The 57,671-nt window shown below is 29.8% G+C and carries 47 protein-coding genes and 1 tRNA gene (2 of these 48 cut by a window edge); 21 read left to right on the top strand and 27 right to left on the bottom strand.

Features of this window, described 5'->3' with window-relative positions; translation table 11 throughout:
• Together recN and GFV00_RS00470 are read left to right on the top strand one after the other, a co-directional pair.
• Positions 1 to 626, top strand: partial view of a DNA repair protein RecN gene (gene recN / locus GFV00_RS00475; protein WP_160556748.1) — the final stretch only. It extends 1,027 nt beyond the left edge of the window; the window shows 626 of its 1,653 coding nt (coding positions 1,028–1,653); its start codon lies beyond the left edge, outside the window; the stop codon is at positions 624 to 626.
• Between the two features lie 303 nt (positions 627 to 929).
• On the top strand, positions 930 to 1,451 hold the full coding sequence (locus GFV00_RS00470) for an NAD(P)H-dependent oxidoreductase (protein ID WP_160556749.1): 522 nt from the start codon (positions 930 to 932) through the stop codon (positions 1,449 to 1,451).
• A gap of 62 nt (positions 1,452 to 1,513) precedes the next feature.
• Here the strand turns inward: GFV00_RS00470 and murC are convergent, their stop codons facing one another.
• From murC to rpe, 7 genes are all read right to left on the bottom strand, one after another.
• Positions 1,514 to 2,860, bottom strand: coding sequence for a UDP-N-acetylmuramate--L-alanine ligase (gene murC / locus GFV00_RS00465; RefSeq protein WP_160556750.1), 1,347 nt, complete (start codon positions 2,858 to 2,860; stop codon positions 1,514 to 1,516).
• Between the two features lie 86 nt (positions 2,861 to 2,946).
• Positions 2,947 to 3,771, bottom strand: coding sequence for a 1-acyl-sn-glycerol-3-phosphate acyltransferase (locus GFV00_RS00460; RefSeq protein ID WP_160556751.1), 825 nt, complete (start codon positions 3,769 to 3,771; stop codon positions 2,947 to 2,949).
• A 318-nt stretch (positions 3,772 to 4,089) separates the two neighbouring features.
• Complete coding sequence (locus GFV00_RS00455) at positions 4,090 to 5,400, bottom strand: S28 family serine protease (RefSeq protein ID WP_160556752.1); 1,311 nt, start codon at positions 5,398 to 5,400, stop codon at positions 4,090 to 4,092.
• 99 nt (positions 5,401 to 5,499) lie between these two features.
• Entirely contained in the window at positions 5,500 to 6,720 is a 1,221-nt protein-coding gene (gene odhB / locus GFV00_RS00450; protein WP_160556753.1) for a 2-oxoglutarate dehydrogenase complex dihydrolipoyllysine-residue succinyltransferase, read from the bottom strand.
• Positions 6,721 to 6,748: 28 nt separating this feature from the next.
• Positions 6,749 to 9,511, bottom strand: coding sequence for a 2-oxoglutarate dehydrogenase E1 component (locus GFV00_RS00445; protein ID WP_160556754.1), 2,763 nt, complete (start codon positions 9,509 to 9,511; stop codon positions 6,749 to 6,751).
• Between the two features lie 316 nt (positions 9,512 to 9,827).
• Positions 9,828 to 10,706, bottom strand: coding sequence for a diacylglycerol kinase family protein (locus GFV00_RS00440; protein WP_160556755.1), 879 nt, complete (start codon positions 10,704 to 10,706; stop codon positions 9,828 to 9,830).
• A gap of 17 nt (positions 10,707 to 10,723) precedes the next feature.
• A complete protein-coding gene (gene rpe, locus GFV00_RS00435) occupies positions 10,724 to 11,377 on the bottom strand; it encodes a ribulose-phosphate 3-epimerase (RefSeq protein ID WP_160556756.1) in 654 nt (217 codons plus the stop codon).
• Positions 11,378 to 11,508: 131 nt separating this feature from the next.
• Between rpe and GFV00_RS00430 the strand changes: the two genes are divergently transcribed.
• The 5 genes from GFV00_RS00430 to GFV00_RS00410 all read left to right on the top strand — a co-directional run bounded on the left by GFV00_RS00430 (position 11,509) and on the right by GFV00_RS00410 (position 16,059).
• Positions 11,509 to 12,069, top strand: a complete 561-nt coding sequence (locus GFV00_RS00430) for an AraC family transcriptional regulator (protein ID WP_160556757.1) — start codon at positions 11,509 to 11,511, stop codon at positions 12,067 to 12,069.
• Between the two features lie 248 nt (positions 12,070 to 12,317).
• Positions 12,318 to 13,322, top strand: a complete 1,005-nt coding sequence (locus tag GFV00_RS00425; protein ID WP_160556758.1) for an acyltransferase family protein — start codon at positions 12,318 to 12,320, stop codon at positions 13,320 to 13,322.
• A 249-nt stretch (positions 13,323 to 13,571) separates the two neighbouring features.
• Positions 13,572 to 14,585 (top strand): SDR family oxidoreductase, encoded by a 1,014-nt coding sequence (locus GFV00_RS00420; RefSeq protein WP_160556759.1) that lies wholly within the window; start codon positions 13,572 to 13,574, stop codon positions 14,583 to 14,585.
• On the top strand, positions 14,578 to 15,633 hold the full coding sequence (locus GFV00_RS00415) for a diphosphomevalonate/mevalonate 3,5-bisphosphate decarboxylase family protein (protein ID WP_160556760.1): 1,056 nt from the start codon (positions 14,578 to 14,580) through the stop codon (positions 15,631 to 15,633). Before GFV00_RS00420 ends, GFV00_RS00415 begins: the two co-directional genes overlap by 8 nt.
• 153 nt (positions 15,634 to 15,786) lie before the next feature.
• Positions 15,787 to 16,059, top strand: coding sequence for an HU family DNA-binding protein (locus GFV00_RS00410; protein ID WP_160543131.1), 273 nt, complete (start codon positions 15,787 to 15,789; stop codon positions 16,057 to 16,059).
• A gap of 102 nt (positions 16,060 to 16,161) precedes the next feature.
• Here GFV00_RS00410 and GFV00_RS00405 read toward each other — a convergent pair whose 3' ends face one another.
• The 3 genes from GFV00_RS00405 to GFV00_RS00395 form a co-directional block, all read right to left on the bottom strand.
• Positions 16,162 to 16,557, bottom strand: coding sequence for a hypothetical protein (locus tag GFV00_RS00405; protein WP_160556761.1), 396 nt, complete (start codon positions 16,555 to 16,557; stop codon positions 16,162 to 16,164).
• Complete coding sequence (locus GFV00_RS00400) at positions 16,544 to 16,882, bottom strand: phage holin family protein (protein ID WP_160543133.1); 339 nt, start codon at positions 16,880 to 16,882, stop codon at positions 16,544 to 16,546. Before GFV00_RS00400 ends, GFV00_RS00405 begins: the two co-directional genes overlap by 14 nt.
• 69 nt (positions 16,883 to 16,951) lie before the next feature.
• Positions 16,952 to 17,233, bottom strand: a complete 282-nt coding sequence (locus GFV00_RS00395) for a YtxH domain-containing protein (RefSeq protein ID WP_160543134.1) — start codon at positions 17,231 to 17,233, stop codon at positions 16,952 to 16,954.
• 234 nt (positions 17,234 to 17,467) lie between these two features.
• On the opposite strand from GFV00_RS00395, the gene GFV00_RS00390 reads away from it, so the two are divergent.
• The 5 genes from GFV00_RS00390 to GFV00_RS00370 all read left to right on the top strand — a co-directional run bounded on the left by GFV00_RS00390 (position 17,468) and on the right by GFV00_RS00370 (position 21,978).
• Positions 17,468 to 18,667, top strand: a complete 1,200-nt coding sequence (locus GFV00_RS00390; protein ID WP_160556762.1) for a pyridoxal phosphate-dependent aminotransferase — start codon at positions 17,468 to 17,470, stop codon at positions 18,665 to 18,667.
• Entirely contained in the window at positions 18,664 to 19,689 is a 1,026-nt protein-coding gene (murB, locus tag GFV00_RS00385; protein ID WP_160556763.1) for a UDP-N-acetylmuramate dehydrogenase, read from the top strand. The genes GFV00_RS00390 and murB overlap by 4 nt, the downstream gene beginning before the upstream one ends.
• A 28-nt stretch (positions 19,690 to 19,717) precedes the next feature.
• On the top strand, positions 19,718 to 20,734 hold the full coding sequence (lpxK, locus tag GFV00_RS00380; RefSeq protein ID WP_160556764.1) for a tetraacyldisaccharide 4'-kinase: 1,017 nt from the start codon (positions 19,718 to 19,720) through the stop codon (positions 20,732 to 20,734).
• Between the two features lie 93 nt (positions 20,735 to 20,827).
• A complete protein-coding gene (locus GFV00_RS00375; protein WP_160556765.1) occupies positions 20,828 to 21,508 on the top strand; it encodes a hypothetical protein in 681 nt (226 codons plus the stop codon).
• Between the two features lie 394 nt (positions 21,509 to 21,902).
• Positions 21,903 to 21,978: transfer RNA gene (locus GFV00_RS00370), tRNA-Met, on the top strand.
• A 205-nt stretch (positions 21,979 to 22,183) separates the two neighbouring features.
• On the opposite strand, the gene GFV00_RS00365 is transcribed toward GFV00_RS00370, so the two are convergent.
• The 5 genes from GFV00_RS00365 to GFV00_RS00340 all read right to left on the bottom strand — a co-directional run bounded on the left by GFV00_RS00365 (position 22,184) and on the right by GFV00_RS00340 (position 32,096).
• A complete protein-coding gene (locus tag GFV00_RS00365) occupies positions 22,184 to 23,974 on the bottom strand; it encodes a DGQHR domain-containing protein (protein ID WP_160556766.1) in 1,791 nt (596 codons plus the stop codon).
• Positions 23,975 to 23,979: 5 nt separating this feature from the next.
• On the bottom strand, positions 23,980 to 25,242 hold the full coding sequence (locus GFV00_RS00360; protein ID WP_185149965.1) for a site-specific DNA-methyltransferase: 1,263 nt from the start codon (positions 25,240 to 25,242) through the stop codon (positions 23,980 to 23,982).
• A gap of 1,522 nt (positions 25,243 to 26,764) precedes the next feature.
• Complete coding sequence (locus GFV00_RS00350; RefSeq protein ID WP_160556767.1) at positions 26,765 to 29,428, bottom strand: DEAD/DEAH box helicase; 2,664 nt, start codon at positions 29,426 to 29,428, stop codon at positions 26,765 to 26,767.
• An 11-nt stretch (positions 29,429 to 29,439) separates the two neighbouring features.
• Positions 29,440 to 31,110 carry a site-specific DNA-methyltransferase gene (locus GFV00_RS00345; protein WP_160556768.1) on the bottom strand — a complete coding sequence of 557 codons (1,671 nt, stop codon included), beginning with the start codon at positions 31,108 to 31,110 and terminating at the stop codon, positions 29,440 to 29,442.
• Between the two features lie 578 nt (positions 31,111 to 31,688).
• Positions 31,689 to 32,096, bottom strand: a complete 408-nt coding sequence (locus GFV00_RS00340; protein ID WP_160556769.1) for a helix-turn-helix domain-containing protein — start codon at positions 32,094 to 32,096, stop codon at positions 31,689 to 31,691.
• A 145-nt stretch (positions 32,097 to 32,241) separates the two neighbouring features.
• On the opposite strand from GFV00_RS00340, the gene GFV00_RS00335 reads away from it, so the two are divergent.
• The gene (locus tag GFV00_RS00335; RefSeq protein WP_160556770.1) at positions 32,242 to 32,523 is read left to right on the top strand and encodes a hypothetical protein; all 282 of its coding nucleotides are present in this window, start codon (positions 32,242 to 32,244) and stop codon (positions 32,521 to 32,523) included.
• An 18-nt stretch (positions 32,524 to 32,541) separates the two neighbouring features.
• Here GFV00_RS00335 and GFV00_RS00330 read toward each other — a convergent pair whose 3' ends face one another.
• Positions 32,542 to 32,829, bottom strand: a complete 288-nt coding sequence (locus GFV00_RS00330) for a hypothetical protein (protein WP_160543145.1) — start codon at positions 32,827 to 32,829, stop codon at positions 32,542 to 32,544.
• The gene (locus tag GFV00_RS00325) at positions 32,826 to 34,172 is read right to left on the bottom strand and encodes an MATE family efflux transporter (RefSeq protein ID WP_160556771.1); all 1,347 of its coding nucleotides are present in this window, start codon (positions 34,170 to 34,172) and stop codon (positions 32,826 to 32,828) included. Before GFV00_RS00325 ends, GFV00_RS00330 begins: the two co-directional genes overlap by 4 nt.
• 246 nt (positions 34,173 to 34,418) lie before the next feature.
• Here GFV00_RS00325 and GFV00_RS00320 point away from each other — a divergent pair, with 246 nt between their 5' ends.
• Both GFV00_RS00320 and GFV00_RS00315 read left to right on the top strand, forming a co-directional pair.
• Positions 34,419 to 35,414, top strand: coding sequence for a cation diffusion facilitator family transporter (locus GFV00_RS00320; RefSeq protein ID WP_160556772.1), 996 nt, complete (start codon positions 34,419 to 34,421; stop codon positions 35,412 to 35,414).
• Positions 35,415 to 35,417: 3 nt separating this feature from the next.
• A complete protein-coding gene (locus tag GFV00_RS00315; protein ID WP_160556773.1) occupies positions 35,418 to 35,732 on the top strand; it encodes a hypothetical protein in 315 nt (104 codons plus the stop codon).
• Between the two features lie 85 nt (positions 35,733 to 35,817).
• On the opposite strand, the gene GFV00_RS00310 is transcribed toward GFV00_RS00315, so the two are convergent.
• A complete protein-coding gene (locus GFV00_RS00310) occupies positions 35,818 to 37,017 on the bottom strand; it encodes a DegT/DnrJ/EryC1/StrS aminotransferase family protein (RefSeq protein WP_160556774.1) in 1,200 nt (399 codons plus the stop codon).
• A 410-nt stretch (positions 37,018 to 37,427) separates the two neighbouring features.
• Here GFV00_RS00310 and GFV00_RS00305 point away from each other — a divergent pair, with 410 nt between their 5' ends.
• Entirely contained in the window at positions 37,428 to 42,476 is a 5,049-nt protein-coding gene (locus tag GFV00_RS00305) for a T9SS type B sorting domain-containing protein (RefSeq protein WP_160556775.1), read from the top strand.
• A gap of 335 nt (positions 42,477 to 42,811) precedes the next feature.
• Here GFV00_RS00305 and GFV00_RS00300 read toward each other — a convergent pair whose 3' ends face one another.
• Positions 42,812 to 43,657: a carboxymuconolactone decarboxylase family protein gene (locus tag GFV00_RS00300; protein WP_255448196.1), complete on the bottom strand. Its 846-nt coding sequence runs from the start codon at positions 43,655 to 43,657 to the stop codon at positions 42,812 to 42,814.
• 50 nt (positions 43,658 to 43,707) lie between these two features.
• On the bottom strand, positions 43,708 to 44,526 hold the full coding sequence (locus GFV00_RS00295) for an AraC family transcriptional regulator (protein ID WP_160556776.1): 819 nt from the start codon (positions 44,524 to 44,526) through the stop codon (positions 43,708 to 43,710).
• Between the two features lie 256 nt (positions 44,527 to 44,782).
• Between GFV00_RS00295 and GFV00_RS00290 the strand changes: the two genes are divergently transcribed.
• Both GFV00_RS00290 and GFV00_RS00285 read left to right on the top strand, forming a co-directional pair.
• On the top strand, positions 44,783 to 44,995 hold the full coding sequence (locus GFV00_RS00290) for a heavy-metal-associated domain-containing protein (protein ID WP_160543152.1): 213 nt from the start codon (positions 44,783 to 44,785) through the stop codon (positions 44,993 to 44,995).
• Between the two features lie 147 nt (positions 44,996 to 45,142).
• The gene (locus tag GFV00_RS00285) at positions 45,143 to 45,592 is read left to right on the top strand and encodes a MarR family winged helix-turn-helix transcriptional regulator (protein ID WP_160556777.1); all 450 of its coding nucleotides are present in this window, start codon (positions 45,143 to 45,145) and stop codon (positions 45,590 to 45,592) included.
• 121 nt (positions 45,593 to 45,713) lie between these two features.
• Here the strand turns inward: GFV00_RS00285 and pdxY are convergent, their stop codons facing one another.
• The gene (gene pdxY / locus GFV00_RS00280; protein WP_160543154.1) at positions 45,714 to 46,574 is read right to left on the bottom strand and encodes a pyridoxal kinase PdxY; all 861 of its coding nucleotides are present in this window, start codon (positions 46,572 to 46,574) and stop codon (positions 45,714 to 45,716) included.
• 230 nt (positions 46,575 to 46,804) lie between these two features.
• On the opposite strand from pdxY, the gene GFV00_RS00275 reads away from it, so the two are divergent.
• A complete protein-coding gene (locus GFV00_RS00275) occupies positions 46,805 to 48,355 on the top strand; it encodes a Do family serine endopeptidase (protein WP_160556778.1) in 1,551 nt (516 codons plus the stop codon).
• 106 nt (positions 48,356 to 48,461) lie between these two features.
• Here the strand turns inward: GFV00_RS00275 and obgE are convergent, their stop codons facing one another.
• The 4 genes from obgE to GFV00_RS00255 form a co-directional block, all read right to left on the bottom strand.
• Positions 48,462 to 49,448 carry a GTPase ObgE gene (gene obgE / locus GFV00_RS00270; RefSeq protein WP_160556779.1) on the bottom strand — a complete coding sequence of 329 codons (987 nt, stop codon included), beginning with the start codon at positions 49,446 to 49,448 and terminating at the stop codon, positions 48,462 to 48,464.
• Positions 49,449 to 49,527: 79 nt separating this feature from the next.
• The gene (locus GFV00_RS00265; protein ID WP_160556780.1) at positions 49,528 to 50,106 is read right to left on the bottom strand and encodes an adenylate kinase; all 579 of its coding nucleotides are present in this window, start codon (positions 50,104 to 50,106) and stop codon (positions 49,528 to 49,530) included.
• Positions 50,107 to 50,120: 14 nt separating this feature from the next.
• Positions 50,121 to 50,663: a hypoxanthine phosphoribosyltransferase gene (hpt, locus tag GFV00_RS00260; protein ID WP_160556781.1), complete on the bottom strand. Its 543-nt coding sequence runs from the start codon at positions 50,661 to 50,663 to the stop codon at positions 50,121 to 50,123.
• Positions 50,664 to 50,766: 103 nt separating this feature from the next.
• Positions 50,767 to 51,219 carry a universal stress protein gene (locus tag GFV00_RS00255; protein WP_160556782.1) on the bottom strand — a complete coding sequence of 151 codons (453 nt, stop codon included), beginning with the start codon at positions 51,217 to 51,219 and terminating at the stop codon, positions 50,767 to 50,769.
• 110 nt (positions 51,220 to 51,329) lie between these two features.
• Between GFV00_RS00255 and rseP the strand changes: the two genes are divergently transcribed.
• Both rseP and GFV00_RS00245 read left to right on the top strand, forming a co-directional pair.
• Positions 51,330 to 52,658 (top strand): RIP metalloprotease RseP, encoded by a 1,329-nt coding sequence (gene rseP / locus GFV00_RS00250; RefSeq protein ID WP_160556783.1) that lies wholly within the window; start codon positions 51,330 to 51,332, stop codon positions 52,656 to 52,658.
• Between the two features lie 301 nt (positions 52,659 to 52,959).
• Positions 52,960 to 54,183 (top strand): OmpA family protein, encoded by a 1,224-nt coding sequence (locus GFV00_RS00245; protein ID WP_160556784.1) that lies wholly within the window; start codon positions 52,960 to 52,962, stop codon positions 54,181 to 54,183.
• A gap of 253 nt (positions 54,184 to 54,436) precedes the next feature.
• Here GFV00_RS00245 and GFV00_RS00240 read toward each other — a convergent pair whose 3' ends face one another.
• Positions 54,437 to 55,813: a polysaccharide biosynthesis protein gene (locus GFV00_RS00240; protein WP_160556785.1), complete on the bottom strand. Its 1,377-nt coding sequence runs from the start codon at positions 55,811 to 55,813 to the stop codon at positions 54,437 to 54,439.
• 290 nt (positions 55,814 to 56,103) lie between these two features.
• Positions 56,104 to 57,671: the 3' portion of a polysaccharide biosynthesis tyrosine autokinase gene (locus tag GFV00_RS00235; RefSeq protein WP_160592808.1), read on the bottom strand. It continues 841 nt past the right edge of the window; only the last 1,568 of its 2,409 coding nucleotides appear in the window; the start codon falls outside the window, past its right edge; it ends in the stop codon at positions 56,104 to 56,106.

Below are 57,671 nucleotides of genomic sequence, written 5' to 3'. Positions count from 1 at the left end.
AAGCCTGTCAAGATACTATAAAAACACTTTCTTCAGAACTTACTAAATGGGCTCAGGATCTTCATACTAAAAGAAAGACACATGTTCCTGAATTAGAAAACAAAATACTCACTATTCTTTCACATTTAGGAATGGAAAAATCTAAAATTGAAATTTCCATACAAAAAACAGATCAATTTACTGCAAACGGTACAGATATCGTCAATATTTTATTTTCCGCTAATGCCGGCATGTCCTTACAGCCTATAGCTAAAGCCATATCGGGAGGTGAACGATCACGCGTAATGTTAGCAATAAAAAAAATTATGTCTGAGAAAGAAGCATTACCTACTTTAATTCTTGATGAAATTGATACGGGGGTTTCAGGACGTATTGCTAATGAAATGGGAAAATTAATGCAGCAAATGGCTTCAACCATGCAATTAATTGCCATTACTCATTTGCCTCAAGTCGCAGCAAAAGGAAACAGTCAATTTAAGGTCGAAAAAACGGAAAAATCGGGGGAAACACAAACTCAAATACGTTTACTGAATCATGAGGAAAGGATTGAGGAAATTGCTCAGTTAATAAGCGGTTCTGATATTACAGAAAACGCAAGAAAACAAGCTATTGAATTATTGAAATAATTTCAAGTTTTTTAGTCACATTTTGAATTAATCCTTACTTACTAAAAATATAGTCTGATTTCCTTTTTTATTCAAAAGTTTAAAATATACACTATTTTAAGTATAATCATTTATACTTCTTTATTTTTCATATTATATTTATTTATATTGGTTAAGTACTAATAATTATTGAAATCTAAATTATTCATCTATTTATTTTTTAGCAAATATTGATTCATAATTATATTAAATTTGATTACAAATTAGTACATTTACAATAATTACAATATATAATTTACAAAAACTATAATCAAATTAAAAAAGATGAAAACATTAATTATCAATGGTCACCCAAATTTAAATCAATCGATTATTCATAAAAGATGGTCCGAAGAATTAAAAAAATATCCGAAAGATTTTACAATTCATAATCTTTGCTATGAATATCCGGATTATAAAATTGATGTTCAAAAAGAACAAAAGTTAATTGAAAAACATGAAAACTTAATTTTACAATATCCAATATATTGGTTTAATGTACCCGGTTTAATAAAACGTTGGATCGATGAGGTATTTACTTATGGCTGGGCATATGGATCTAAAGGAGATAAATTAAAAGATAAAAAAATTGCATTAGCATTGTCTGCCGGTATAAGTGAAGACGATCTTAAAGATAATAAAAATCTGAATTTGGAAGATTTAATTTTACCTATTAAACTCACGGCAGCCTATGTTAATTCAAATTTTAGGGGATATTATATGTTATATAATTCTTATTATGCAGCCGATAATGGTACTTTGGATAAAAGCATAGATGAATATTTATCCTTTATAAAAAACTTATAATATTCATTGTATAAAAAAATCTTTCCGAAAGAAAGATTTTTATGAGTTAGTGAATCTTGTTTTTATTTAAAAATTGAGTCCAAATTGATTCCACCGTAATTTCCGGAACTCATCATTAAAAAAATACTGTTATTTTTATCGATTTCTTTTAAATAATTCTCTAGTAAAACAGGATCTGTAAAGACTTGTAAATTATTTTTTTCGAAAGAATTTATAATCAGTTCTTTTGAAATTGGTTCCATCCTTTTGATTTTTAAAGCATCTTCACTATAAAAAACAAGTGCCTCATCAGCTTTGTCTAATGTGTTTTTGTATTGTTTTAAAAATTCAGGGTTTAGTGAACTATATGTATGGAGTTCTAAACAAGCTACCAGTCGTTTATTGGAAAAATTTTCTTTAACCGCTTTGACCGTTGCCATTACTTTAGAAGGTGCATGTGCAAAATCTTTATATACTATATATTCATTTGTTTCGTATATTTTTTCCAATCTTCGTGAAGCACCTTTAAATGATAGTATTGCTTCATAAAACGCATCATTTTGTATACCTATTTGATTACAAACCAATCGTGCACCTTCTAAATTCAAAAGGTTATGTCTACCAAATAACGACAATTGTAATTCTCCTTCAGAAGTTTGAAGATATACTTTTTCATCTTTAATTACATAATTGGGTGTATGATAAGGAAACTTTTTCAGATAGTTACTCGATTGTTCTGCTACCTCTACAACTTCTTTATCTTCTTCATTATAAATTAAAGCACCTCCTTGACTTATCGTATTTACAAAATTTAGGAAGGGCTGCTTATAAGACTCAAAAGTTGGAAACACATTGATATGATCCCAGGCGATCCCGCTGAGTAAAGCTATATTAGGTTGGTACAAAAGAAATTTTGAACGTAAATCGATCGGTGAAGATAAATATTCATCCCCTTCTAAAATCATAAATTCATTAGTATCTGTGAGCTTCACCATGGTATCAAATCCTTCCAACTGAGCACCAACCATATAATCAACATCTACCTGATGATACTTAAGTACATGAAGAACCATAGAGGTTATCGTGGTTTTACCATGAGAACCTGCGATAACTACTCGGGTTTTATTTTTAGATTGTTCGTATAAAAATTCAGGATATGAATAAATTTTTAAATTTAATTCTTTTGCTTTTTGAAGTTCGGGATTATCTGAATGTGCATGCATTCCCAAAATTACTGCATCTATATCCGGAGTAATCTTGTCGGGAAACCACCCCAATGAATTGGGTGCTATACCTTGTTTTTTTAATCTTGAGAGGGAGGGTTCAAAAATTGCATCATCAGAACCTGTAACAGTGTAGCCTTTTTGAGCCAAGGCCAAAGCCAAATTATGCATGGCACTTCCACCTATCGCTATAAAATGTATTTTCATTTACCGATATTTTTCAGAACAAAGATACTTTTTTAAACTAAAAAAGACAGCTAAATACGACTGCCTTTTTTTATCTCTGTAAGAAATTATAGTTCAAAAAATGATCGGGTCTTTTCTTCTTCCCTTTCTGCTTCCAGTTCCTCTACCGATTTAACTTTTAAAAAACTTGGATCTTGTTCTATAGCTATCATGATTTTAGCTAAAATTTCATTTGAATCTTCGTTCTCATAATCGATGTCTAAAGGAGCTTTAAATGTCATTTTGGGTTCAACCCCCCTTTTTTTAACGAGTAAGCCTTTACGATCAAAAGCTCTTCTGAATCCATCGATTACAACAGGTATTACAATGGGTTTATTTTTTTTGATAATTTTTGCCGCTCCTCTTCGACCGGGTGACCAAGGAGTTACTGTACCTTGTGGAAAGGTAACTACCCATCCGCTATCCAATGCATGCAAAATATTATCTATTTCATTCATATCAACTTTTCGATTGACATCTTTTCCTGCATCTCTCCAAGTTCTTTTAACAGTAATTGCTCCTGCTAAAGAAAATAATTTGGCTAATAACCCCTTATTCATGGTTTCTTTTGCCGCCACATAATATAAATCTACTTTCGGATCTAAAAGATAAACAGGATTTTTAATGGTGTCAATATATCCGTGCTTTACGGCACAAAATACATGATACATGGCAAATACATCCGCAAAATAGGTTTGATGATTGGATACGAACAATACATTGGTATCGGGAAGCTTTAACAGGTTTTCAGTTCCTTTAAGCTTTAATTTATTAAATCCGTTGAATCTATTATATGATATAACCCCAAAGGTGAATATAAGAAATCTTTTTAAGATAAACCAATGGCCAAACGCATCTCTAAATATTCTATTCTTCTTCTTTCCTTTTTCCATTTTTACACCCAGGTTTTAAAATTGTAAATTTATTACTTTTAAATTTATAATTAATTCAATCCGTATTATTAGTACATTAATGATTACACAAAATTATAATTTATATATAGAATTCTTGTTAATTAAATATTAATTAAAACGAAAGTATTTTTAATTAATCCTATATTTATCTTTATTTTTATTAAAAAAAAGAAATATACTACAATTAAATCATTTAAATACAAATTCTATTCCAAGATAAAATAAAAATTTAAATTTAGTTTCCTATTTATATTTTAATAAATTTATTAGTTACTTCTTTTTAAAAATATAAAATTATTAATTCAATAAATTATAATTAGGCCTAATCCCTATCCACTGATATAAGGTATCGCTCAACTGATTTCTCATCACTTGATCCATGTTTGCGATTCTTGCTGAAGCATGGTTTGCTCCGGGAAGTTCCAATTTAAGGGAATTAGTTTTTAAAGAAGGGATAACTTTGGTAGCGCTCCATGTGTCCAATTCCCCATAAATATATATAAAATTAGTACCCTGAGTATCTAACCATTTTTCTAATTTTTTAGTGAGTTTCGGACTATACGTGATTTTTCCTGCTTCTTTAGGAGGAAATGTTGCTAAAGGATTTTCAGTAAAATAATTTAAATAATTTTTAAATGGTGAAATATCATATCCGTAATATCCCATTTCTAAGGCTGCTTGATAATAATGTGGCGCATATTGCTTAATTTCCTGATCACTAAAAAAACTTATATCAACGGCTTTTATAAGATAATCCACTCCCTTCGCAACCTCGTTTGACTGAGGAATGGAATCACAAGAATATCCCCATTGCCAAAATGAAAAAGGATATTCCAATACCGTATATTCAAAAGCTTTGCCTAGGGATCCCAAATATTTATAGGTAAGACCTTTTATATCAGAATAGGCTTGTACATATTTTAAGGCTTCCTTTTCATTTTTCAGCATAAACAGTTGAAAATCTTTAATTTCCTTTCTGCAAGTTTCCGATCCCACCGAGCTTAAAAAACTATATATTCGCGAATCTTCCAAAGAATAATTTATCGGGGCCACATACGGCAGGGAGGCATCAACATCTTCAGGAAAAAAATATCGATAATATATAGTTGTTTGTCCTCCTTTGCTTATACCTGTACTGATCCATTTTTTACCGTATATTTTTTTAAAAATAGTATTTATATGGTGTAAATCATGAGCTGCATTATAAAGAGTCAAATATTTCCAGTTAAATATTGAAGAGTCGGGTATTGAAGTTCCAAAATATCGATGTTCAATATTTAAATCGTTAGAATTTAAGATTTGCTGCAATTCATTTTTAACATCATACATCCCATACCCTTGCGTTTCCATGAGCATAGGCCGATCAAAGCCTGTATGAGTCAAAATGACTTGTTGATTAAAATAACCGGCATAGGTATTCGACCAATCTAAAGGTTGTTTAATTTGTAACTTAAATTGTAAAGGTCCTCCTTTATAAGTTTCAATCCTTTCATAAGTTATATCTTGTTGTTTCGAAAGAAATTCTTCCAGTTTTTTTCTGTCTGACTCTTGAGCTGATAAAATAAGAAACGAAAATAATAGAGTAAAGATAAAGAGTATTCTTTTCATATTAAAATATTATATATGCTTTATTTTATAGATTTAATCTTAGTATAAAAACGTTTTTGGTTCATAAAAAAAAACCGCTATAAGCGGTTGTATAGATTTTTATAATTCTAATGCTTTATTTATGTTATTATTCATCAATAGTTCCAATGGATTTTCAAGTGCTTCTTTCACAGCCACTAAAAAGCTAACCGATTCTTTACCATCGATAATTCTATGATCATAAGAAAGGGCAACATACATCATGGGAGCAATAACAATTTGTTTATTTTTTGCGATGGGCCGCTCAATTATGTTGTGCATTCCAAGAATTGCACTTTGTGGTGGATTGATGATCGGGGTAGATAACATAGAACCAAAAACTCCTCCATTGGTAATGGTAAATGTTCCTCCGGTCATTTCATCCACGGTAATTCTTCCGTCTCTCACTTTTTCCGCAAGGGTCTTTATATTTAGCTCTACTCCTCTAAATGTCATGGTTTCCGCATTTCTAAGTACAGGAACCATTAATCCTTTAGGTCCGGACACAGCTATGCTTATGTCTTGAAAATCATAGGTTATTTTATTCTCACCGTCAATCATAGAGTTAACATCGGGAAACAGTTGCAATGCTCTTACAACAGCAAGGGTAAAAAAAGACATAAATCCTAAATTCACATTGTGTTTATTTTTAAATGCCTCTTTATATTCATTCCTTATACGATAAATTTCACTCATGTCCACTTCATTAAAAGTAGTTAACATGGCGGTTAGATTTTTTACGGTTACCAATCTTTCGGCTACTTTTCTTCTAAGCGCCGATAATTTAACTGATTGGTACGTTCTGACTCCATTTCCTGTAGAATTACCAAGAGATGGAACTGCTTGTAAGGCATCTTTTTTTGTTATTCTTCCATTTTTTCCCGTTCCTTGAATCTCTTCGGGAGATATATTTTTTTCTTTAACTATTTTTCTGGCTGCGGGTGAACAAGTTCCTTTTACATATGAATCGGCGGGTCTTTCTTGAGAATTTTCCGATGTATGAGTAGAAACAGTTGTTTCTGCTTCGTTGGTTACTATTTCTTCTTTATCATGAATTGGATTTACAGCATCCGTGTCAATTAAACATATAATATGTCCTACCTGAACTGTATCTCCCTCTTGAGCTTTCAAAGATATTTTGCCGGAAGCTTCTGCCGGAAGGTCTAAAGTGGCTTTATCGCTGTCTATTTCCGCAATAGCCTGATCTTTTACAACATAATCTCCCTCTTTAACCAACCAGGTTGAAATTTCTACTTCTGTTATTGATTCCCCGGGAGAGGGAACTTTCATTTCAAGTATCATAAGTTCAAATATTTTATTTTTTAATGGTTTATTTTATATTTTCAAACACAGAATTGATTAATTTTTTTTGTATTTTATCGTATCGTTTGTGTGAGCCCGGTGAAGGAGAACCGCTTTCGGAGGTATAAATTCCTTCAATATTGAATTTTCTAAATTCTTTGAGTATGTACCACCACGCTCCCATATTTTCGGGTTCTTCTTGTGCCCAAATTAACTCTTTTTGAAAAGAATATTTTTGTAATATTTGTTGGATTTTATCCCAATGTAAAGGATAGAGTTGTTCTATACGTACCAATGCCACTCGTTCCTCTTTTAGTTCTTCTCTTTTCTTATCCAATTCATAGAATAATTTACCTGAACATAAAACGACACGAGTTATTTTTTCTATCTTAGTTGCTTTTGAATCATCGATTACCTCTTCAAAGGCACCTTCTGCTAATTCTTCCAGGGTAGACACTACTTGAGGATGTCTTAGTAAACTTTTAGGAGAAAAAACAATCAACGGTTTCCTATAATCAGTTTTCAATTGTCGCCTTAAAGAATGAAATAAATTCGACGGAGTAGTTGCATTTACTACATACATATTTCCATTGGCACAAAGAGATAAGAATCGTTCGATCCTCGCCGAAGAATGTTCTGCTCCTTGTCCTTCAAAACCATGCGGAAGCAACATAACCAATCCGTTTTGCATTTTCCATTTATCTTCAGCTGCAGAAATATATTGATCAATTACAATTTGTGCTCCGTTGGCAAAATCTCCAAATTGGGCCTCCCAAATTGTAAGCGAGAAAGGAGAAGTCATGGCATATCCATATTCAAATCCTAAAACTCCATATTCTGACAGCAAGGAATTATAAACATAGAATTTAGCTTTGGTATTCAAGCTGTTTAATAAGATGATTTCTTCTTCTGTGTCTTCCGTTTTAATCACTGCATGACGGTGTGAAAAAGTTCCTCGTTCAACATCCTCTCCGGATAATCGGACATGATGTCCTTCCGTTAACAGCGAACCGTAAGCCAATAATTCTGCCATCCCCCAATCTATGGTTTGGGTAACATCAATCATATCCCGCCTTTGTTTCAATAAACGTTTGGTTTTATTAAAGAGGTTTTTTCCTTCCGGTATTTCCGTAATTTGATGGGCTATGGTACGCAAGTTTTCCAATGGAAAAGTTGTATCTATGGGTGTTAAAAGCTCGGCAGCTCCTACTCTTTCAAAATCTTTCCATTCTTGCTGCATGAATAATTCAACGGTCGCTTGTTCCATTTCTTTGGAATCTTCCAAATTTTTATCCAGTAACTTTCTGTATTCTTCGTCATCGTCAGCCACCATTTTTTGCGTAATGATATCATCTTTTTCAAGTTTTGCTCGATATATTTCTCTGGGATTCGGATGATTTTCAATTATTTTATATAATTGAGGCTGTGTAAAACGAGGTTCATCGCCCTCATTATGTCCATATTTTCTATAACCTAAAAGGTCAATAAAAACATCTTTATTAAAGGTATTTCTGTAATCCGAAGCAAATCGTACTGCATGGATAACTGCTTCTGCATCATCTGCATTTACATGCAATACCGGACATAAAACCGTTTTAGCTATGTCTGTACAGTAGGTGCTGGAACGTGCGTCTAAATAGTTGGTAGTAAATCCTACCTGATTATTAATTACAATATGTATGGTTCCTCCGGTTTTATAGCCGTCTAAGTTCATCATTTGAATTACTTCATATACGATTCCTTGAGCGGCAATGGCTGCATCTCCATGGATAAGTATAGGCATGACCTTACCGTAATCTTCTTGATATTCGTAATCTGTTTTTGCTCTCGCAATTCCTTCCACTATGGCATCAACGGTTTCCAAATGCGACGGGTTGGGAGCTAAACTTATTTTAACGGTTTTACCTTTTTTAGTTTTATAATTATTACAAGATCCTAAATGATATTTTACATCTCCTGAAAAAATGGTTTCTGAATAATCTTTCCCCTCAAACTCATTAAATATTTGCGAATACGATTTATTAAATATATTAGCTAAAACATTCAATCTCCCTCTGTGGGCCATTCCGATAACGATTTCTTCCACTCCCAGATCTGAGGAATGGTTAATTATTTCATCTAAAGCGGGAATTAAAGTCTCTCCTCCTTCTAATGAAAATCTTTTTTGACCGACAAATTTCGTATGTAAAAAATTTTCAAAGGCAACGGCATGTGAAAGCTTTTTTAATATTCTTTTCTTTTCTTCTACATTTAATACGGGCTGATTAAAATTTTTCTTTATCCAATTTTGAATCCAACGGATTTCTTCGGGTTTTCTAATATATATGTATTCAATTCCAATGGAACTGCAATATTCTTTATTAAGTATATCTATTATTTCTTTTAAAGTATATTCTCCTTCAATTCCTATAATTTTACCGTTGACAGGTACGGATAAATCTGACTCGCTAAGTCCGAAATTTTCTATGCTTAAATCGGGGGTATAGGTTCTTCTTTGCCTGACCGGATTGGTTTTAGTAAATAAATGCCCTCTTGTTCGATACCCGTTTATTAAATTTATTATCTTAAATTCTCTTATGATATCTTCAGAAATTCCTTTTGCATTTGAAAAGTCCTTTTCACTATATTGATTATATTCTGATGTTTCATTGTAGGATTTTCTGGCAAAATCAAATCCTTGAAAAAAGCTTCTCCAGCTGGGTTCTATGCTATCAGGAAATTTCAAATATTTTTGATACAATTCATCTATGTATTCTGAATTGATTGCATTTAAAAATGAAAATTGGTCCATTTTATTTTTTGCTTTAACGGGTATATTTTATTTACTGTATAGGTTCAAATCTACTGATTTTGATAATATCTTCAAAGTAAATATTTTTTATATTATAAATTTATTGGTAGCAAGTGATCAATTATTTTTTGAAAATAAGATTTTTATTTTTAGTTTGTATGTGCTTTGATACATTAATTTTCTATATAAATTCCTCATTAACTATCCTATTCATACAAATTTTAGTTATGCTATAATTTTAACATTTCTAGAATTTATCTATATTTTAGAAATAACTTTAAGCGATTTAAAGAATATTAATTTATAGGTTATATATTTAAGCTATTAAAACTTTAAGTGATTGAGGTAATAAGGAAACTGTTAGTTTTTTAGCATTGGTGGGTATATATTCTCCATCAATTTGTAAATATTTTCCATCAAATTCAATTTCTAATTGATTGGATTTAAAAAATATTTTCTTCTTACTTCCGAAATTAGTATTAAATAAATATCCCATACCGATTAAACCAAATGCTCCCCAGGAACATTCAGCTATCAGATTAACATCAAATTTACCGTCCTGCAAAGAAGCTTTTGGCGAAATGGAAAACCCGTATCCTAAGCAATTACTGTTAGAGATATTCAGCATCATGGCTTTTCCCTTAAAGTTTTTCGTTTCTGAATGCATATCAATCTGAATAGGCTTATATTTAAAAACACTTGCGATAGCACTTTTAACATATCCTGCTAATTGTCTTTTCTTTTGATGAGCATATTCTTTCACAGTATGAGCATCAAAGCCTATACCTGCATTACTAAAGAAATATATATTATTAATCTTTCCACAATCAATTTTTTTACTAGTATGTTGGGAAGTTTTCAACGATTGTAATGCTTCTTCATAAGTAAGAGGAATATGTAAATGTCTGGCCAATCCATTTCCGGAACCTATAGGAACGATTGCTAAGGGGATTTCTTTATTAAGTAAGGCAGTAGCTACTTCATTAAGTGTTCCGTCACCTCCACAACTTACAATAATGTCGGCTCCTTCTTTAATGGATTGCAATGCAAATTTATATCCATCATCTTTTTTTCTTGTTACTTTGATTTCTTTATCATAGTCTGCAAAAAGTTCTTCTATCCTATTTTTTACTTTCTTACCTAATCCTTTACCTGAAATAGGATTAACTATAAAATGAATTTTTTTGTCTTTCATTTTAATGGGTTATGAACTTAGTTGGTACTATTTTTTAAATCTTTGATCATTTGTATGGGATCTTTCGCATTGAAAATGCTACTTCCGGCAACCAAAACATCAACTCCGACATCAGATAGCTTTTTAGCATTTTCCAGACTGACTCCCCCGTCAACTTGTATTAATGCTTGTGAATTTTTTTGAATAATTAAATCCTTACAAGAGGCTATTTTTTTATATGAGTTTTCAATAAATTTTTGTCCTCCAAACCCGGGATTTACAGTCATTACTAACACTAAATCCAAATCTTGGATAGTATCATCCAATAAATTTATATTGGTATGCGGATTTAAGGCCACTCCGGCTTTCATACCTAAATTTTTAATTTCCTGAATAGTCCGGTGTAAATGGATACAGGCTTCATAATGAACCGTAATATAATCTATACCTAAATTTTTAAAAGTTTGAAAATATTGACTCGGATTTACAATCATTAAATGAGCATCTTTGATTTTTTTAGCTTTTTTATTAACAGCTTCTAAAACCGGAAATCCGAAAGAAATATTAGGGACAAATACTCCATCCATAATATCTATATGAAACCAATCGGCTTCGCTCGAATTGATCATTTCTATATCCTTATCTAAATTCCCAAAGTTTGCCGAAAGGATGGAAGGTGCTAGTAGTGCCATTTTTTTTATACAAATTTATAAAAAACTATTTACTAATCTATATTGAAATTTAGCCGAAAAAATGATTGTGACTTACTATCCATCACTTTACAGGAAGAATTTAGGCATTACATTTGTATAAAATTTCACTTATGAATTTATATATTAAAAATATGGTTTGTGATCGCTGTATTTTTGCGGTTGAGGAAATTTTAAAAGAAATTCATATTAAGCCGGTTACTGTTAGGCTTGGGATGGTTATTTTAAATGAGGAATTGAGCAAAGAAAAGGAGCATATTTTTAGTGATAAATTAGAAAAGCTGGGCTTCGAGCTTATTAGTGATTCTAATCAAAAAATAATTGAAAAGATCAAATCTCTGTTAATTTCACAGATTCGAGAACATACAGCACCATCGATAACTTATTCTGAATTTTTATCCCAAAAAATAAACAAAGACTATTCCTATTTAAGCAAACTTTTTTCTTCTTCTGAAGGCATTACCATTGAACATTATATCATTCTTCAAAAAATTGAAACCGTAAAAGAATTATTGTCTTATGATGAATTGAATTTATCGGAAATCTCTTATAAACTGGGATACAGCAGTGTAGCTCACCTTTCTGCGCAATTTAAAAAAGTAACCGGACTAACACCCTCTCAATTTAAAGCTCAAAAAATAAAAACAAGAAAAAGTATAGATAAAATAATATAATATTTCCCATTTATTATTATATATTAATTTATTTATTCAAATATTATATTATTTTAACATATAAATATAAAATGATTTACTAAAGTTTATGTTTATAAGATATTAAATTTATGATATTTATCTATTTTTATTCAATTTCATATAAAATTTTAGGCTTGAAATAAAATTTTTTATAATATACTTATTAATTTGGACTTTTACTATTATATTTATAGTTTTGTCGTCGTTAATTTAATTGCTTTTTAACAATGAACAGGAATAAGACCTTTGACTCTTTGAAATTTATATTAGTTTGTTTTGTAGTATATGCTCATACTACCGAAAACCTTTACAAAGATAGAGGAACAGCAGTTTTAGTTAGCTTTCTCTCCACTTTTACCATGCCTCTTTTTATATTTATATCCGGCTATTTTTCAAAAAACATTACGTGGGATAAATATATCAAATCATTTAAATCTTTAGGGCTCACCTACTTAGCAGCACAGCTAACTTATTCCATCCCTTTCATAACTGTACAAGCAGTAACCCTTCCTGCGGATCAATTTAATATTGTTCAAAAAATTATTTCGATTTTCATTCTTCCTTATGGAGGGCTTTGGTATGTGGTTGGTCTATTAGTTTGGAGATTACTGGTTTACTATATTGCTAAGTTAAATTTAAAATTCCCATTAGTGTTTAGTTTATCTCTGATTATACCTTTACTGTTTGGCTTTATAGATATCCAATTAAATGCCTTCAGAGTAATTACCTTCTTTCCGTACTTTGTATTAGGTTATTATTGCAATGAACAAATGTTCAATAAGATCAGAAAAGTTAATCCTATTATACCCGTTGCTATTTTATTAACCATATTCACCGGCTTATACTTTGCTAAAAACCTTTTTTATTTCGTGATGGCTACTTTTGGGGAAGGATCTTATAAAAGTACTTATCCGACTCTTTTACAGGGATTTTTATATAGAGCATCTTTCTATTTAATTAGTATGATAAGCATTACTTGCGTAATAAATTTAGCAACTGATCGATTTTATAAATTAGGTAAATATTCGTTGGGAATATTTTTGGTGCATCCTTGTGTTATTTTTATAATATCCGGTATCAGGATGTATTTACTTCCTCCTTTAGATATTACCTACCCGATTCTTTTTGATTTTCCACTAGCAATGGTTATAAGCTTTATAAGTTTATATTTATCGGAAATAAAACCGGTCCAATATTGGATGAGTCCAATTATGTTTTTTCAAAAAAAATAAAAAAATTGCCTGTTTAATACAGGCATTTTTTTTGTTATACACCCTTTTATAAATACTCATACTTTTATATAAAGATTTTAGAGATAATTTTTTAATAAGCATTTTATATGTATATTATTTAATTTGTTAAATTGTATTTGATAAATAATAAGCTTATTTTTTTATTCAAACTAACTACTTTATATTTTCAAAACTTAAGCTAATTTCACTAATATATAAAATTAAAAAGCTGTAATTTAGCAATCCATTATGATATTAGTTACAGGAGGTACGGGCTTAGTAGGAAGCTATCTTTTAGTAAAGTTAGCCGAAAAAGGTGAGCAAGTTAAAGCTTTATATAGATCGGAAGATTCTAAACAAGAAGTTTTCAACTTGTTTAAATTATACGAACCGGAAAGATTTAACGAATTATATGATTCTTTACAATGGATTAAAGGGGATATTCTTGATATTATTTCCCTGGAAGAAGCTTTTATAGGTGTAACAAAAGTATATCATGTTGCCGGAAAGGTTAGTTTTGATGAAAAAGATAAAAAAGAATTACGCAAGATAAATATTGAAGGAACTCAAAATATGGTTAATTTATCTATTAATCATAAAATAGATAAATTTTGTTATATAAGTTCAATCGCCACCTTAGACTCTAACTTTGAAGATTCTTCAATTAATGAAAATGCTGAGTGGAATTTTAAATTCAATCATTCATCCTATGCTTGCTCAAAATACGGAGCTGAAATGGAAGTGTGGAGAGGTTCTCAAGAAGGATTAAATGTGTTAGTTGTATATCCGGGTATCGTATTAGGTTCCGGAAATTGGAAACGAGGCAATGGATTACTCTATGATCAGGCATATGCAAATCGAGCCTATTATACTTCGGGGATCACCGGATGTATAGATGCTTCGGATGTCGCCGATATTTGTATACAACTTATGGATGAACCTTCAATAAGTAATGAAAAATTTATTTTAACTGCAGACAACATATCGTATAAAAACCTCATGTGCCTGTTAAGAAAAGAATTGAACAGGAAACCTCCCATTAAAATATCTAATTCATTATTAAAAAGGATATCCGTATTGTCTCGATTTTTACCCGGTAAGAAAACTATAAGTAAGCCTGTTTACTTAGCATTGACTTCTCAAAACACCTATTCCAACGACAAGATAAAAAAATTATTGTCGTATGCATTCATACCTATTCAAGATTCATTAAAATTTCACGCTAAAAATTATCTACAATATAAAAAATTAAATAATGACTGAGGAAAATTTTATTCCATCTGAAACGTATAAAAATATAGAAAATGGAGAAGTAAAAGCTAAATGCAGTTCAAACATAGCATTAGTTAAATATTGGGGTAAATATGACGCACAATTACCTGCCAACCCATCCATAAGTTACACACTTACCGAAAGTTTTACGGAAACATCAATCCAATTTCAAAAATCCGACACCTTTTCGGTAAAAGTATATCTTGAAGACCAAATTCAAGAAAATTTCGCAGCAAAAATTCATACCTATTTTCTATCTATAAAAAAGTATTTACCATTCATTGACCAATATTCATACTCCATACATACAAAAAACTCTTTTCCTCACAGTAGTGGAATTGCTTCATCTGCATCCGGATTTGGTGCTTTGGCCTTATGTCTTATGAATATGAACGAATTATTGGGAGAGAAAAATTCTGAAGAGTTTACGTTAAGAAAAGCTTCTTTTTTGGCTAGATTGGGCTCCGGAAGTGCATGCAGATCAATTTACAAGGGATTGGCTATATGGGGTAAAAGCCCAAATATACCTTCCACTTCCGATTTATATGCTATTCCTTTTCCCTATGAAATAGCTCCTATATTTAAAGAAATTCAAGATACCATTTTATTGGTCCATGAAGGATCTAAACAAGTGAGCAGCTCCGTTGGCCATAGTTTAATGAAAGGACATCCCTATGCATCCACACGTTTCCAAGAAGCAAATAAAAATTTATCTGAAGTTAGCGATTTGATTCAATCCGGAGATTGGGAACAATTTGGTAAAATAGTTGAACATGAAGCATTGACACTTCATGCCATGATGATGACTTCTACCCCGCCCTATATTTTGATTAAGCCTAACACTTTGGCGATCATTGATAAAATTTGGAAATTCAGACACGATTCTAACGCTCAATTATATTTTACTTTGGATGCCGGAGCTAATATACATTTGCTTTATCCTGAAAGAGAAAAAGGTCTGATTACCAGTTTTATAAAAAATGATCTTATTAAATATACTGAAAATGGAAATTTAATATTAGATAGGGTTTTATTTTAAACATAAGGTATAAAAAAACAATTTAATTCTTAACAAAAAAATGTAAAGTCTTCTTTGTTAGAACGAAAAAAAGAGGGAATTTGCTTGTTTATATCAAACAAAATATTACCTTTGTTAAATTAAGATAAATAACCTTATTAAAATTAAATCATCATGAACAAATCAGAATTAATTGATGCAATTGCAGCTGATGCTGATATTACTAAAGCAGCAGCAAAAAAAGCTTTAGATTCATTTTTGAATAATGTAACCAAAGCATTAAAAAAAGGAGACAAAGTTACTCTTGTAGGTTTTGGAACTTTTTCTGTTTCTAAAAGGAGTGCAAGAGAAGGAATTAATCCTCAGACAAAAGCTAAAATTAAAATTCCTGCTAAGAAAGTTGCTAAATTTAAAGCAGGTGCAGAATTATCCTCTGCAGTTAACTAGATAAACTAAATTAATTAAGTTTAAAAAAATTAAAGGCTGTTATTATAATAGCCTTTTTATTTATTTTGTAATGGATTTGATATGTATTTAAAATACTACTTTCTAAATTTCGTCATCTTCATTAAAATTCCTCAGAGCTTTAACTTCATTTCTGTTACGTATAGATGATAAAATATTCCTACCTCTAGAAATGACCATAGGAACAACATAAGAAGAAGCTAACATGATCAATTTCCCTGATAAGGATTTCTTATTTACAAACCTTGAAATTACTTTTTCAGTTCCGAAACCTATTCCAAAATTAATTAGCATCTTTAAGAGATTTGAATTAGAAGCAAAGTTTAATGCTTTGTTTCCTACATTATCATTAACTAAACCTAAGGTTTCAGATAAATGACTTAGGGAGAGTTTATTCTCCATATCAGAAATCTCATCTTTTAATACACGTTTACGTAGTAAAAAATCTTCGTACGTATATCTTCCGTTAGTTTTTGTCATTAAGTTCATTTTCTTTTACATTTAAATGTAATTCAATAATTTTCCTCTCAATAAATTTTTTGATTTTCGAATAATTGGAAAGAAGAATCATAAAAATGATGAGATAGATACAAGAAATAATTAAAATGCCTAATCCCATATTATTAAAATGAGTTCCAAGCATTACTCCCAGAGCAATACTGGCTAAAAATAAGAACATCATTCCTAAGCTGAAAACAATAATGATGAAAATTACTATGCTCAACAAACCGGAAATAGTTTCAGTCAATTCCAATTTAAGAAGTTCGATTCTATTATTGATATATTTTTTTACAAAACCTAACATAAGTTATTAAAATATAGTGATAAAATTAAAAAAGAGTCATTAAAACAGACTCTTTTAAATTTTCAGTAATTATTTTTTGGTCAACTCATCGTATTCCTCCGCGAGATGATCAATTGTCTCATCTTTTTTTCTGTTAAACTCTTTTTTGTACTTATCATACCCCTCCTTCAATTCATCTTTATATTTATGATAAGAATCCTTTAGACTTTCCCCTAAATCTTCTGCTTTTCTTTTTATTTTTTTACGGGTGTTTTTACCTTTATCAGGAGCAATTAACACACCGGCAAGAAATCCGGCAACAGCTCCTAATACCATACCGGTTAAAACATTTTGAGCATTTTTATTTCCCATACTAATTACTATTAAATATTATTATAATGTTATTTTTAGAATTTTCGCACTTTATTTAAGACAAGAAAAAACAACTAAGATTGTCAATTATTTAGCTAAACATTCAAATAAATTTACTATTTATATAATATGCTTAAACTATAATAATTAAAAATTTAAAACTTATTTTTAATTTTGTTGCCTTAAACAAATTTACTCAATAAATTTGTAATTTCCAAAACAACATAAAAAATTATGCCAAAGTTCTCTTCACGAGGTTTAAATATGCCTGAGTCTCCTATAAGGAAACTAGCTCCTTATGCAGTTAAAGCAAAGGAAAAAGGGTTGCATGTATACCATTTGAATATCGGACAGCCGGATATCAAATCCCCGCAAACTTCCATCGATGTTTTAAAAAATATTGATATTGATATTTATGCGTATACTCCTTCTGAAGGAAAATTTGATTATAGAGAAACACTAAAGGATTATTATCACTCGTTAGGATTCAATGACTTAACCAGAGACAATTTTATTATTACCAACGGGGGGTCTGAAGCTCTTTCATTTTCTTTAAGTTGCTTATGCGATCATGGAGATGAAATTATCGTTCCTGAGCCGTTTTATGCAAATTATTATAGTTTTGCAGAATCTATTGGTGTTACTATAGTTCCCATTGTTTCAACTATTGACAACGGATTTTCATTACCCGATATTGAAAAATTCGAAGAAGTTATTACACCCAAAACCCGTGCAATTCTCATTACCAATCCAAGTAATCCCACAGGTTACCTTTATTCAAGAGAAGAATTGCAAAAATTGGCAGATATAGCTATTAAACACGATATATTTCTTATATCCGATGAGGTATACAGAGAATATGTATACGATGGATTACCGTTCCATTCCGTATTAGATTTTCCTGAACTTAAAGATAATGTGATTGTTGTAGATTCCGAATCCAAACGTTACAGCCTTTGTGGAATCCGTTGCGGTTTTTTAGTTACCAGAAATACAAAATTTTTGGAAATAGCCTTAAAATTCGCCCAAGCTCGTTTGAGCCCTTCTTTAATTGGACAGATTATTGCCAATGCCGCACATAAACAACCTCTGTCGTACATTGAAAACGTAAGAAAAGAATATTCGGAAAGACGGGACTTATTGGTAAAATTACTTAATGAAATCCCGGGGGTAATTTGTCCCAATCCCAAAGGATCTTTTTATTGCACTGTAGAATTGCCGGTTGATAATGCTGAGGATTTTTGTTTATGGATGTTAAAAGACTTTGAGTATGAAAACGGTACGGTTATGCTTACCCCAGCACAAGGTTTTTACTCCAACCATGAACATGGCAAAAAACAGGTTAGACTTGCTTATGTAATCAATAAAGATGACATTGCCCAATCCATAAAAATTATCAAAAAAGGTTTAGAAAAATATAATTCACTTCAATGATAGTTCAGGAGAATAAGGATATCAAAAAATTTACGACTTTTCAAGTACCTGCGCTTTGTAATTTTTTTACGGAAATATCTACACTCGAAGAGCTCAACGAGGCTTTAAATTTTTCTGAGAATCAAAATTTACCTGTATTATTTATAGGGGGAGGAAGCAATATTTTATTTACTAGAGCATTTCATGGATTGGTTATACAAGTTAATTTAAAGGGAATTCAAGAAAGGACGGGTAACGATGAGAATCATGTATTCGTATCTGCTATGGCCGGAGAAAATTGGGATTCTTTTGTGAGCTATTGTGTAGCTAAAAATTACGGAGGATTGGAAAATTTATCTTTTATTCCCGGTAATGTTGGAACCTCTCCTATACAGAATATTGGAGCTTATGGAGTTGAAATGAAAGATTCTTTTTATCAACTGAAAGCTCTTAATTTAAAATCCCGTGAAATAGAGATTTTTTCTTCTGAAGATTGTAAATTCGGATATAGAGAATCTTTTTTTAAGAATGAAGGAAAAAATAATTATGCCATTATTGAAGTTACTTTTCGATTAACCACTAAAAAACATAAACTTAAACTCTCATATGGAGATATAAAAGAAGAACTTATAAAAAATAATATTTCTGAACCCTCTTTGCTGGACGTAAGAAATCAAATTATAGCTACCCGTAAACGTAAACTTCCTGATCCCGCACTTTTGGGAAATGCAGGAAGCTTTTTTAAAAATCCGATTATAACGATTGATCAATTAACTAAAATTCAAGAAAATTACCCGAATATACCTTTTTATACCATTTCCGATACTTGGGTTAAGATTCCTGCTGCTTGGTTAATTGAAAAAGCCGGTTGGAAAGGCCAAAAAATCGGAAACGTGGGTGTGCACGAAAAACAACCGTTGGTGTTAGTTAATCTGCATAATGCCGACGGAGAAGAAATTTTATCACTATCAAACTCTATAATTGAAGATGTTAATAAAATTTTTAACATTCAATTAGAACGAGAAGTAAATATCATCTTATAAATTTATATTTTTGCTTCCTTATTAAAATATGAAGATATTCCTTTATCCCTTTGCCGGTCTGTATTGGCTGGTTACTTATATTAGAAATAAATTTTTTGATTGGGGACTTTTACATTCAAAAAGTTACAAAAAACCGATTATTACGGTAGGAAATTTAAGCGTTGGAGGAACGGGTAAATCACCTTTCGTTATATATTTAATCGGATTGTTGAAAGATACTCATCTTATAGGCGTTTTAAGCCGCGGCTATGGAAGGAAATCCAAAGGTTTCCATTTTGCAAATTATACTACCAGTTATGAAGATATTGGTGATGAACCCATGCAATTTTTTTTACGTTTTAAAAACAAAATAATTGTAGGAGTAGACGAAAAAAGAGCCCATGGAATCGACAATTTAATTAAGGATTTTAATCCTGATCTTTTTATTTTAGATGATGCTTTTCAACATCGGTATGTAAAGGCGGGATTGAATATTCTTTTAACAGATTACAGTCATCCCTATTATGAAGATCATATTTTACCTGTTGGACGTTTACGTGAAGGCAGATATGGTGCTAGAAGGGCACAAATAGTTGTTGTTACCAAATGTCCCGAAAATTTAGATGAAGAAAATAAAAAGACCATTGAACGAAAATTAAAATTACAACCCTATCAATCATTGTTTTTTTCAACGATCATATATGAAAAACAGGTGATCTCTTCTACTTTAACTTTACCTATTGATGATCTGCTTTCTTATCAGATCCTATTAGTAACAGGAATAGCTAAATATCAGGATATATTGGAATTTGCGGAAAGTAAATTTTCATCGGTTACTCATTTACAATTTAAAGATCATCATAATTTTTCGGAAGCGGATATTGTGGAAATTGAAAAAGCTTATCAAAAATTAGATGGAAAAGCAGTCATTTTAACTACTGAAAAAGACTTTATGCGGTTAAAACATTTTCAACAACTGCAAGATATTCTTTTTTATCTTCCTATTAATATTAAATTAGACAGACCGGAAGAGTTTAAAAAATTACTAACGAAATTCGCAGGATAAAGAGAGGTACTCATCTTTGAAATAGAAATTTATCTATATTTGAATGGATTTCCTTATCTTTATCACAAAATTTTAACATTAAATTACCTTTACATGAATAAAAAGATATTATTTTGGGTTTTTCTTATTACGGGAATAATATGGATTTTAGGGGCAAGTTATTGGTATATATGGATTGAAAATCTGGATTTAAGCAAATTAAATTTAAGCAGTAATGACCCGAATACTAAGGCTTTTTTTAAAGCTGTTTCTGTGGTATTCGTACCTTTATTGATCACAGCTTTTCTTTTTTATTTTATAGGTTTATTGTTTGGTAAAAAAGAGGAAAAATATTTTACGGATATTGAAAAAGAAAATGAGCAATTAAAAAATGAAATTGCCACGCATATTGATAAAATTGAAACCATGAAGGTTTTATATACCGGTGGAAAAATCAGAAGAAGACCCATAGAGACGCTTGAAAACACCTCAACCCTCTCTGCTTCTGAAAACGGTATTGTTGATGAAGAAAATAAAGAAAATACGCCCATTAAAAATGATGATTTAAAAATTATTGAAGGTATTGGTGAACGTATTGAATTCTTTTTAAATGAAAGCGGCATTTATACTTGGGAACAACTTTCTCAACAATCTGTAGATTCATTGAAAAATATTCTTGAGCTTTATGAAGGAGCTTCTTATCGTATACACAATCCAAACCATTGGCCGCAACTGGCTGAACTGGCAGCAAAAGATCGATGGGATGAGTTTGAGGCTTTGCAAAAGTCATTGTAGAACAAATTCTGTTTCTTTTTTTTATTTATAAAATATAAAATCGAGAAATTTTAAAATTATATTCTTATTTGATTTATTGACATTTTGATTTTAATTGCAAAGTCTTAAAAATTAAATGCCTCCATCGTTAATTATTGGTAAATACTTAAACGTAATTATAAATCTATCAATAATCTTTACTAAATCTTTTTTAAATAAGTTATCTGACGTTTTCAATTCTTATATGTATAAAGGGTTGATAGAGTTACTTTTAACTCAGCTTTTTTTGATGCGGACTATCTATTTTATCAAGATAAATTCTATTTTAATTGTAAAAAATTCACTTTTTACCTGAAAATTTTTAAATAAAACTTGCATTGTAACAAATTTGTTGTATATTTGCACTCACAAACACCGCGGGATGGAGCAGTAGGTAGCTCGTCGGGCTCATAACCCGAAGGCCACAGGTTCGAGTCCTGTTCCCGCTACCAAGTTTAAAAGAGAATCAAGAATATTGATTCTCTTTTTTTTTATTATATTGTTAAGAAACTACTATATAATTTTAACTCCTAAAAAATATTTAAATTTTGTCACTTCGTTCTGAATAAAACCCAACAATTTGGGGACATATTCTTGAAAATAAAAAACATTAAAAACAAAAAGAAATCTATATAGAATTTCTTATTATAAATCATATCATAAAAAATATTTTTTGTAAATATCTTCTCCCATTTTTCTATATTGACTTGACTTATAATTTTTAAACGGAAATTTATTTAATCCTTCTAATTTTTTGGAATATTCTGAATATTGATTTAATTTTTTGTTTTCTATAAGTAATCTAAGCACATTTAGAAAACCATTAAAAAAAGTTACATTTAATATTCCTTTTTGAGTTTTATGGCTATATAATGACCATTGATCCTTATCTAAATTGTTTTTAACAGCAATAAATAAATCTCTAATTCTTTGGACACTATAATTTATATATTCATCTAATAAATCAAAATTTTCTATATTATTATCTTTTAATTTTTCTTTATCATTTCTATCCCATATATAAAATAAACTATCATGAGTTTTTTCATTATCAAGTTTAATTAGTGGCCTTAATCCAAAACTAACAATAGATGCTGTTTTTAATTTTCCTTTTTCAAAGCTATATTGTTCTATTAAATTTTCAAATGGACCACTCTCATTAAGTTTTATCAAAATTCTTTTTCCAATAGCTATATTAGAAAAAGGTCTTATCATTAATTCTATTTCTTGTTTTAATTTAGATTTTACATTCGTTTGGTTAGAATTAATTTCCAAGAATAAGTTAGCCTCAAATTTTAATCTTGTTGATTGATTTTCATTTTTAGGAAAAATAATTCCTGTAACTAAAAGGTTTTGTATTTTTCTCAAGGATTTAATTTTTTCTTCATAAGAATCATTTCCTTCATGATACGCATAAGTTCTATGCTGTCCATCAATTATCCCAATAATATTACATTCATCATTAATCTCAATTTGAGCTGGAGTAACTCTTGTTTTAGAAGAATTAACAAATTGTCCATTTTCATCAATTTGCAATTGATTTCCATCTTCATCATATAGTTTTATCTTAGATTCTGAAATTGTAGAAATAATATTATTAATAAAGACTCGCTTTTTTTCAGACAAATATTTACGCATACTTGAAATCTTGCTTCCTTCAATCATACGTTGATAATAACCAATATTTTCTTTTTTTCTCCATCCCTCTTGACGTAAAACATAAGCTCTTCTCATTAGAGATTCTGCATCAATGTAAAAAGATACAATTTTATATCCTTCTTTAAAAGAACTTTTTTCTTCTGGAAGTATATGTCCTAAATATTTATTTTTTTGAGAATTTTCACTTTTTAAAATATTTTCACCAAATTCATCAAATGGTAATTGGATATAATCGCAAAATTCATATTTACCTGTCTTTTTTATAACTTTACACAATAATTTAAAATATTGAACAAGATTATAATCAAAAAAATATACTCCTTTAGCTATGTTTTTATGTTCTTCAGCAACGTTATATCTTGAACAGTATAAGATTCGTACTCTTAGCTGATTAAGAGTATAACTTGTTTCTATATTTTCATTATAATATTTTTTAAAACTATTTAATTTAGGTTCATTGAGTAAGAATTCTATAAATTCTTTCTCGTTTTTAAGTACTTTATTGTAAAAAAAAGATTTGTTTTTTATATGATTTCCAGGGTTTTCTGATATGGTATATTCAGTAATTAAAATTACATTCTCACAGATAAATATATCGTCCATTTCAGATGTTCTATCTTTATAGTGAATCTGTTTTCCATCAATATTAGGCAATCGTATAAATCCTAAATTTTTAAAAATTGTTCTTATTTCATTTTCCTGAGTTCTTTTTAATTTATTTTGATTTTTTTGCTCAGGCGTCAATTTTTGAACTATTTTTTTTGAAGATATCTTTATTCTTTTGGCCATAATTATTAATTATAATCATTTTCATTAAAATCTACACATATTTCACTAATGACTTTAATTTTAGAAGATGTTGAAGGTAAATCAGAATATGAATATGTGTTAGTATTTGTGTAGTTATAATATTTTTTAGAATTAAATTCTTTATTTTTTAAAAATTTGAAAACTGGATTTATACCAAATTTAGAAAGAGGAGGTTTACTTGTTAAATCATTTATTTCATTTATTAAAAACTTTTTTTTATTTGAAATATCTCCTATAATTTGATATTCAACGTTTATATGGGTTTTGCTATCATTAATATACTCTTTTATCTTAACAAAAATTTTTAAATCAAGTTCAAATTTCTTTTCAATTTCATTAATTAATATACGACCATATTTTAAAGATCTTAAATTAAGTATTCTTTTTCTAAATTCCTCTTGATCAGTTATTTTCTGTAATAAAAGATAATCCTTTTTTGATTGCTCTAAATTCTTTTTTAGATAATCATCAAACATTTCGATATAAGTAGTATTTAATTCAAATCCAATATATTTTCTATTCATTGATGCAGATTGGAATGGAACAGATCCACTTCCAGCAAAAGGGTCTAAAATGATATCTTCTTCATTTGAACTAATTTCGATTATAGTAGCCACCATTTCTTTCGGTAGGGGGCAAAAATGACGAATATATTTATCACCCCAAGATCCTTGAACAGGAATTGGAAATTCCCATATTTCATCCAAAGCTTTACCTCTAGGGTTATAACGCTCAGGATATTTAACCCACCATTTTTTTAATTGATTTACATCAAAATTTCTGACTTTATCCTTATTATATTTAAATTTTTCTGACTTTGCAAAAAATAAAATATATTCAAACTTTCTTTGGACAAAGCCATTATTTGACCAAGGAACAGTTTTGTCTTTTTTCCAAATAATAATGTCTTGTAGTAACCATCCTATTTCTTTTAGCTTATTAGAAAGATCAAAAGGAAGAGTAACAACTTGATTTTCTCTTTTAAAAGTATCAATAATTATCCATAGACTACCATCTTTTTCTGTTATCTGAAATATCTTCTCAAATATGTCTTTTAAATCATTAAGATACTCTTGATATGATTGACCATAGCCAATCTGATTATCTGAACCATAATCTTTCATATCAAAATAGGGAGGAGAGGTAATAGTCGAATTAATTGAAATAGACTTACCAAGAAAATCTAAAATATTTCTTGCATCTTTATTGAAAATTTTATTTAAAATATCATTCTTTATTTTCTTCATTAATAAACTTCCAATAATTTGTTACTTAAGTAAGTTAAAAATTTCATAATATGCAAAACTACATAATAATAAGATAAAATCCTAATGGAATTTTTTTTAGATAGATTTTACATGTGTAACCTACATAAAAATATACTCTCACTAATATTAAATGAAGACCTTCCATCACTAATATATAATATAGAAAACTTAAATATTTTGAGATAATAAAAATTCAATAAGAATCTTGGTCTTTTTCCGCTGTATTTTTATTTACCGGTGACTTTACTAACTCAATAACATAAATCAATGATAAAAATTATCACCTTCAAAGAAAGAAAATGAGAAGATTCAAGTTACATAAGTATGAGAAATTTCTGATAGCATTGAAATGAGATAATTTTAGCAGATAGACAATTATTAAGTTAGGAATAAAATGAAATTTATTCCTTCTACTTTTGATAAAATCATTTTCCATTGTAATTATTCTTACTTCTTAAAAAAATTATAAAAGTGATTGAATTTAACAGAGAAAAATGTAACAAGCTTATAATTTAATGTATTTAGTATCTGCAATCTATTTAATAATAATCAAATAAACTTATTATTTTTTGGTTGAGTGGTAACTTATGAAAATATGTTTTCACCTTTTCTAGGCTTATTCTGGATTGTTTAAACTATGAACTGAATAAAACAAACTATTTACTCAATAATCTCTCAATCAACTCATTTTTTTCTTGAATCATGTGTTTATAGAGCTCTTTTTTTCTTTGTAAAGATCTTCTTTTACTGTATAAAGGTTAATGATATTTACTTAATCCCGTAACTTTGCTCTATGGGAAACCAATATTTATTGCATAAATGGTTTTGTTTAACTATTTCACGCTCAATAAATATATAATTTCTTATAAAATCAGGCTTTCAAAAATAAGCTGGCGATTGTCTTAGTTTTATTCTAAGGCTATATTCACGATAAGTAAGAATAAAAGGCCATTATAATTTTGTACTACATTTATAAAATTAATCTCTTTTTTAAAAATTATAAATTTTCCAGTAAACAAAGTGAATAATTTTCGAAAAGATCTATTCCTTATATATTGCTTAAATAGGTTTACTTATCCTTTTTTATAAGTAATAATTTAAATCGTAATTCATTTTCTTCATCATTATAAAACACATAATAGTTTTGTAGGTATTTTATAAGAAGTATTTTCTATATAAGTCTTATTCTCTTGATAAATTGGCAGAGCTGCAAAAAGTATTGAAACATTAGTAAATCGCTGTTGACCATCTATTATTAGCAATTGGGATATATCCGAAATGGCAAGAATGCTTTCCTGAAAATAGATCACAAACTCCATAAAGTGTCAACTGGTATATTTTCATCCAATACTTAAAATATTTTTAAATAAATCTTGACAATGTTCCAATATTTAGTTATAAATACGTTGGTATATTGGAATAACAAATTGATTACGTAATTTGAGTATAGATGCTGATTCTTTCATAGATTTTAGGTTTAAGGTTTTACGTTTACTTTTTATTATAAACTTTTTATTACTTCAGTAATTGTTCTGAAAGTATAAGTATCTGGTACTTGAACTGATTCGAAAGCCATAAAATACTTATATTTTTCACCTGCTTTTTCAGCCCATTTTTTACCTAATAAATTTTTATTTTTACTATCTTCATTATTTAAATGATCTCCTTTTACTTCTAATAAAATCAGATTATTCTTTTCGGTACAAATGATAAAATCCGGGTAATGGTTTTTGTTATATCCGTTCAGAAAAAAACCTTTCTTTCGCTCTAAATTCCGATGCCAGAACTTTACATTTTCTAAAGCGGCTACTTCCATAATGAGTTTATGTTCTGACTGATTCATTTTCTCTTCCTGTTCATATAAGGATTTAATGATTGGACTGCTAGGTTCTACCAGGTTTACCTGCTTAGGAAAACTCCAACTTTCTTTAGTGATAATATGGTTGGTATCTAGTAATCGGTTAAAACTTTCCCGGGAATAGACATCGGTTAATTTATTTATTTTTTCTTTTATTTTTGCTATGTATATATATACGTTAGTAACTATATCTCTAATTTGTTCCGTATTGGTAAGATTTTCAAAAATTTTGTTTACATATTTGGTTAAATCCTGCTGAGAGATAGGGCTCTGATCTCCCAGTTTTCTAACTATTAAGCTACTTATCTGTCTTATTTGTCCTTCTTTCGGAGTGTTGAGTATGGCGTTGAGTAACAATTCTTTTCCCCGGGTTACTATTTTTTCCGTTTTAACGGTTCCTGTTCGTTCATCTATATCTGTTTTATAAATATCGGCAGAGATTTTAAAGTCAATCTGTGTATCCTGAGTGGCTAAGACAAATCCTTCTAAAAGACTGTTTTTACTAAGAAAAATTTCATTTTCTTTCAATTCTTTAAAAAGAATTGCATTCAAATCTTCTACTGGAGATTTTTTAAAAAACTGAGGTAATTTCATATTACCGGCAATATATTCTTCATTTATTTTATAGGTTTTCACTGTTCCTCCCATTGCTTGTATAAGATAGGTGTCATCGTCCTCATCGGTAATTGCAAGTTTTTTTTCAAACTCTTTTCCTTCAATTATCGCTTTTTCGGTTATTTGCTGAACAATACTATTATCTGTTACTTTCGAAACAATTCCGTTATCATTTAACGGGATATACTCTATTTTTTCAATTGCAAAATCATCATCTGAAGAGGTGGTTTCCGGTGTATCAACAGAAAGCAATTCCTGCTTTAAAATATCATTGTCTGTAAGCTCTTCTTCTTGTTGGGTATCAGTTGCATAATAATCATCTTTACTAAAGCCGGAATCTTGCAATCCTTTCACAATTTTATCCAGTGTTTCTTTAAATTTAGCAGAAGCCGTAAGAACAAAGGAAAGGTTTAGGAGAGTTTGCGAGTGTTGGGTTACATAGGGTTGACGTAAAATACGCCCTAAAATCTGTTCTACATCTACTGCGGAAGATTTATCTGCCAATGAGGCTAAAATGTAAGCATTGGGACAATCCCAACCTTCTTTTAATGCATTAATGGTAATAATATACCGCACCGGACAATCTTTGGAAGTTAGGTCTATTCCTTTTAGCTCATCTATTCCGCTTACTTTTATTTTGATTTGTTCTTCTGGTATACCTAAGCGAATTAGTTTTTCTTTTATATTCTGAAAAGTAGTATTATCTTTTCCTTTAATATTGGATTGGGCCTGAAATAAAATAATCGGGCGTATGTATTTGCTCTTCCGTTTTTCTTCTTCCAGTGCCTGTAATTCTAATTGTCGTTGTAAATGTAAAGCACTGTTAATCACCTCTTCTTTCCGGTGATGATTGTACACAATTACCGGTAGTTTTACCATGTGCTCTTTTTTCAGCTCTACTGCATTTACAAAACTGATAATATTACTGTTCGATTTGGGGGTCGCTGTTAAATCCAAAACCAAAGAAGGGTTTAAATTATTCAGCATTTCCACGCTTAAATCGCTCTCTGCATTATGACTTTCATCTACTATTACCACGGGATTAAGGCTTCTTATTACATTAATCAGAGCCGTTCTGTCCGTTCCTTCCAATACTACCTCTTCATCAATGATGGTATCTACAAAGGATTCTAAGGCTCCGTTTTCCTGATATATTTTGCGATCTTCCTTGTTGGCTTTATTTATTCGTAAACTGCTAAAATTGAAAACATAAATATTTAATTGTTCCAGTACTGAGGAAGGATTAAAATTGGCTCCCTGCAATAGTTGCTCTTTTCCGTATACCTCTACTCTTCCGTTAAAGAGAGTATTGAGTTTTTCGCGGTACGGATGAGAAGGGTTGGATAAATTACCCACCGTTTGTTGCAACAGGTTAGACCAGGGTACCAGCCAAACCACGGCCTTTGGATTTCCTTTGTTAAAATAAGTGTTAATACTTTTTAAGGCATTACAGGCAATAAAGGTTTTTCCGCCGGAAGTAGGTACTTTTATCGCTATATGAGCCGCTCCGGGAATGGTATCTTTATACGGTCGCATTCCGGTGGTAGAACCGTCTAATTTTACGGTATATTCTCCCAGTTTGTCTTTCCAATACTCATTAAATGCCTGTGCCGGAGAGCTACATTCTTCCAGATAACTTAAATAGTTTTCTAAATCGGTTATTACCTTTTGTTGGTAGGGTTTTAATTCCATACTAATTGTTCTTAAAACCGGGTAATATCCCGGGGTATTTTTTTAAATATAAGGGAATGTTTGTTCATAAAATCGGCATCGAGTAAGCAGTTATCTGCATAAATAATATATTGTTCTGCCTTCGTTTTCAGGGTGCGCAAAAAGTTCTCATCCAATGTGGTAAGCTTTTCTTTATCGTAATAAAAATAATACGCCGTTTGGTATTGTTTTCCTAACAGATAGTTTTCTTCCTGTTTTTGGTAAGGAGTTTTCACCTCGGAATACCAAATATATTCCCTGATTTTATCTTCTCCTACTTCTTCATTTAATATATTTTCTTCTAAGAACAGCGGTTTACCTAGTTCGTAATAAGAAAAATCTCCTCCGGTGCCTTCTACCGCTTTGTTTTCTTCTCCATAGCCGGAAATTACCCGTTTTACCCTTTCGGCGGTAATTCTTTCTGCATAGTCTTCCATTTCTACCAAAATAAACTTGCGGTTGCCTCCGTCTTGTTTATTGAGATTTAAAACGGCATGAGCCGTGGTTCCTGAACCTGCAAAGGAGTCTAAAATAATGGAGTTTTTATCTGTTGATACAGTAAGTATAAATTTTATTAATTCTGATGGCTTAGGAAAATCAAATAATTTCTGTTTAAAAATATCTTTTAATTCATTAGTACCTTGAGTATTTAAAAATTCTTCGAGTAGTGCCTCTGGGTATTTGTTTACAAAATCTATCTCTCGTTCTTTCATATACACTCTTTTTTTTTCAAAATGAACTAAATTACTCCTAAATCTTTCAATAAAAGTATCATAACCCCATCTCCATCTCCCATATTCATTACCTCTTTTTCTAGGTCTATAACATTTATATCCTTTTGCTATTAATTCTAAATCTTCATTCTCATAAACAGTACTTCTTTCCAAATTATAGTCAAATTTTAAGTCTATTTTATTATATTCTTCATTATAATAAATAGAATACCCCATCTTACTTCTTTTTACTAATGTATCATCTCCCCCTTGCATTTCTAGAGCACGAATACTGTAAAATCCAATACTATCTTTTAATTTAAATTTTTTACTATTTTTAATTTGATAAGATCTAAATGTAAAATTATTTTTTTTATACGGTAAAATATAATCTGTAGTTGTTATAATTTTATTATTTCCTGTATCATTTTTTGAACCACTACTTTGCTTACGTGTAATTAATCCTAAATAATTATTCTTTCCAAAAATTTCATCACAGATTAATTTTAGGTTTGCCTGTTCGTTATCGTCAATAGAAATAAAAATAGCCCCATCGTCAGCTAATAATTTATGTAATAGTTTCAACCGGGGATACATCATGCAGAGCCACTTATCGTGCCGGCTTAAGTCTTCGCTTTCCTTACCTACTACCTGCCCCAACCATTTTTTTATTTTAGGGTCGTTTACATTGTCATTATATACCCAGCCTTCGTTCCCGGTATTGTAGGGAGGATCTATATAAATACACTTTATTTTGCCTTCGTACTCTGGAAGTAAACTTTTTAAGGCTTCCAGATTATCGCCGTGTATAATTTTATTTTCGCTGGTTTTCTCTTTCTCTTCTGTTTGTGTACCGTTTGTATAGGTATATTGCTTTTCCAATATCCTAAAGGGTACTTCCTGATGATGATTGATTACTTTCTCTTTTCCTATCCAATGGAGTGTAGGCATTTATCTAATTTTTTATCTAGGGCAAAGATAAAAAATATAGACTTTTGTATACAATATAAATTAACAAATTTATTATATTAATTTTTATTTTTTAATCGATTTTTATTTCTTATTTAATGTATATGAAATAAATTACTGCAAATATTTGTATTTAAAATATTTCTAATTTTTTGTTTAGAGATAGTTATTTATCTTATTTTTAAACTAAAATATTATATCAATGAGCAAAAATTTGGAAAATTATCCGTTAGTATAACTTTAAAAGATAAAAGTAAAGAAGGTTTTATAAATAGAATAAACAAAATATTTAACTATGTTAAATGAAAAAAATAGAATGGAAATTCAATTATTTAAATTATTTTAGAAATAAAAGTAAACAATTTAATAAATATATAATATTCTGTTTAACAATAACTTTCAGAATAAATTTTGTAAAAATTAATAATTAAAAAAATTCATTAACTTATTATAAGAAACAAATATTGCTTATCCAGTCAATATATATTATATGTTTTTTTTATTAATGACTGGATTAATAATAAACCAATATCTTAATTATTTTAGCTGCCTAAAACAAACTATTTATTCAATAATTTCTCAATCAACTCATTTTTTTCTTGAATCATGCGTTCATAGAGCTCTTGCTTTTCTTTGTAAAGATCTTCTTTTTCGGTATACAGTTCAATGATTTTTTCAATAGGATTAAATGTGCATTTATAATGAAAACTTTCAATTGTATTTGCAATAAAATTCAAAGCGCCTTCATCATTGAAATTTTCAATCGCCTCTACGGGAATTTTAAGAATTTGAGCGATTTTTTCAAGAGTTTCTTTTTCAATTTCTTCTTTGGCTTCCAATTTAGATACTCCTGCTTGTGTTATATGTAATTCAACGGCTAAAGCATCTTGTTTAACGCCTAACATTTCGCGCAATCTCTTTATATTTCTTCCGTGATGTACTTTTTTAGAGCTAATATCAGCATTCATGATCTGTTTCGTTTTATCTGTTTACAAAAATATAAAATTATACGAATTAAATAAGATATTCTTCGGTTGTTGTGCGAATTATCATTTTATAATTATTTATCTTATCTAGGTGTCGTTACTTTGCTTGTATAAATATAATTAAAATATGAATCACAAGCCTTATAAACACATACAAGATTTAATCAATGAATTAAAAAAAGATCACGCTAAGCACAGTAAATATGCAGGTATCGGAAGTTATAAACATTTAGGGTTTACTATTCTTTCAATGCTAAATAGTTGTCAAACGCATTTGTTTTCTTTAGAAAATCAAGGTTCAAAGGAAGAAGAAATACGGATTGATATTTATAACCTTTTGGAATTAATAAAAAAGCTTCTTCCACATCTTGAATTTGAATTTTTAGATAAGGTATTAGTCGAAGACTAACGAAATTTAAATATGTAATTATACTTTAAAAATATCTTGAATTAGTTGTTGCACCCTTTGGGTTGAATAATAATACAAAAACATTTTATAGTTAAGCAAATCCATTACCTCAACTTTCCAAATATATTTATTGTACGATTGAATTCTAATCTCCATTGAAGCATCTACAAACAAACCTAAAACGGCATTTTCAATCGAATTTATTTTAGAAAAAATTTCGAGTACTTGCGATTTTAATGCAGGTAAAGCCTCTTCCCTTTTAATAGAAAGTAATTTAGAACTATTTTCTAAATAAAGTAAAATCAATGGTTAAATTTCTTTTTATCTTTCGTAAGAATATGAAAACGCCATAACAACATAACGGCAGCAAATCCTAACCCGATACACAAACCGATCCAGGTTCCCACAGCTCCCAATTTTTGTTGGATGCATAAATAGTATCCTATGGGAATAGCTAAGATAATATACGCTATAAAACAAATAAGTGTCGGAATTTTCACATCTCTCATGGCTCGTAAACAGCCTAAGCTTACCACTTGTATACCGTCAAAAATTTGGAATAAGGCCGTTAAAATCACTAATCGTGAAGCAATAGCAATAACTTCGGTTTTACTTTTATCAAAAAATATTAACGGAAGTTGATCTTTAAAAATGATAAAAAGTATACCGCATATCGTCATAAAACCGACAACCAAATAAATATTTGCCATCCCTGCTTTTTTTAGATCTGCCATATTTTTAACTCCATAATATCCGGCTACTCTAACGGTTGCTGCCACACCAAAACCGGTACATACTTGAAAGGTTATAGAAGCCAAATTGGATGTTACCGAATGGGCGGAAGTATCTAAATAGCTGTGCATTCCTGCAATAAATGCAGCAAGGGCAAACGAACTTATTTCAAATAAAGACTGTAATGAAGAAGGCAACCCTATGGAAATAAGCTTACGAAAATAGGCCGCTTGAAAATTTTTCCATTTAACCCCTTTTAAATAAAATAATGATTTTTTGTTAGTATATAAAACCACTATAATAATACACATCATTAAAATACGCGCTATTAAAGTTGCCGTTGCAGAACCTTGCAATCCCATTTCCGGCAATCCCCAATATCCGTATATCAATCCGAAATTCAAGATTACATTTACAATATTAGATATGATGGTTGCGATGGTAACTAAAATAGTCATGGAAATACCTTCAGAAAATTGTCTGTAAGATTGAAAAATCATTAAAGGCAATAAACTCCATGCGCTTATATTAAGGAAAGTAATTGCGTCGGGAATTACGGATACATCTTGTCCGGCTTTGTACATCAAAGGAGAGCACAACTCTAGTAAAAGAATGACCCCTAAGGCCAAAGATACATTCAAAACCATTCCGTGAGTAAATATTTTTTTCACTCGGTCAGTGTTTCCATTGGCTACGGAAGAAGATATAAGAGGCGACATGGAATAGGAAAACCCTAACAAAAAAACCAAGAAAATGAAAAACAAACTGGTTGCCAATGAGGATGAGGCCACGGCTCTTTCTCCTAAGTTTGCTATAATAATAATATCAATAAAATTCACGGAAACTTGTCCCAATTGAGTAATTACAACAGGTAATGCTAATTTAATATTTGCTTTAAAATGTCCTTTTAAATCCATTTGATTTTATTAGAGCCTGCAAAGATAGTGAATTAACAGAAATTCAATTGCTAAGCTTTCTGAATCTTTATACTAAAAATCCAAAATAATTTAATTTTATAGAATAAAATCTATTGTATCAATGGCATTTTGTATTATATAGAAGCCAACTTTTAAAATTTCAAGAATAATATCAGTATTAATGAAACAAAAGATGTACCTTTGCACTGCCAGGCATTCGCCATTATAAATGTAATACACTAATACATGAATACCCCTGCAAAAGAAAATTATTTTTTTCAGAAAATTGTGGTTATTGTCGGAACAGCTTTATTTATTATTAAAGTTATTGCCTGGCAGCTTACCCATTCCATAGCGATTTTAACGGATACGTTGGAAAGTATTATTAATGTTGCTGCCGGATTATTTTCTTTATACAGCCTTTACCTATCTTCCAAACCCAAAGACAGAGACCATCCCTACGGACATGGCAAAATTGAATTTATTTCGGCCGGGATTGAAGGAAGTCTTATTACTGTAGCCGGTGTGCTGATTATTTACGAATCGATACTTAATATTTTCAACGTTCATGAAATACGCAAACTGGACTTTGGAATTCTTTTAATTGGCGTGACCGGACTGGTTAACTATATTATGGGAGTTGCCGCCATTAAGAAAGGTAAAAAAAATAAATCTTTGGCTTTAATTTCGGGAGGAGAGCATTTAAAATCAGATACGTATTCCACCTTAGGACTTGTACTGGGTCTTTTTGTCATGTATTTTTTTAAAATATACTGGATGGATAGCGTGATAGCCCTGATTTTTGCTTTGATTATTATTTTTACCGGGGTTAAAATTATTCGTAAATCCTATGCGGGAATTATGGATGAAGCCGACGAAGAATTGATCGTTCAATTAGTTGAAACTTTAAATAAGAACAGAAATCCAAATTGGATTGATATTCATAATGTACGGTTTATAAAATACGGAAGCAGCTTACATCTGGACTGTCATTTAACCTTACCCTGGTATTTTAATGTGAGGGAAGCTCATAAAGAATTAGATGCGCTTAAAAAGATAATTATTGATAACTTTGGCAACAGTTTTGAAATGTTTGTTCACGTTGATGATTGTTGTGAATCTATTTCATGCAAAATTTGTACAAAAACCAATTGCCCGTATCGTAAATATCTTTTTGATAAGGAGGTTTTGTGGACAAAAGAAATTATTGAGATTGACAAACGCCATAAATTAGATAAATAAAATATGAGTAAGAAAAAAAATTATTTACGTATTGAAGAAACTATTTTTAAGTCTTTAGGAAAAATTGGATATATCATTATCTTTACTTTAGTATTTTCTCTCGTAATGGTGTTAGTAGATTTTATACTTCATTGTTTTGTAGATAATCATTATACTTCTAAATTCTTATTCTCAGGGGAAATTCCTTTTTCAAATTGGATCAACTTAATGTGGAAAAATTATTCTTTCTCCTTATTTAAAATAGTTTTCTTTGGCGTTATATTTATTATTTTGGGCTTTTATAGAAGCAAAGCTTTAACGAATGAATTTTCTCAATAGATCTAACAATTAAAATTACACTAAAATAAAAAGCTGCTTCCTGATTAGAAAGCAGCTTTTCTATTTATATAAGTATATTCTAATTTTATTTTTTAATTAAAATGCTTGAAACGGCAGATTTTATAATTTCTGCTTTTTTAGCTAATTCTTCATCATTCCACAATAATGAAATAGGAATGGTTACCGTTTTGCTGATAATATCATCTGATTGTGAATAATCTGCATTAGCATAATTTGGTAACAATTCTTTGTGCTCTTTATAAAGAGGGGCTAACGATTTCAGTAATTTCAAATGATCCCATTTTCTGATATAATGCCAATTGTTATCATACCAATAAGCATTGCCAATACCTTTACTGCTTAATTCAAGCGATACTTTTTTTGCTAATTCTTGGCTAGGTAAAAATATACTTAAAAAAGAAGCATTATCTCCCGCTTCATCCGGTATTCGTCTGAAATTAACACCCTCTACTTCCTTCAACGCATCTTTCAATACTTTTTTATTTTTACGTTGTATGGAAAGTATTTGATCTAATTTTTCAAATTGAGCAAGACCTACAGCGGCGTGTAACTCAGAAATTCTGTAATTTAATCCTAAATACGGATGATTTTCGGCGCCTCTATTATTTCCGATATGATCATGTCCGTGATCCGTATATTGATCTGCATGTACATAGTACTCATCCTTATTGGTTACTACGGCTCCTCCTTCTCCACAAGTTACGGTTTTAACAAAGTCAAATGAAAAGCATCCTAAGTCTCCTATAGTTCCCAAATATTTACCTCTATAAGTACCTCCAAATGCTTGACATGCATCTTCAATTAATAATAATTTATATTTTTTTGCCAATTCTTTCAATGCGGAAATATCTGCCATAGCTCCGCACATGTGTACGGGCATAATTACTTTGGTTCGGGAAGATATGGCTTTTTCTACAGCTTTGGGATCTAAGGTTAACGTGTCGTCAATGTCAACCAAAACAGGAATGGCTCCCACGCTTAATACCGCCTCGAAACTGGCCACAAAGGTAAAGGTTGGAAGTATCACTTCATCTCCCGCCCCAACTCCTGCAGCATTCAAAGCCGTTAATAAAGCACTTGTACCACTACTGGTAAGTTGTGCATGACTTACATGCATTCTTTTTTGAATAGCCTGTTCAAACTCTTTTGCCTTCCAATGATTATTCCTTGCGGATTCAAAGTTATAACGCATAAGAATACCACTTTCAATAACATCGTTCAGGTGTTTTTTTTCTTCTTCACCCCAAAGCTCATATCCTGGCATAATAAAACTATTTTTATATTATTTTTTTTGTTAAAAATGTTAAACAAAGGTAACAAATTGACTGAAAAGAATCTTTATAAAAACAAATAAAAAAAAGTTAATACCTGAACTATTTCACTATAGATTATTTACAAATTTTGGAGCTGAACTCACGTTTATAAAGGTAAAAAACATTAATCAAGCTTTTATATTTTCCCTATTAGAAATAAAAAATACCTACTATTATATTAACTCATTTTGTAAAATTATAATATATCTAATTTTATTGCATAAAATTTATTAAATATTTAAACATTATTGATTTTTATTCATAATAATTTATTTTATTTGAAAAAATATTTAAAATTATATAAAATTAAATGTTAATAATTGTTAACTTTGTTAAACTAACATTAACATTAAAAAAATACATGAGCACACAGGCTCCATACCGTTTTTTCATTTTATTATTCTTAGGAATTTTTAATTCAATTCCTGCCCAAATTATGACAACCCCTTCGGTGACGATAAAAGATCATAATAACCTAAAAAGTCCTGTTACCATTGATTGTAATTATAAATTCAACGAAAACCATAAAATTTTACTGAAGGCTGAATATCCGGAACTAAAAAACACGTCTTCCTATGCTGTAACCTCTATTCCTTTTAATCCGGTGGGAACATTCTCTGAAGGTCAAGAAGTTATCATTGACAGTGATGATAAATGGAGTAACGCACAAGAACTCCCTTTTAATTTTTGTTTTTACGGTAATACTTTTAACTCTATTATTTTAGGTGATAACGGAGTCATCTGTTTTGATACCCAATATGCGGGAACAGAATGTCCTTATGCCATTGCAGGATCTATCCCCGATCCTAATTTAATGCATAATACCATATTTGGGGCTTATCATGATATGACCAATGATAGTGATGTATTTGGATGTACTCGTGATTGCGGTAAAATCACCATGTATACGACAGGGATGATTCCTTTCCGAAAAACAATCATAAATTATTATAATATGAATCATTTCGGTTGCGAAAACTCAAAATCGACCGTGCAAATAATACTTTATGAAACTACTAATGTTATCGAAGTCTATGTAAAAGAGAAACCGTTAACTTGTGATATAGGAAATGAAAAAAGAGCACTTATCGGAATCACTAATTCTGATGGATCTGAAGGAGTTTCACCCAATCAAAGAAATACAGGAATCTGGGAAGCCTATCATGAAGCATGGAGATTTGCTCCGCAAGGTACTCCTACTGTTCCTAAAGTTGAATGGAAAGATGCCGATCAAACCCTTCTTCCTTCATCGGAAGTTAATCCGAAAAATTCAACAACTTATTATGTGAACGTATCCTATGCCGGTTGTACTCCGATTACCCTAAATGATGAATTCCGAATTATTTTCGCCTCTGACTTTCCAAAAGTGAAAGATATACAGGTAAATAAATGTTTTGAAGGTATAACCCCAAATGAAGTTATCAATTTAGAAGAATTGATGAAAGAAGCATCTGAATCTACTCCCGATGTCATTACCACTTTACATCAGAATATAGAAGATGCCCATTCAGGACAATATCCTTTGACGGGTTTAAATTCCTATCCGATTACTTCTAATTCAAATTCCTTTTATTTACGAGCTTCAAAGGGTAAAGATTGTTATTCGACCTCGGTGATTACCATTCACATGAAAAGAAAACCCGGCCTAAAAGAAATGGAACCTATTATTATTTGCAGTAATGGTGACCGGGATTCTGAAATAATATATTTAAACAATTATACGAATCAAATAAATGGATATGAAGAATGGATGAACCTTGATTTTTATGATTCCTATGCTAATGCTCTAAACGGAAATCATCCCATTAGTACTCTTTCGCTTTCTTCTGCGGTAACCATTTATGCAAAAGCCAGTAATAAAGACTTTGAAGATTGCTTTTCTATCATTCCTGTAACTTTCAAATTTCAAAAAACGATTGTTTCCAAACCTCAAGAAATTATACTTTGTAATGAAGATTTAAAAGGACGAGAAATTTATAATTTGAGATCCTATGAAGCCTCGATTACGGGATATGATAATCTTACTTTTACTTATTTTACTTCCGAATCTGATGCTTTACAAAATATAAATCCTATAGTAAATCCTAATAATTATTATGTGACCAATGGAGAGAAAATTTTTATAACCATTTCAAGTCCGGGGTATTGCCCTTCTATATCATCGTTAACTTTTACTTTTAAAAATTCTTTAGTAGAAAACTTACATAAATACGTGTGTGATGATAATTCCCAGGATATAAAGGTGAATCTTTTAGACTATTATTATTTAATGAAAAAAGAACACGATATAGAGCTTTATGGAATGTACACTACCTGGCAAGGAGCTATAGATAAAGACAGTATGCTGCTAATTACTGATTTAGAAAATTTTAAAGTTAATTATCCATTTTCAATTATTTATGTTCGTTTTTATGATAAAAAGATCAAATGTGATTTTATTCGAGAAATAAAATTGGAGATTAGAGATAAAATTGAAAAAAGACCATCTTATAATGTTTGCGATATTAATAATTCAGGTAAAGTTAATTTTAACCTAAATACGTTAAGACCTATTTTTCTTGCCGGATATCCACCATCTTCAATCGCATTTTATGAGACATTGGATGACTATAACAATGAAATTAATCCGGTAACTGAAACTATCATCACCGGACCCAAAACCATTTATGTCAAAGTTAATGTTGATGATGGATGCAAATATTTCTATATGATTAATCTCTTTTTAAAATCTTTAGAGGTATCTGAAACACAAAAAATTTCATTATGCGATAGAGGTAATGATGGAATTGAAAATTATTATTTGAACGATTTAATCAATTTTTTAGGCCTAACCGATTACAGTTCTGTTCAATTCTACACGTCTGAACACGATGCTTTCAAAGAAATACATCCGATTTCTGCTATAGAACCCTATCCTATAAGTATAAGTAATAATAAAGTATATGTTAGAACTAATTATGAAAACAGTTGTCCAAGTATTATACCTGTAGAAATACGTTTATTGGAATCGGTAACAGTTCCTGATTTGAAAACTATTGAGGTTTGTGATACAGACAATAGCCATAACAAAATCGTAAATTTAATTCCGGTGATTGCAGAAAGCGGAGTTGATACGAAAAAAATTTCCGTAGATTTTTATTTAACGGCAGAAGGAGCTCAAAATCAAAACAATAATGAAAAAATTTTAGATCCTACTGCATTCGCCTTATACAATACTACTACACTATATGTTCGTTTTACCAACAAAAAATCAAAATGTTGTGAAATAAAGCCTTTAAAAATAAAGTTAAATCCTTTTCCTATTGTTTTAAAATATAACTTGGATATCTGTGACTTTAGTAATGATAATGAGGAAGAAGTAATTTTAAGTGAATTAAACTCTCATATAGTTACCAATCCGCAAAGTTTTACTTTCTCCTATTTTTTAAATGAACAAGATGCATTAAACAACATCAATACTATTATAAAACATATTATAAAAAATTCAACGCAACTATATGTTAAAATCTCTTCAGGTAAAGAATGCCAAATCATTCAAAAATTAGGTTTTACGTTACAATCTTCACCTGTAGTTAAAGATAAAATTGTTGAAATATGCGATAATAATGCCGATGATACGGAAATTGTAGATTTAACCTTATATGAAGAAGATTTAGTTACAACTTCCCGATCAAATTATCAATACTCATATTATACTTCATATGAAAATGCGTATACTGATAAATTTAGTATTTCCAATACAAAAGAATACGTCATTCAACCATTTCCTACTACTATTTATGTAAGAATTACGAATTCTTCAGGATGTTTTTCCATTGCAAAGCTCACTTTTAAAAGTGCAGAAAAAGTGTTAGCTCAAAATAAAAAAATACATATTTGCGATGAGGGATCAGATATGCAAGAATATGTTAATTTAACCAACTATATATCTGATGTTTTAATTACCTCGGGCCAAAATTTAACTATTAATTATTACAAAACCGAGGAAGGAGCTAATAATAGAGACAGCCATACGCTCATAAAAAATCCTGAACGTTATTCTGTTACCTTAGCAAAAGTTTATGTATGGGTACGTATGGATAATTCTTCTACCGGTTGTTATACGGTTAGATATTTAGAAGTTAATTTAGAACCTCTTCCTAAACTTATTAATGCTAAATATTTAGTTTGTGATACAGATTTTGACGATGTATATAAAGTAGATTTAGATGATCTTCGCTATACCGTAATATTTAATCCCGACGGGTATACATTTTCCTATTACCATTCTCAGGAAGATGCTGTTAAAGACATCAATAAGATCAAAAATATACATCAATACACAGTAAAAAGCTTTAATGAAAAAATAGTATTGAAAGCTACCAATAAATACGGGTGCAGTTCAATTAGAACAGTAACCTTGTACACAAAAGATAAAATTAAGGTATCAACTCAATCCATGGAAATTGAAAGTTGTGATGATGACTTTGATGGATTAACATTTTTCAATATCACTACCATGAACTCATCCATAACCAAAGATCCAAAGGCTACTTTTGAATATTTCAGCACTTTAAACGATGCTAAAAACCAAACCAATCCTATTGTAGATCCATATAATTATAAAAATATTGTACCTTTTAAGGACCAAGTATACGTCCGAGTTTCATCTCCCGATTACTGTCCGGCTCTAAGTGTAATAAACCTTAAGGTTTTACCGGTTCCTGTAAGTTCATTACAAAAGAACCTAAAAATATGTCCGAATGGAACTCTTGAACTAGTAGCGGATACAAAAAATCCTGAGGATTTTTACGAATGGAATACCGGAGTAAAAGGATATGATAAACATACAATAACCATATATAAAGCAGGTATTTATACGGTAACCATTACCGGTAAAAACGGTTGTAAGTATACTTATACCACTCATGTAACCGAATATGCTAAAACGAGAATTACAGATTTAAATGAAGGTAATGATTATATAACGGTAATTGCCGAAGGGGATGCTCCTTTGGAATATTCTATGGATAATAAAAATTGGCAATCCCATAATACATTTTATAATCTAAAACCGGGGATATATACTTTCTATGTAAGATCATTGGCAAACGGTTGTTATTCTCCCGAAAAGAAAGGAGTTTTATTTAAGATAAATAATGTGATAACTCCCAATGGAGACAATCTTAATGATGCATGGAGATTATGCGGCTTGGAAAATTTCGACTCACTTCCTTCTCATATCAAAATTTTTGACAGATATGGTAAAGTTGTATTTTCACAAAGTTCTAATTCATGCTTTGTATGGAATGGATATTATTTGGGCAGACCATTACCTACTACTTCCTATTGGTATGTTATTGATATTGCTGACGGAAGACAATTTACAGGATGGATCGTTGTAAGAAACCATAATAATCATGTTGATTAATGAATAAATAGTTCTCATATAAATTTTTATCTTTAAAACACGTACAGGCATATACGTATTCAATTTTTTGAGCAGCGATTATATGTCTGTATTTTTTTATGTTTTAGCTCCGTCTTTACTTATAAAATTTTTTTGAGAAGACTAAGGAATACAAAGTTTAGAGTCGAGGGCATTATAAAAATTTTTGCATTGGTAATTTAAAAGTAAGCCATTCTGAATGAATTAAACAATCAGAAGGCTTAGCGGTTGTTAAGATTAAAATTTAAACTATTATCATTTAAATTTTTAAGACTTGGTGTGTGTAATTAATAAAATATAGCATTTAAAGTGTATTCTTATTTGTTATAAACAACTTCTTTAAGAATATTTATTCCGTTTATAGAAGCAGGAAATCCTGCATAGACTGTCATAAGTAGCATTACCTCTTTGATTTGATCTGGAGTTAAACCTATATTCAATGCTCCTTTTATATGAAAATTTAATTGAGATTGTGCATTTCCCAATGTTGCTAAAGCTGCTATGGTGGCAATTTGTCTATATTTTTTATCTAAATTATCTCTTGAAAAAATATCTCCATATCCATATTCAATAACAAAATTAACCAACTCCGGTGAAATGTCTCGATATGCCTTTTTCAGAATATCTTCTTGCTCTTTCTTCAACATGGCTAAATAATCAGCTCCTAACTTATATCGGTCTGTCTCATTTTTAGAAGCTTTTTTACCTTCTTCATCTTTGATTCCTTTTTCTTTTCTTTCTTTAAGGACCTCTCTAAATGCATTCATTCCATTAATACATTTTGGAAATCCACAATATACCGACATTTGCAAAATAACCTCTTTTATTTCATTTATGGAACAACCTACTTGTAAGGCTCCATGTAAATGGACTTTTAATTGAGGTATGGCTCCCTGTGCCATGAGAGATGAGATGGCCGCTATTTCTTTTGATTTATTATCCAGCGCTTTTAAACTATAGACTTCTCCAAATGAATATTCAATAATAAATCTACTTAATTCCGGTGAAATATCTTTTAAGCTTTCAACAGTTCTGATTCCGGCTTCTCCATCAATTTCTTTTAATTTTTCCCAACCTTTTTGGTAACGTTCTGATTTTTCCATTTGCGCATAACTATTTAATGTTAATATAAATACCACTAATACGGTAAGTAATTTTTTCATTTTGTTTTTAAGCAAAGATACCGGAGATCAACACTCTACAGATAGGACTTTTATTTCTGTTTTCGGTACTTTTCCAAAAAGGTTGAAGGAGAGAAATCTGTTTTCTTTTTGAAAATACGTGAAAAATAAGAGGGATCTTCAAAACCTAATTTATAAGCTATCTCGTTAACATTATACTTGCTAAATAGTAATAATCGTTTGGCCTCCGTAATTTTAAGATCTATAATATATTGTTTGGAAGAAATGCCTTTGTAATGTTTACAAATTTCATTTAATTCTTGAGTTGTAACTTTCAATTTTTCAGCGTAATATTCAATGGATGATGTTTTAAAATTTTCTTCAAAAATTACCATTTTGAAATCGTCTAAAAGAGTATGATGAAAGTTTGTTTCTTTTTTAAATGACAATCTGTTAAGTATGGAATAGAGATAGGGAATTCCTAATTTTATAGTTGTATCGGCTACTTCATCTTTAAATCCAAATTCATGAATAAGGTTCATAAAACAGCTTTCCATAATTTGTATATATGTAGTTGGAACATCTACAAATGCCCTATGATTATCAATACCCAATTCCAAGCCCAGGCAAGCATCCACCATCAAAATATACCCTTTGCTGTCAGAAGAATATTCCCAATTATGTATCTGTTTAGTATTTACAAGAAAAATACGGTTGGGTTTTATGGGATACTCTTGAAAATCGACTACATAAAATCCGCTTCCATGAGTAAACCAAACCAGAGAATAGAAGGAATGTCGATGAGGCCATTCAATATCCGGATCTTCTGTTCCTTCAAATGTTCCCACAAAATACGAAATGAAATGATTCGGTACCCCTAAGATATTTGCTATTGAATATTCTTTTAACATATAACAAAGATAAAATATATTGTGAGTGATATAATAGAAATATATTTTTTAAATTTCTGATACTGAACTTAAAAACTAGTTTGAAAACCTATTGATTACCTTTTTTATAATGGAATTATATAATTTATTGACAGTTAAATTTGTATTATTGATTAGTATCAAATATACTTTATATAAAAAGTTTCCATAATTATATAATTTACTTTCATTAATTATAGAGTACATTTGAGATATCAAATAAATTTGAACAATAAATATGAAAAATGAATTAAAATTTAAAACTAATATAGATTGTGGAGGTTGTGTAAAAGCAGTAACCCCCTTTTTGTCTAAAGTAGAAGGTATTTCAAAATGGGAAGTTGATACAGCTAATCCGGATAAAATCTTGACTGTAGACTTAGCGGGTGCTACGGAAGAAGAGGTTGTCAATGCAGTAAAAAAAGCCGGATTTACCATTGAGAAAATTTAATTTTTCAATAAAATTGCTAAAAGAACCTTTATTTTTTTAAGGGTTCTTTTTATTGTTAACTTCTTTTTGTTCTTTAATCCTATAATAATATTAATTACCTTTGCATTTTAAAAATTTATATATATATAAAATATAATTTGGATAGCAATGACTAACTCTGAAAAAGAAAATTCGATCGGTTACCAATTAAGTTATACAGAAAATCTGCACAGGAATCTTTTAAATAAAAAATTTTCAACCAATAAGTTAGACATTACTCCCGAACAATTTATTATTTTAGATTTATTAACGGAACATTCTACAGGAATATCCATGCAGAAAATATCAGAAAAAATACACAGAGATAATTCTGCCATTACCCGATCCATTGATATTTTAGAAAAAAAAAATTTGGTAAGCAGAGTCAATGCAGAAAAAGATCGTAGGAAAAAAATTATATTAATTACTAAGCAAGGAATTACACTTTTACATAATGCTAAAGACATAGCAAAGCAATATGCAAAAGAAGTTGCAAAAGGACTAACTGAAAAACAACTTAATGATTTATTTTCTATTCTTAAGATTATCCAGAAAAATATTAATGAATCTAATATATAGAAATGCCTTATAACCTTTTTATATAAAAGGTTTATTCTTTACACAAATGTGCTTTTTGAAATTTAAAATTTGCGGTAAAGATATGCGTCTTAAATAAATAATAGCTTACCCTAACTATCAATTATAATTTAACAGCTTCAAACATTTGAGTCGGATTTACAATTTCATCTTGTGCTGCTACCAATTGCAATTCATACTCTCCTTGTCTATGAGTTTCCAGCATTACGGCATAAACAGCAGCAGTTGTATGTTCTAATACTTCTTTATAATTTTTCCCCAGTAACATATGGGTCAGTAATAAACCGGAAGTAAGATCCCCTACTCCAACCGGTTGACGAACACCAAAATCTACTAAAGGTCTTGATATATGCCATTTTCCTTCTGAAGTAGACAATAACATCTCAAATTTATCTGAACGATAGCCTGCCCTGCTTAAGTGTTTAACTAATACAGTTTTTACCCCTTTACTGTGAATTACATCAACTGCAGAAACTACATCTGCAACTGAAGTAATGGTTCGATCGGTTAAAATTTCCAACTCTAATAAGTTAGGTGCCATAATGTCACTTACTCCCATCGCTTCATTTTTAAAAAATTCCGACACTCCGGGAGCTACAATACAGCCTTTTTCAGGATGTCCCATAACGGGGTCACAAAAATAAACGGCATTTGGATTTTCATTTTTAACCTTTTTAACTATTTCCAAAATTGATTTTCCTTGTTCGGGAGAACCGATGTATCCGTTTAAAACTGCATCGCATTTTTTCAACTGATGGATGTTGTCGATTCCTTGAACAATATCCAATAAATGTTTGGCTGTCATTACTTCACCCGTCCATTGTCCATATTGTGTATGATTGGAAAATTGCACCGTATTTAATGACCATACTCTAACACCGCAACGCTGCATAGGAAATTCAGCTGCGCTGTTTCCTGCGTGGCCATACACTACATGAGATTGGATGGATAAAATATTTTTCATTAGTTTTATAATTAATAGTTACAAATTTATAAACTTTATTGGCAATTAGTAGTAATTTATAAAGAATTGTTCAGTATGTTCATTTCTCAATATGAAAAGTAAAATAATTAATAAACCATATAAAAGAAGATTAATTTCTTGTTAAAAACCGTTAAAGCAACAAAATAATTGAAATTTGGTATTACTTTTGAAATAAAAAAATCCAGTATTTATTTAAATTAAATTGTACTATGAAAAAAAATAAGTTTGAAATTAAAAAAATAGGTTCTTATATTTTAGTAGGTGTGATAGGGGGATTGATTTCTGCAGGTGCAGTTACCTCCATATCAAAAAATACGAATTTAAAAGATTTTGAAATATTTAAAAATCCTACCCAAAACGAAAAAGCTTATTTTACTTCAGCTTCTACTAATAGCGTATTGGGATTAAATCCTCCCGATTTAACCATCGCAGCAGAAAAAACCGTGAATGCAGTAGTGAGTGTAAAATGTTATTCTTCCTATGTGCAGCAACAACGCAGATCCTTAGATCCTTTTGATTTCTTTTTTGGAGATCCTTTTAATTCTCAAGGGCAACAAAGACAACAACAAACTCCAAAAGATTCTCCTAACGGGTTAGGTTCGGGAGTAATTATTTCTAGTGATGGTTATATAGTTACCAATAATCATGTGATTGATGGAGCTGATAAAATAGAAATTACACTTAATAATCAAAAAACATATACAGCCACTTTAGTAGGAACGGATATCAACTCCGATATTGCTCTGTTAAAAATTGATGAAAAAGGGCTAAGCTTTTTAAATTTCTATAATTCCGATAATGTGAGAATTGGAGAATGGGTATTAGCTGTAGGAAATCCATTTGGATTAACTTCAACAGTTACAGCGGGTATCATTTCAGCCAAAGGTCGTAGTTTAGATCTTTTGCGTTCCAATTCCAGAAGTCCTATTGAATCTTTTATTCAAACCGATGCGGCAGTAAATCCCGGGAATAGCGGAGGTGCTTTAGTAAACGCCAACGGTGATTTAATTGGTATTAATACAGCAATTGCTTCTCATTCCGGAACCGGAACATTTGAAGGGTACAGTTTTGCTGTTCCTTCCAATATAGCTAAAAAAGTAGTGGAGGATATTCGCAAATACGGTTTGGTTCAACGGGGTTATTTGGGTATTGGTGCTCTTGACTTGAGTGATGATTCTGCAGTTAAGCAATATAATTCTCAAAACAAAACCAACTATAAATCACAAGAAGGTGTACTTATCACTGATATTCAAAATGACGGAGGAGCAAAAGATGCCGGCTTGAAAAAAGGAGATATTATTAAGCAAATTGACGGAACAAATATTAAGAACTTCCCTACTCTTTCGGGAGTTATTGGTGAGAAAAGACCGGGTGACCAAGTAAAGGTTACCGTTATACGAGATGATTCGTACAAATCTTTCAATGTCAGAATTAAAGATGCTAAAGGGGGGACTTCGGTTAAAACGAAGAACGATTTAAGTGTCGCCGAAAAGTTGGGTGCTGAATTTCAAGAATTGACTGATGACCAAAAGGTTAATTACGGTTTAGAATCCGGTATTGTTGTAACCAGAATCGATTCTAACGGAAAATTGAAATTAGCAGGCATTGGTGAAGGATATATCTTAATGGAAGTAAACGATAAGCCTGTTAATAGTGAAAAAGACATTGAAAAAATATTGAAAAATTATAAAGGAACGGTTTCTGTAAGATATGTAGATCCTTATGGTAGAATCTATCGTAGAGGATTTAAAATGGAATAAGAAATGTAGTTATTGATATATAATTAATTAGTAGTTTGAATTGCAACTTTTTAAATTTATTAAAAAGTTGCAATTCTTTTTATATAATGTTTTTATGATACAATTATTACTGATGTAATAATTTCCAAAGTTCGTCTTTTAATTGAGTTAAATTTTCTCCGGTTACGGCAGAAATAAATAATAATTTGAAATTTTCAGGAAAAGTCTTCCTTATTTCATCCTCCAATTCTTTATCCAGTAAATCTGATTTCGAAATTGCAATTACTCGATCTTTATCATTTAATTCCGGATTATATTTATTCAGCTCATTTAACAGAATTTTATATTCTTTGTAATAATCTTTTGCATCAGCCGGAATCAAAAACAATAAAATCGAATTTCTTTCTATATGTCTTAGAAATTTATACCCTAGTCCTTTTCCTTCGGATGCTCCTTCAATAATACCCGGAATATCGGCAATAACAAATGATTGAAAATCCCTGTATTTAACGATTCCTAAATTAGGTACTAAGGTGGTAAAAGCATAATCGGCTATTTTCGGTTTTGCAGAGGTTAATACAGACAACAATGTTGATTTTCCTGCATTGGGAAAACCTACTAATCCCACATCACCTAATAACTTTAATTCCAAAATAAAATTACCTTCCTTACCCGGCAATCCGGGTTGAGCATATCGCGGAGTTTGATTGGTTGATGATTTAAAGTGTGAATTTCCTAACCCTCCTTTTCCTCCTTCAAGTAAAATTATCTCTTCTTTATCTTTAGTTATTTCTCCAACAATAGTTCCTCTTTCATCTTTAGCAATAGTTCCTACGGGAACTTCGATATACAAATCCGCTCCATTAGCTCCGGTTAATTCTTGTTTTCCTCCGGGTTTACCATTTTCTGCTTTATTGTGTTTGGAATATTTTAAAGCCAAAAGGGTCCATAGTTGAGCATTACCGCGTAAAATTATATGTCCCCCTCTTCCTCCATCTCCACCATCAGGGCCACCTTTAGGAATATATTTTGCTCTGTGTAGGTGTGCAGAACCGGCGCCTCCATGTCCGCTCTTACAAAAAATTTTAACATAATCAACAAAATTCGACTGCATATATCTTTTATTTTTTTATAAAAAAAGGATTATTATTTTTCATAACAATCCTTTTATATGTAAGTGTTACATGTATTTTCTATACAAACTTTTCAATTTCTTTAGACAGTTCTGCGGTTATATCTTCAATACTTCCCTCTCCATCTAATTCAATCAGTTTATGTTGTTCTTTATAATAGTTGGAAACAACGGCTGTTTTTTCATAATATTCTTTAATTCTGTTACGAATTATACTTTCATCTGCATCATCTGAACGACCGCTTTCTTCACTTCTTTTTAAAATTCTTTTAACTAGAATTTCATCTTCTACATAAAGGGCTAACGTTACATCTACTCGGGTTTGAAATATAGAATCCAATAATTCATCAAGGGCTTCTGCTTGGCTTTTAGTTCTTGGATACCCATCTAAGATAAACCCTTTTTTGTTTGAATTTCTTTTAAGTTCATCTATCAACATTTCTGTTGTAAGTTCATCCGGCACTAATTTTCCATGATTTATATAGGTTTGAGCCTCTTGACCTAATTTCGTATTATTCTTTATATTATATCTGAATAAGTCTCCGGTGGAAATGTGTTCTAAGTGAAACTTTTCTGCTAAAATTTTTGCTTGAGTCCCTTTTCCACTCCCGGGAGGGCCAAATAAAACAATTATATTCATATTTGAAATTCTGTTTATTCTCCTTTTAATTGGTATAAGTCTTTAAAATTCCTTCCTAAACCATTATAATCCAACCCATATCCTATAACAAATTTATTAGGTATATTCATTCCTATTAAATCTATATTTAGATCCTTTTTATAAACATCCGGTTTAAAAAACAAAGTTGCAATTTTAATGCTTTTCACCGGTTTTACTTCAAGTAATTTATAAAGGTATTCCAAGGTGTTACCGGTATCAATAATATCTTCAAGTATTACTATATCTCGGTTTGTGATGTCTACAGTCATATCTGTAATTAAATCAACAGTTCCTGAACTTTGCATTCCGCTTTTGTAAGAAGACAACTGAAGGAAACCTATTTCACAGTTGCCTTTATAATTTTTTAAAAAATCACTGAAAAACATAATAACTCCGTTGAGCACCCCTATAAAAACGGGGACGGTGTCTTTGTACTCTTCATACAAAGTATTGGTCATCCTTTGTATGGAATGGTCTATTTCTTTCGAAGATATAAAAGGGGTAAAAGTTTTATCCAGAATCTTAATTTCTTCCATATATAACTATCTTTACTATGCCGCAAATATAATGATATTGACTAAATATCAAAGTTTGAAGTATATAATTTTTAATGTTAGATAAATGAACCATCATAAAAGATTATTTTTCATGGTGATGTTGATTGGGAGGAACTATAAGAATGGGTACTTTAGATTTATTAATAACGTTTTTTGAAACACTGCCGAGAATTGCTTCCATAAGTAAACCTCTTCCATGAGACCCCATGATGATGAGATTAGCTTTTCTGGATTCTGCTTCTTTCAATATAATATCTGCCGGTGTTCCTTGTTTTATAACAATTTCAACTTCAACGCCTTGTTCTTTAATTGATTTTTCATATTCTACCAATTGTCTGGTTTCTTCCTTCATACCTGCTTCTTCCAATTCCGGAAGATATTGAAAACCGATATCCCCTATAATAAAACCTAAATCTAAACTGGCAACATGTAAAAGGCACATTTTACTTCCGGTAGCTTTGGCATAGATGACAGCTTCTTTCAAAATATATTTGGTAGTTGCTGAAAAATCTACAGGGACTATCATTGTTTTCATAACCTAATATTTTATTATACAGCTTAAAGTTAATGAATATTTTTATTTTTATCATAAAATTTCAATAGAATAAATTTTCTTACTTTTGCAAACTAAGTTTTATTTTGAATATGCATATATTTATCCAAATTGCCCAGTTATTATTATGTTTATCTATTTTAGTTGTCTTTCATGAAGCAGGACACTTTTTAGCGGCAAAATATTTTAAGACAAAGGTTGAAAAATTTTATTTATTCTTTGATCCATGGTTTTCTTTATTCAAAAAGAAAATAGGTGATACTGAATATGGTATTGGTTGGTTGCCGTTAGGGGGATATGTTAAAATAGCAGGCATGATTGATGAAAGCATGGATACTGAGCAAATGAAAAGTCCACCTCAGCCTTGGGAATTTCGTTCTAAACCGGCTTGGCAACGTTTAATTATTATGCTTGCCGGAATTTTTGTGAATATTCTATTGGCTATCATTATATATGCCGGAATTTTAATGACTACAGGTGAACAAACTATTAATACGGATCTATTAAAAGACGGATATGCATTTTCTGATGTAGGAAAAAAATTGGGATTTAAAGATGGTGATATTATATTAGAAGTTGATAATAAAGAGATTCCAACTTTTAATTATTTACCTGTTTCTCTTTTATTCGGTGATCATGTAACGGTTAAGCGCGATGGAAAAATCATTAAATTTAACCTCCTCCCTGAAGAAAAAAGGGATGTTTTAAAACAGGAAGGAAGAGGCTTTATTTCTCCGAGAATAATTGCCGATGTTGATTCGATTTTACCTAATTCACTTGCTTCAAAATATCTTAAAAAAGGAGATATTATAACTAGTTTCAACAAGCAACCTATTAAGTATATTGATGAATTTAGATTAGAACTTTCTAAACATAAAAATGACAGTGTAACTTTAGGGATATATCGAAATGGACAAAATATAAATGAAAAACTTTTTGTTCCAGATAGCGCCATTTTAGGTTTTGTTCCTAGTGCTTCGAATTTAAAAAATGCAACTGCATATAAAAAATATAATTTTATGGATGCCTTTAAAAGGGCGCCGGTATTGTCTTGGGAAATGTTATTGGTTCAAATAAAACAATTTAAACTTATTATTAATCCAAAAACAGAAGCTTATAAACAAGTAAGCGGTCCTTTACGATTATATAAAGCATTTTCACCTGAATGGGATTGGGGACAATTTTGGAGTTTTACCGCTATGTTTTCTATATGGCTTGCGTTTTTAAATCTTTTACCGATTCCAGGATTAGACGGAGGTCATGCTTTATTTACCATTGCTGAAATGATTACCGGTCGTAAATTAAGTGATAAGACGATGGAAAAGGTTCAGATGGCGGGTATATTTATCCTTCTTGGATTAATGATTTTGGTATTTGGAAACGATATATGGAATATTATTGAAAGTTTGATAAATAAATAGTCATTATTTGTATTAAAAGTATCAATTTTAAAATTTAATATAACTTTAAGGTTACATAGTATATGTAACCTTTTTTATTTTCAATATTATAATAATTACTTATTTTAAATCGATATCAACTTTTAAGATTTTCTAAATAAATTAAAAGTCATCTCATGCCCAAAAATTAAACATTTAATTTTTATACCTATATTTAAAATCATAGAATTTATTTATTTTTATTGTTTACGTATTATTAAATTTATATATAATATTTGTATAAAATTAATATAAATATTAAATTTAAAAAAAATATATTTTTATGAAAAAGATAATAATAGTTCTTTACTTCTTTGTAAGCACTTCATTTTTATTTTCACAAGACGATAAACCCTATCCGAGGTATCTAACAAATCGTTTTTGGGATAATTGGTTTATAAATATTGGTGGTGGTGGCGGAATGTATTTTGGAGGTAAACAATTCAAAGAAGCTAGTTTTATTGATCGTCTTACATGGGCGTCTCATATAAGTGTCGGCAAATGGTTTTCACCACTTGTTGGGGCAAGATTGACGTTTCAAGGTGGTCTAAAACATACATTCAATCCAAATGGAAGACCCGTTTTTGATGAAAATAGAAATCCGGTTGATATAAGTACTTTAGACCCTAAATTAATACATCATATGCATCGTGGTTACTATATAACAGTTCATGCTGACGCGATGTTAGATCTTTCTAGCTTATTTTATGGGTATAAAGACGATAGAGCCTATAGTTTGATATCGTATGCAGGAGCTGGTATAGGAACTGATAGAAATGCAATCGATAATAATTCTCCAGTAATTTTACTTGGTTTATTAAATACTTTTCGAATTAATAAAAATTTTGCGATAAGTTTAGATATTTCTGCCCAAGCTGTTCAATCAAAGTTCAACGATTCCAAATACCCAAAAAGATGGACAAAATCTTATAAAAAACAAGATTGGGATGGAATCGGTTCTGTGAATTTAGGTTTTATTTTAGGTTTAGGTGGTAAACAAATATTTGAAAAAGCAGATAAGGTACATGTTGTTGACAATGCTTATAATAATGAATTAGTAAATAAATTAACTAACCAAATAGATAGTTTAAATAATGAAAATAAACTTTTAGCTGACAATCTTGATAAAATTAAAAATGTTCCACCAAAGGTTGAAATTTCTAGGGAGGTTATTATTAAAAATAATCCATATCCTATTCAATTTGAAATTAATAGCAGTATTATAAACTCTAAACAAGAGGCTATAATTTATAATATTGCTGATTTCCTTAAAAATAATGAAGATTGTATTGTTGAAATTGTTGGTTTATGTGACAGCAAAACAGGAACAAAAAAATACAATGAAGCACTTTCAATTAAACGAGCTAAATCTGTTGAAAACAAATTAATCAAACAATACGGAATATCTAAAGATCGTATCATATCAATTGGAAAGGGTGATTCAATTCAACCTTATCCTAATAATGATTGGAACCGAGTAGTTATAATAACTTTAATGGATAAATAATTTATAATTTGTAAAAGGGCTATATACACAAAGTGTTTAGCTCTTTTATTTGATTAAAGATCGCTTATTTTTCCATGTAACTTAATAAATTTAACAAAATTAAATTTTAAATAAGTTTCGAGTTTAATTAAAAATGCATGATATTATAATGTCAAAATTATTTATCTTATATTAATTTAAATTAATTATGTTTAATTAAATTTATACAGTCGATTATTATAATATATTAATGCAAATTCGTATTTAAAAATGATTAAAAGATAATTACAGATTTGTTTTTAAATATTTTTAAAATAAAATTTAATTTATTCGTTAATAAATTAATTATCTTTACCCTCATAGGTTTGTCAAATAATATAAAATAACTTGATAAAGGAATTAATATAATAGATAAAAAGCAAACTAATAGTAATCTTATCCATCCTTCTGTTAATAAATAATGTAGATATATCTGAATTACAGATCCAAAAAATACAGCCATTAAACACAAAAATAAATTTTTTAACGATATAAATTTATAGGAAAGTTGTGGAAGTAAATATTGCAAAACTATTGTTATTGAAAAGTAATAAATTATCATCATGATAACATTTAATATATATGGAATAATGGGTGAATATCCCATTTTAAAGAAGACATAAGAGAATGGTAAAACCATTAAATATATTGTTCCAGAAATAAAACTAAAACTTTTTATCCTTCCTGTAGCATGTATAGCAAAAAGCATTGGAGCACTAACAACATAAATTATATTTGATACTAGATTTAGTTGTGTAAATTTCAAAGCATAGTTTGGAACTTCTTTTAACCATATGTGTAATATAAAATTACATTCTAAAATGAAAGGTAATTCTAATAAAAAAATTAAGATAAAAGCAAGTTTTGTTGCATTATTCATTAAATTTCTCATTCGATTTAATTCACCCGATGCAAAATATTTTACGATTTGTGGTTGAACTGCTGATAAAAAACTACTTGAGAAGCTTGTAATTGCTCCTTGAACCTGATTCGCTATTCCATAAGCAGCGTTTAAAAATACACCAAAAAAAGAATTAAGCAGCATATTTACACCTTGAGTTTTAGCAATAACACTGACATTTCCATATAAATCCCATGCAGAAAAATTCAACATAGGATAAATAATGGTTTTATCCCATTCTAGTTTATACTTATAATTTTTTAAAATTCTTAAACAACAAATTATATATGCTATTGCTACTATAACCGCCACACATAAAAGTAAAAAGGAATATAAAATCAATTTGTCTAAATTAACAAAAATTAGAAGTATAGTAACACCTAATTTTAGCAAGCTATTGACAACTTCAAGAATGGCAGAAATATTCATTTTTTCATGTGCTATAATCATTGCATAAAAAGGAACTAGAATTATACTAATAATAGCACTTAAAACCGAAAATTGATATACCCACTGCGCAGCAAATAATTTATCTTGATTAATAACAATTTTATTATTCAACCACCATAATCCTATAGTTTCCGCCAAAAGTAAAATGATACCAGCAATTATAAAATGAACAGATAACGCAGCTGTAAACGTTTTAAACAAAGATTTTTTAGTTCCTTTACCAAGTTCAAATGTTAAAAATCGAGATGTTGCTCCACTCATCGACGCATTTAGAAATCCGAACATAACTATGACTCCCGCAACAATATTATAAATTCCATAATTTTCAACACCTAATGTCTCTAGAATTAGACGAGAAGTGTAAAAACTTATTACCAATGAAAATATCATTCGTGAATATAAAAAAAGCGTATTTTTAGCTATACGTTTATTATCATCATGCATTTTTTATTAATATATTTTGGAGTTAGCAGTGAAAAATATTTTAAAATAATTTAAAATATTTTTATATATTTTCTAGTCAGTTTTATAATTCAGTAAATATAATATTTTTATGCCTTAAAAATATATTTTTTTACGAAATGTTTAATTTTAGTGTATTTTTTGTCGTTATAGCCGTAAGTATAATTATATCCATATCCATCTTGTGTATCTACATAATTTATAAGTATGGATGTTTTGTGAATATCAAATTTACCCTCTTTTTTAGTATGATGTAATATATCTAACATATTTTTTTGTAAATAATTTACTCTAATTATAAATAAAACTAAATCAGAATATTTATTAATCAACAATGTATCTGTCACTACACCTATAGGGGCTGTATCAACAATTATATAATCATAATTCTCACGTCCGTATTTAATAATATTTTCAAATCTTCCATTCATTAATAATTCAGAAGGATTAGGTGATATTTTGCCTGAAGGAAATAAATCTATTTTTAAGCAAGAAGATTGTTGTTTGAAATAGGTAAATATATTTGAAATACTTGAATTAATAGATATTATATTCGTAGAAATATCATTAATATTTCCAGATAAATAATCCGATACTCCATCTAAATTGCCTTCTATACCTAAATTTTCTCTAATTTTTGGTTTGCGAATATCTGCTTCAATTATTAAAACTTTTTTATTCGCTAAAGCTAATGTAAGTGCTAAATTTATTGAAGCAAATGTTTTACCTTCACCACTTATTGTTGAAGTTACGTATACACATTTAGATTTATAATCCATTTCTGGGAGGAAAAAATTTATATTTGTTCGCAATAATCTAAAAGCTTCTGCTGAGGTAGAATTTATACTTGTAATATCCACAATTTTTGTATCGGATTTCGGTAAATATCCTATAACAGGAATATTTGTTATTACTTTTTCAATATCATTTTTATTTTTAATTTTATCATCGAATAAAAAATTTATATAAAATATTACAACTGGAATTATAAAACCTATAAAACCAGATATAAAAATAATTATATAAGGCTTTGGAAAAATAGGATTTTTATTATAAAAAGCTTTATCAACAATTTTAACAATATTGGGAGTTGAAGCGGTAAATATTTGTGTTTCTTCTCTTTTTTGAAGTAATAATAAAAATAATGCTTCAATGGTTTGTTGCTTTCTAAAAATATCTTTAAATTCTCTTTCTTTTGAAGGCAATTCTGATATTTTACTTGAAACTTGTCCTATTTGTTTTTCTAAATTTCCAATTGCAATACTAGTAGTATTTTTATAATTTCTTAAACTGACGCGAATGTTATTGTTTAGTTCCGAGATTTGAGAATTTAAATTTTTAACTATCGGATTTTCCTTAGTTGAACTAACTAACATTTTATCTCTTTCAAGAACGAGTTCATTATATTGTTTTGTTATGGCTATTAGAGAATTATCTGTTAAACCTATATTTGAGGGTAATAATGAATTTTTATTAGAATTAATAAAATTATTCATATAATCTATTAAACTTAATTGTATGGAATGTTGCTTTATTTGTTCTTCAATTCTAGAAGATTCTAAAACTTGTTTTTTCCCCTCGGTTTCAAAATCAAATATCTTTTTTGTTGATTTGAATTTTTCCATGCTACCATCTGTTATACCGAGCTCTTTAGATA

Source organism: Apibacter sp. B3935 (assembly GCF_009827705.1).
Taxonomy (GTDB): domain Bacteria; phylum Bacteroidota; class Bacteroidia; order Flavobacteriales; family Weeksellaceae; genus Apibacter.
The sequence above is the reverse complement of the archived record's forward strand: the minus strand, read 5'-3'. Positions and strand labels throughout refer to the sequence as shown.

Excerpts from the sequence above, each read along its gene's own strand:
- GFV00_RS00470 (WP_160556749.1), top strand. The coding sequence starts at position 930 with ATGAAAACATTAATTATCAATGGTCACCCAAATTTAAATCAATCGATT.
- murC (WP_160556750.1), bottom strand. The coding sequence starts at position 2,860 with ATGAAAATACATTTTATAGCGATAGGTGGAAGTGCCATGCATAATTTG.
- GFV00_RS00460 (WP_160556751.1), bottom strand. The coding sequence starts at position 3,771 with ATGGAAAAAGGAAAGAAGAAGAATAGAATATTTAGAGATGCGTTTGGC.
- GFV00_RS00455 (WP_160556752.1), bottom strand. The coding sequence starts at position 5,400 with ATGAAAAGAATACTCTTTATCTTTACTCTATTATTTTCGTTTCTTATT.
- odhB (WP_160556753.1), bottom strand. The coding sequence starts at position 6,720 with ATGATACTTGAAATGAAAGTTCCCTCTCCCGGGGAATCAATAACAGAA.
- GFV00_RS00445 (WP_160556754.1), bottom strand. The coding sequence starts at position 9,511 with ATGGACCAATTTTCATTTTTAAATGCAATCAATTCAGAATACATAGAT.
- GFV00_RS00440 (WP_160556755.1), bottom strand. The coding sequence starts at position 10,706 with ATGAAAGACAAAAAAATTCATTTTATAGTTAATCCTATTTCAGGTAAA.
- rpe (WP_160556756.1), bottom strand. The coding sequence starts at position 11,377 with ATGGCACTACTAGCACCTTCCATCCTTTCGGCAAACTTTGGGAATTTA.
- GFV00_RS00430 (WP_160556757.1), top strand. The coding sequence starts at position 11,509 with ATGAATTTATATATTAAAAATATGGTTTGTGATCGCTGTATTTTTGCG.
- GFV00_RS00425 (WP_160556758.1), top strand. The coding sequence starts at position 12,318 with ATGAACAGGAATAAGACCTTTGACTCTTTGAAATTTATATTAGTTTGT.
- GFV00_RS00420 (WP_160556759.1), top strand. The coding sequence starts at position 13,572 with ATGATATTAGTTACAGGAGGTACGGGCTTAGTAGGAAGCTATCTTTTA.
- GFV00_RS00415 (WP_160556760.1), top strand. The coding sequence starts at position 14,578 with ATGACTGAGGAAAATTTTATTCCATCTGAAACGTATAAAAATATAGAA.
- GFV00_RS00410 (WP_160543131.1), top strand. The coding sequence starts at position 15,787 with ATGAACAAATCAGAATTAATTGATGCAATTGCAGCTGATGCTGATATT.
- GFV00_RS00405 (WP_160556761.1), bottom strand. The coding sequence starts at position 16,557 with ATGACAAAAACTAACGGAAGATATACGTACGAAGATTTTTTACTACGT.
- GFV00_RS00400 (WP_160543133.1), bottom strand. The coding sequence starts at position 16,882 with ATGTTAGGTTTTGTAAAAAAATATATCAATAATAGAATCGAACTTCTT.
- GFV00_RS00395 (WP_160543134.1), bottom strand. The coding sequence starts at position 17,233 with ATGGGAAATAAAAATGCTCAAAATGTTTTAACCGGTATGGTATTAGGA.
- GFV00_RS00390 (WP_160556762.1), top strand. The coding sequence starts at position 17,468 with ATGCCAAAGTTCTCTTCACGAGGTTTAAATATGCCTGAGTCTCCTATA.
- murB (WP_160556763.1), top strand. The coding sequence starts at position 18,664 with ATGATAGTTCAGGAGAATAAGGATATCAAAAAATTTACGACTTTTCAA.
- lpxK (WP_160556764.1), top strand. The coding sequence starts at position 19,718 with ATGAAGATATTCCTTTATCCCTTTGCCGGTCTGTATTGGCTGGTTACT.
- GFV00_RS00375 (WP_160556765.1), top strand. The coding sequence starts at position 20,828 with ATGAATAAAAAGATATTATTTTGGGTTTTTCTTATTACGGGAATAATA.
- GFV00_RS00365 (WP_160556766.1), bottom strand. The coding sequence starts at position 23,974 with ATGGCCAAAAGAATAAAGATATCTTCAAAAAAAATAGTTCAAAAATTG.
- GFV00_RS00360 (WP_185149965.1), bottom strand. The coding sequence starts at position 25,242 with ATGAAGAAAATAAAGAATGATATTTTAAATAAAATTTTCAATAAAGAT.
- GFV00_RS00350 (WP_160556767.1), bottom strand. The coding sequence starts at position 29,428 with ATGGAATTAAAACCCTACCAACAAAAGGTAATAACCGATTTAGAAAAC.
- GFV00_RS00345 (WP_160556768.1), bottom strand. The coding sequence starts at position 31,110 with ATGCCTACACTCCATTGGATAGGAAAAGAGAAAGTAATCAATCATCAT.
- GFV00_RS00340 (WP_160556769.1), bottom strand. The coding sequence starts at position 32,096 with ATGAATGCTGATATTAGCTCTAAAAAAGTACATCACGGAAGAAATATA.
- GFV00_RS00335 (WP_160556770.1), top strand. The coding sequence starts at position 32,242 with ATGAATCACAAGCCTTATAAACACATACAAGATTTAATCAATGAATTA.
- GFV00_RS00325 (WP_160556771.1), bottom strand. The coding sequence starts at position 34,172 with ATGGATTTAAAAGGACATTTTAAAGCAAATATTAAATTAGCATTACCT.
- GFV00_RS00320 (WP_160556772.1), top strand. The coding sequence starts at position 34,419 with ATGAATACCCCTGCAAAAGAAAATTATTTTTTTCAGAAAATTGTGGTT.
- GFV00_RS00315 (WP_160556773.1), top strand. The coding sequence starts at position 35,418 with ATGAGTAAGAAAAAAAATTATTTACGTATTGAAGAAACTATTTTTAAG.
- GFV00_RS00310 (WP_160556774.1), bottom strand. The coding sequence starts at position 37,017 with ATGCCAGGATATGAGCTTTGGGGTGAAGAAGAAAAAAAACACCTGAAC.
- GFV00_RS00305 (WP_160556775.1), top strand. The coding sequence starts at position 37,428 with ATGAGCACACAGGCTCCATACCGTTTTTTCATTTTATTATTCTTAGGA.
- GFV00_RS00300 (WP_255448196.1), bottom strand. The coding sequence starts at position 43,657 with ATGAAAAAATTACTTACCGTATTAGTGGTATTTATATTAACATTAAAT.
- GFV00_RS00295 (WP_160556776.1), bottom strand. The coding sequence starts at position 44,526 with ATGTTAAAAGAATATTCAATAGCAAATATCTTAGGGGTACCGAATCAT.
- GFV00_RS00290 (WP_160543152.1), top strand. The coding sequence starts at position 44,783 with ATGAAAAATGAATTAAAATTTAAAACTAATATAGATTGTGGAGGTTGT.
- GFV00_RS00285 (WP_160556777.1), top strand. The coding sequence starts at position 45,143 with ATGACTAACTCTGAAAAAGAAAATTCGATCGGTTACCAATTAAGTTAT.
- pdxY (WP_160543154.1), bottom strand. The coding sequence starts at position 46,574 with ATGAAAAATATTTTATCCATCCAATCTCATGTAGTGTATGGCCACGCA.
- GFV00_RS00275 (WP_160556778.1), top strand. The coding sequence starts at position 46,805 with ATGAAAAAAAATAAGTTTGAAATTAAAAAAATAGGTTCTTATATTTTA.
- obgE (WP_160556779.1), bottom strand. The coding sequence starts at position 49,448 with ATGCAGTCGAATTTTGTTGATTATGTTAAAATTTTTTGTAAGAGCGGA.
- GFV00_RS00265 (WP_160556780.1), bottom strand. The coding sequence starts at position 50,106 with ATGAATATAATTGTTTTATTTGGCCCTCCCGGGAGTGGAAAAGGGACT.
- hpt (WP_160556781.1), bottom strand. The coding sequence starts at position 50,663 with ATGGAAGAAATTAAGATTCTGGATAAAACTTTTACCCCTTTTATATCT.
- GFV00_RS00255 (WP_160556782.1), bottom strand. The coding sequence starts at position 51,219 with ATGAAAACAATGATAGTCCCTGTAGATTTTTCAGCAACTACCAAATAT.
- rseP (WP_160556783.1), top strand. The coding sequence starts at position 51,330 with ATGCATATATTTATCCAAATTGCCCAGTTATTATTATGTTTATCTATT.
- GFV00_RS00245 (WP_160556784.1), top strand. The coding sequence starts at position 52,960 with ATGAAAAAGATAATAATAGTTCTTTACTTCTTTGTAAGCACTTCATTT.
- GFV00_RS00240 (WP_160556785.1), bottom strand. The coding sequence starts at position 55,813 with ATGAGTGGAGCAACATCTCGATTTTTAACATTTGAACTTGGTAAAGGA.